The sequence below is a fragment of the Acinetobacter sp. GW821-FHT01E09 genome (genome assembly GCF_059422385.1).
In genome coordinates, this window is the sequence record NZ_JBWKWU010000001.1 from 288,358 (window position 1) to 346,028 (window position 57,671).

Annotated in this window: 51 protein-coding genes and 5 tRNA genes (2 of these 56 only partly in view); 42 read left to right on the forward strand and 14 right to left on the reverse strand. The window is 39.1% G+C overall.

Translation table 11 applies throughout. The features are described from left to right. The 18 genes from AC07U8_RS01320 to AC07U8_RS01405 form a co-directional block, all read left to right on the forward strand. On the forward strand, positions 1-545 hold the 3' portion of the coding sequence (locus tag AC07U8_RS01320) for an HAD-IA family hydrolase (protein ID WP_494737175.1). The gene continues 124 nt to the left of window position 1, outside the view; 545 of the gene's 669 nt are visible here — the last part of the coding sequence; its start codon lies beyond the left edge, outside the window; the stop codon is at positions 543-545. Positions 546-675: 130 nt separating this feature from the next. Beyond that, the gene (gene trpE / locus AC07U8_RS01325; protein ID WP_494737176.1) at positions 676-2,169 is read left to right on the forward strand and encodes an anthranilate synthase component I; all 1,494 of its coding nucleotides are present in this window, start codon (positions 676-678) and stop codon (positions 2,167-2,169) included. A gap of 98 nt (positions 2,170-2,267) precedes the next feature. Continuing rightward, a tRNA-Thr gene (locus tag AC07U8_RS01330) sits at positions 2,268-2,343 on the forward strand. A gap of 53 nt (positions 2,344-2,396) precedes the next feature. Then, positions 2,397-2,480 (forward strand) — tRNA-Tyr (locus AC07U8_RS01335). A gap of 32 nt (positions 2,481-2,512) precedes the next feature. Beyond that, positions 2,513-2,588 (forward strand) — tRNA-Gly (locus tag AC07U8_RS01340). An 11-nt stretch (positions 2,589-2,599) separates the two neighbouring features. Continuing rightward, positions 2,600-2,674, forward strand: a tRNA-Thr gene (locus AC07U8_RS01345). A 144-nt stretch (positions 2,675-2,818) separates the two neighbouring features. Then, positions 2,819-4,009 (forward strand): elongation factor Tu, encoded by a 1,191-nt coding sequence (tuf, locus tag AC07U8_RS01350; protein WP_004723653.1) that lies wholly within the window; start codon positions 2,819-2,821, stop codon positions 4,007-4,009. Between the two features lie 50 nt (positions 4,010-4,059). After that, positions 4,060-4,135, forward strand: a tRNA-Trp gene (locus AC07U8_RS01355). Positions 4,136-4,209: 74 nt separating this feature from the next. After that, entirely contained in the window at positions 4,210-4,650 is a 441-nt protein-coding gene (gene secE, locus AC07U8_RS01360; RefSeq protein ID WP_004718489.1) for a preprotein translocase subunit SecE, read from the forward strand. Between the two features lie 7 nt (positions 4,651-4,657). Then, the gene (gene nusG, locus AC07U8_RS01365) at positions 4,658-5,191 is read left to right on the forward strand and encodes a transcription termination/antitermination protein NusG (RefSeq protein ID WP_004718486.1); all 534 of its coding nucleotides are present in this window, start codon (positions 4,658-4,660) and stop codon (positions 5,189-5,191) included. Positions 5,192-5,308: 117 nt separating this feature from the next. Next, positions 5,309-5,737, forward strand: coding sequence for a 50S ribosomal protein L11 (gene rplK, locus AC07U8_RS01370; protein ID WP_004718484.1), 429 nt, complete (start codon positions 5,309-5,311; stop codon positions 5,735-5,737). Between the two features lie 3 nt (positions 5,738-5,740). Beyond that, a complete protein-coding gene (gene rplA, locus AC07U8_RS01375) occupies positions 5,741-6,436 on the forward strand; it encodes a 50S ribosomal protein L1 (RefSeq protein WP_004718482.1) in 696 nt (231 codons plus the stop codon). Positions 6,437-6,797: 361 nt separating this feature from the next. Further along, complete coding sequence (gene rplJ / locus AC07U8_RS01380; RefSeq protein ID WP_004718479.1) at positions 6,798-7,304, forward strand: 50S ribosomal protein L10; 507 nt, start codon at positions 6,798-6,800, stop codon at positions 7,302-7,304. 48 nt (positions 7,305-7,352) lie between these two features. Beyond that, a complete protein-coding gene (rplL, locus tag AC07U8_RS01385) occupies positions 7,353-7,718 on the forward strand; it encodes a 50S ribosomal protein L7/L12 (RefSeq protein WP_004818508.1) in 366 nt (121 codons plus the stop codon). 304 nt (positions 7,719-8,022) lie between these two features. Then, on the forward strand, positions 8,023-12,111 hold the full coding sequence (rpoB, locus tag AC07U8_RS01390) for a DNA-directed RNA polymerase subunit beta (RefSeq protein WP_004718475.1): 4,089 nt from the start codon (positions 8,023-8,025) through the stop codon (positions 12,109-12,111). A 154-nt stretch (positions 12,112-12,265) separates the two neighbouring features. Continuing rightward, positions 12,266-16,459, forward strand: coding sequence for a DNA-directed RNA polymerase subunit beta' (gene rpoC / locus AC07U8_RS01395; protein ID WP_004718473.1), 4,194 nt, complete (start codon positions 12,266-12,268; stop codon positions 16,457-16,459). A 128-nt stretch (positions 16,460-16,587) separates the two neighbouring features. Further along, the gene (locus AC07U8_RS01400) at positions 16,588-17,106 is read left to right on the forward strand and encodes a hypothetical protein (RefSeq protein ID WP_303578090.1); all 519 of its coding nucleotides are present in this window, start codon (positions 16,588-16,590) and stop codon (positions 17,104-17,106) included. A gap of 393 nt (positions 17,107-17,499) precedes the next feature. After that, positions 17,500-17,856: a YMGG-like glycine zipper-containing protein gene (locus AC07U8_RS01405; protein WP_004718470.1), complete on the forward strand. Its 357-nt coding sequence runs from the start codon at positions 17,500-17,502 to the stop codon at positions 17,854-17,856. Positions 17,857-18,028: 172 nt separating this feature from the next. On the opposite strand, the gene AC07U8_RS01410 is transcribed toward AC07U8_RS01405, so the two are convergent. Next, positions 18,029-18,517: a PaaI family thioesterase gene (locus tag AC07U8_RS01410; protein WP_004818511.1), complete on the reverse strand. Its 489-nt coding sequence runs from the start codon at positions 18,515-18,517 to the stop codon at positions 18,029-18,031. A 119-nt stretch (positions 18,518-18,636) separates the two neighbouring features. Between AC07U8_RS01410 and AC07U8_RS01415 the strand changes: the two genes are divergently transcribed. The 6 genes from AC07U8_RS01415 (at position 18,637) to AC07U8_RS01440 (ending at position 25,071) form a co-directional block, all read left to right on the forward strand. Beyond that, positions 18,637-19,512 (forward strand): alpha/beta fold hydrolase, encoded by an 876-nt coding sequence (locus AC07U8_RS01415; RefSeq protein ID WP_034617325.1) that lies wholly within the window; start codon positions 18,637-18,639, stop codon positions 19,510-19,512. A 144-nt stretch (positions 19,513-19,656) separates the two neighbouring features. Then, positions 19,657-21,075 carry a Na+/H+ antiporter family protein gene (locus AC07U8_RS01420; RefSeq protein WP_004818515.1) on the forward strand — a complete coding sequence of 473 codons (1,419 nt, stop codon included), beginning with the start codon at positions 19,657-19,659 and terminating at the stop codon, positions 21,073-21,075. A gap of 380 nt (positions 21,076-21,455) precedes the next feature. Then, positions 21,456-22,067: an OmpW/AlkL family protein gene (locus AC07U8_RS01425; RefSeq protein WP_034617314.1), complete on the forward strand. Its 612-nt coding sequence runs from the start codon at positions 21,456-21,458 to the stop codon at positions 22,065-22,067. Between the two features lie 167 nt (positions 22,068-22,234). Continuing rightward, positions 22,235-22,576 carry a lysozyme inhibitor LprI family protein gene (locus AC07U8_RS01430; protein WP_004818519.1) on the forward strand — a complete coding sequence of 114 codons (342 nt, stop codon included), beginning with the start codon at positions 22,235-22,237 and terminating at the stop codon, positions 22,574-22,576. A 92-nt stretch (positions 22,577-22,668) separates the two neighbouring features. Further along, on the forward strand, positions 22,669-24,600 hold the full coding sequence (gene htpG / locus AC07U8_RS01435; protein WP_494737177.1) for a molecular chaperone HtpG: 1,932 nt from the start codon (positions 22,669-22,671) through the stop codon (positions 24,598-24,600). A 102-nt stretch (positions 24,601-24,702) separates the two neighbouring features. Next, positions 24,703-25,071, forward strand: coding sequence for a hypothetical protein (locus AC07U8_RS01440; protein WP_004818523.1), 369 nt, complete (start codon positions 24,703-24,705; stop codon positions 25,069-25,071). Between the two features lie 81 nt (positions 25,072-25,152). Here AC07U8_RS01440 and AC07U8_RS01445 read toward each other — a convergent pair whose 3' ends face one another. After that, a complete protein-coding gene (locus AC07U8_RS01445) occupies positions 25,153-26,298 on the reverse strand; it encodes a hypothetical protein (protein ID WP_494737178.1) in 1,146 nt (381 codons plus the stop codon). Positions 26,299-27,017: 719 nt separating this feature from the next. Beyond that, positions 27,018-27,719: a DsbA family oxidoreductase gene (locus AC07U8_RS01450; RefSeq protein WP_004818526.1), complete on the reverse strand. Its 702-nt coding sequence runs from the start codon at positions 27,717-27,719 to the stop codon at positions 27,018-27,020. A gap of 190 nt (positions 27,720-27,909) precedes the next feature. Here AC07U8_RS01450 and AC07U8_RS01455 point away from each other — a divergent pair, with 190 nt between their 5' ends. Both AC07U8_RS01455 and AC07U8_RS01460 read left to right on the forward strand, forming a co-directional pair. Further along, positions 27,910-28,659 (forward strand): hypothetical protein, encoded by a 750-nt coding sequence (locus AC07U8_RS01455; RefSeq protein ID WP_004818529.1) that lies wholly within the window; start codon positions 27,910-27,912, stop codon positions 28,657-28,659. 17 nt (positions 28,660-28,676) lie between these two features. Further along, entirely contained in the window at positions 28,677-29,525 is an 849-nt protein-coding gene (locus AC07U8_RS01460) for a DKNYY domain-containing protein (RefSeq protein ID WP_494737179.1), read from the forward strand. 12 nt (positions 29,526-29,537) lie between these two features. Here AC07U8_RS01460 and AC07U8_RS01465 read toward each other — a convergent pair whose 3' ends face one another. Then, complete coding sequence (locus AC07U8_RS01465; protein ID WP_494737180.1) at positions 29,538-29,903, reverse strand: MerR family transcriptional regulator; 366 nt, start codon at positions 29,901-29,903, stop codon at positions 29,538-29,540. A gap of 239 nt (positions 29,904-30,142) precedes the next feature. Between AC07U8_RS01465 and AC07U8_RS01470 the strand changes: the two genes are divergently transcribed. Then, positions 30,143-30,652 carry a hypothetical protein gene (locus AC07U8_RS01470; RefSeq protein WP_494737181.1) on the forward strand — a complete coding sequence of 170 codons (510 nt, stop codon included), beginning with the start codon at positions 30,143-30,145 and terminating at the stop codon, positions 30,650-30,652. Between the two features lie 122 nt (positions 30,653-30,774). Here AC07U8_RS01470 and AC07U8_RS01475 read toward each other — a convergent pair whose 3' ends face one another. The 3 genes from AC07U8_RS01475 to fadB all read right to left on the reverse strand — a co-directional run bounded on the left by AC07U8_RS01475 (position 30,775) and on the right by fadB (position 35,133). Continuing rightward, positions 30,775-31,626 (reverse strand): hypothetical protein, encoded by an 852-nt coding sequence (locus AC07U8_RS01475; protein ID WP_494737182.1) that lies wholly within the window; start codon positions 31,624-31,626, stop codon positions 30,775-30,777. Positions 31,627-31,794: 168 nt separating this feature from the next. Next, a complete protein-coding gene (gene fadA, locus AC07U8_RS01480) occupies positions 31,795-32,967 on the reverse strand; it encodes an acetyl-CoA C-acyltransferase FadA (protein WP_004718442.1) in 1,173 nt (390 codons plus the stop codon). A 12-nt stretch (positions 32,968-32,979) separates the two neighbouring features. After that, entirely contained in the window at positions 32,980-35,133 is a 2,154-nt protein-coding gene (gene fadB / locus AC07U8_RS01485; RefSeq protein ID WP_494737183.1) for a fatty acid oxidation complex subunit alpha FadB, read from the reverse strand. Between the two features lie 432 nt (positions 35,134-35,565). On the opposite strand from fadB, the gene AC07U8_RS01490 reads away from it, so the two are divergent. The 11 genes from AC07U8_RS01490 to AC07U8_RS01540 all read left to right on the forward strand — a co-directional run bounded on the left by AC07U8_RS01490 (position 35,566) and on the right by AC07U8_RS01540 (position 45,855). Further along, on the forward strand, positions 35,566-36,558 hold the full coding sequence (locus AC07U8_RS01490; protein ID WP_494737184.1) for a hypothetical protein: 993 nt from the start codon (positions 35,566-35,568) through the stop codon (positions 36,556-36,558). Between the two features lie 226 nt (positions 36,559-36,784). Further along, a complete protein-coding gene (gene lpxO / locus AC07U8_RS01495; protein WP_004718437.1) occupies positions 36,785-37,729 on the forward strand; it encodes a lipid A hydroxylase LpxO in 945 nt (314 codons plus the stop codon). Between the two features lie 109 nt (positions 37,730-37,838). Beyond that, a complete protein-coding gene (locus AC07U8_RS01500; RefSeq protein ID WP_004718435.1) occupies positions 37,839-38,462 on the forward strand; it encodes a PH domain-containing protein in 624 nt (207 codons plus the stop codon). Positions 38,463-38,597: 135 nt separating this feature from the next. After that, on the forward strand, positions 38,598-39,032 hold the full coding sequence (locus tag AC07U8_RS01505; RefSeq protein ID WP_494737185.1) for a PH domain-containing protein: 435 nt from the start codon (positions 38,598-38,600) through the stop codon (positions 39,030-39,032). A gap of 300 nt (positions 39,033-39,332) precedes the next feature. Further along, on the forward strand, positions 39,333-40,184 hold the full coding sequence (locus AC07U8_RS01510; protein ID WP_494737186.1) for a hypothetical protein: 852 nt from the start codon (positions 39,333-39,335) through the stop codon (positions 40,182-40,184). 87 nt (positions 40,185-40,271) lie between these two features. Continuing rightward, positions 40,272-42,071: an excinuclease ABC subunit UvrC gene (uvrC, locus tag AC07U8_RS01515; protein ID WP_209828293.1), complete on the forward strand. Its 1,800-nt coding sequence runs from the start codon at positions 40,272-40,274 to the stop codon at positions 42,069-42,071. Between the two features lie 126 nt (positions 42,072-42,197). Beyond that, positions 42,198-42,992: a thioesterase family protein gene (locus tag AC07U8_RS01520; protein ID WP_494737187.1), complete on the forward strand. Its 795-nt coding sequence runs from the start codon at positions 42,198-42,200 to the stop codon at positions 42,990-42,992. Positions 42,993-43,097: 105 nt separating this feature from the next. Continuing rightward, on the forward strand, positions 43,098-43,685 hold the full coding sequence (gene pgsA, locus AC07U8_RS01525) for a CDP-diacylglycerol--glycerol-3-phosphate 3-phosphatidyltransferase (RefSeq protein WP_004718416.1): 588 nt from the start codon (positions 43,098-43,100) through the stop codon (positions 43,683-43,685). Between the two features lie 214 nt (positions 43,686-43,899). Further along, positions 43,900-45,060 carry a hypothetical protein gene (locus tag AC07U8_RS01530; RefSeq protein WP_494737188.1) on the forward strand — a complete coding sequence of 387 codons (1,161 nt, stop codon included), beginning with the start codon at positions 43,900-43,902 and terminating at the stop codon, positions 45,058-45,060. A gap of 116 nt (positions 45,061-45,176) precedes the next feature. Further along, a complete protein-coding gene (locus AC07U8_RS01535; RefSeq protein ID WP_494737189.1) occupies positions 45,177-45,335 on the forward strand; it encodes a helix-turn-helix domain-containing protein in 159 nt (52 codons plus the stop codon). Further along, positions 45,313-45,855, forward strand: coding sequence for a hypothetical protein (locus AC07U8_RS01540; RefSeq protein ID WP_494737190.1), 543 nt, complete (start codon positions 45,313-45,315; stop codon positions 45,853-45,855). The genes AC07U8_RS01535 and AC07U8_RS01540 overlap by 23 nt, the downstream gene beginning before the upstream one ends. Before the next feature lie 102 nt (positions 45,856-45,957). Here the strand turns inward: AC07U8_RS01540 and AC07U8_RS01545 are convergent, their stop codons facing one another. From AC07U8_RS01545 to AC07U8_RS01560, 4 genes are all read right to left on the reverse strand, one after another. Further along, positions 45,958-46,176: a hypothetical protein gene (locus AC07U8_RS01545; protein ID WP_494737191.1), complete on the reverse strand. Its 219-nt coding sequence runs from the start codon at positions 46,174-46,176 to the stop codon at positions 45,958-45,960. Positions 46,177-46,364: 188 nt separating this feature from the next. After that, entirely contained in the window at positions 46,365-46,994 is a 630-nt protein-coding gene (gene blhA, locus AC07U8_RS01550) for a cell division protein BlhA (protein ID WP_239046608.1), read from the reverse strand. A 32-nt stretch (positions 46,995-47,026) separates the two neighbouring features. Then, the gene (locus AC07U8_RS01555; protein ID WP_004818553.1) at positions 47,027-47,434 is read right to left on the reverse strand and encodes a DNA polymerase III subunit chi; all 408 of its coding nucleotides are present in this window, start codon (positions 47,432-47,434) and stop codon (positions 47,027-47,029) included. Then, the gene (locus AC07U8_RS01560; RefSeq protein ID WP_494737192.1) at positions 47,427-48,875 is read right to left on the reverse strand and encodes a leucyl aminopeptidase; all 1,449 of its coding nucleotides are present in this window, start codon (positions 48,873-48,875) and stop codon (positions 47,427-47,429) included. The genes AC07U8_RS01555 and AC07U8_RS01560 overlap by 8 nt, the downstream gene beginning before the upstream one ends. A gap of 144 nt (positions 48,876-49,019) precedes the next feature. Between AC07U8_RS01560 and lptF the strand changes: the two genes are divergently transcribed. The 4 genes from lptF (at position 49,020) to AC07U8_RS01580 (ending at position 54,101) form a co-directional block, all read left to right on the forward strand. Further along, positions 49,020-50,120: an LPS export ABC transporter permease LptF gene (gene lptF / locus AC07U8_RS01565; RefSeq protein WP_034613617.1), complete on the forward strand. Its 1,101-nt coding sequence runs from the start codon at positions 49,020-49,022 to the stop codon at positions 50,118-50,120. Next, positions 50,120-51,190 carry an LPS export ABC transporter permease LptG gene (gene lptG / locus AC07U8_RS01570; RefSeq protein WP_004818556.1) on the forward strand — a complete coding sequence of 357 codons (1,071 nt, stop codon included), beginning with the start codon at positions 50,120-50,122 and terminating at the stop codon, positions 51,188-51,190. Before lptF ends, lptG begins: the two co-directional genes overlap by 1 nt. Before the next feature lie 154 nt (positions 51,191-51,344). Then, positions 51,345-52,892, forward strand: coding sequence for a 2,3-bisphosphoglycerate-independent phosphoglycerate mutase (gpmI, locus tag AC07U8_RS01575; RefSeq protein ID WP_034613550.1), 1,548 nt, complete (start codon positions 51,345-51,347; stop codon positions 52,890-52,892). A 30-nt stretch (positions 52,893-52,922) separates the two neighbouring features. Beyond that, positions 52,923-54,101: a S41 family peptidase gene (locus AC07U8_RS01580; RefSeq protein WP_209828285.1), complete on the forward strand. Its 1,179-nt coding sequence runs from the start codon at positions 52,923-52,925 to the stop codon at positions 54,099-54,101. Positions 54,102-54,302: 201 nt separating this feature from the next. Here AC07U8_RS01580 and AC07U8_RS01585 read toward each other — a convergent pair whose 3' ends face one another. The 3 genes in view from AC07U8_RS01585 to gacA are tightly spaced (at most 36 nt apart) and all read right to left on the reverse strand, a layout consistent with a single transcriptional unit that may run on beyond the window. After that, a complete protein-coding gene (locus AC07U8_RS01585; RefSeq protein ID WP_494737193.1) occupies positions 54,303-55,718 on the reverse strand; it encodes a sigma-54-dependent transcriptional regulator in 1,416 nt (471 codons plus the stop codon). A 17-nt stretch (positions 55,719-55,735) separates the two neighbouring features. Then, entirely contained in the window at positions 55,736-57,304 is a 1,569-nt protein-coding gene (locus tag AC07U8_RS01590; protein ID WP_494737194.1) for a sensor histidine kinase, read from the reverse strand. A gap of 36 nt (positions 57,305-57,340) precedes the next feature. Beyond that, positions 57,341-57,671: the 3' portion of a response regulator transcription factor GacA gene (gene gacA / locus AC07U8_RS01595; RefSeq protein WP_004718392.1), read on the reverse strand. The gene runs 305 nt beyond the window's last position; 331 of the gene's 636 nt are visible here — the last part of the coding sequence; the start codon falls outside the window, past its right edge; it ends in the stop codon at positions 57,341-57,343.

A 57,671-nucleotide genomic window follows, 5' to 3' on the forward strand; every position in this document is an offset into this window, starting at 1 on the left:
AAGTCACTGAACAACAGGTTCGGGTTTGGATTGGTAAAGGCACCTCATTATTTTGTGAAAGTACATTGAAGTATTTAAAAGGTGAAGTGGATCCAGTACTGCATCAACAGCTTTTGGATACATTCTTGGAAATTTACAATGCAGAGCCTTGTGTTGATACCAAACCATTCTCTGGAATTTTAGAGTTTTTAGAATGGGGAATTGAAAACAATAAGAAATTGATTTGTGTGACCAATAAACCAGAACAGCCCGCACGAAAAATTCTAGAAGAATTGCAAATGGATCACTATTTTGTCGATGTAATAGGTGGTGATCGTTTTGAAGTGCGTAAACCACATCCAAAACCATTGTTGTATTGTGTTGAAACTTATCAGTCATCAACGGACAAAACTTTGATGATTGGCGATTCAAGTAATGATGTCGAGGCTGCACGCCGTGCAGAGGTTGATTGTATTGTGGTCAGCTATGGTTATAATCACGGTGAAGATATTCAACTCTGTCAGCCACAACAAGTGGTGGATGATTTAACAGAGCTTTTGGCTTAACACCGGTATATTTAAATTGTTGCGAAAAAAGGGAAGAGGAATGAATAGCAAACGCACTTTTCGATGGCGTCACTAAGTGAAATGCAGAGACATCCATACTTAGTATTATCGAAAATAGAGAGAATTCCTGATGACAACCTTAGCGCAATTTGAACAACTAAAATCAGCGGGTTATAACCTTATCCCTGTATATCGCCAACGCTTAGCCGATACAGATACGCCATTGTCTGTATTTGCACGGTTAAAACAGCATCAACAAGCTTATCTTTTTGAATCTGTCGAAGGTGGTGAAAACTGGGCAAGATATTCAATTATTGGACTGGGTGAATCAATCGTGTTTTCCTGTAATGCAGGACAGCTCACGATAAAATCGGTAGATGGCTCGATAGATACCCAGCCATGTACAGATCCCTTTCAATATATCCGTGATTTTCAAGTGCAGTTTAAAGTACCCACCCAGCAAGATTTACCCGCGCTGCCTAATTTTACTGGCGGCTTGGTGGGCTACTTTGGTTATGACGCAGTACGTTATATTGAGCCACGGTTAAAGAATGTGCCTGAGGCGGATCCCGTTGGACTGCCAGACTTATGGATGATGTTGTCTAAAACCGTCATTGTATTTGATAACTTAAAAGATACTTTGTTTTTAATCGTGCATGCAGATGTTAATGATACAGAGGCTTATGCCAAGGCTCAGCAACAGCTGGATGAGATTGAGGCATTATTGGCTATGCCAATCAGCTTGGTTGCTAAAAAACATACCGCTCCGCATTTTGAGTCACTGACTGGGCATGACAAATTCCTTGAGTCAATTGAGAAAGTTAAAGAATATATCCGTGCTGGTGATGTGATGCAGGTTGTTCCTGGGCATCGTATGGTGTCGGATTTTGATGGTGAGCCTTTACAGGTTTATCGCGCATTACGACATCTCAATCCATCACCGTATTTATTTTTGGTGCAAGGCCAGACCCTTTTAGATCAAAAGCCGTTCCATATCGTAGGTTCTTCACCGGAAATTCTTTCTCGACTCGAAAATGGAATCGCGACTGTACGTCCGCTTGCTGGTACACGCCCACGAGGAAAAACCAAAGAAGAAGATTTGGCGCTTGAAAAAGATTTGCTTTCTGATGAAAAAGAGATTGCGGAACATTTAATGCTGATTGATTTAGGCCGTAATGATGTGGGGCGTGTCTCGAAAATCGGTAAAGTGCAAGTGACTGATCAAATGGTGATCGAACGTTATTCACATGTCATGCATATTGTTTCCAATGTACAAGGTGAAGTGTTGGATGATGTCGATGCTTTGGATGTTTTTAAGGCAACTTTTCCAGCAGGCACGCTTTCAGGTGCCCCAAAGATTCGTGCAATGGAAATTATTGACGAAGTTGAGCCGGTAAAGCGTGGAATTTTTGGTGGTGCAGTGGGTTATTTGGGCTGGCATGGCGAAATGGACATGTCGATTGCGATCAGAACCTGTGTTATTCGTGAAAATAAGGTCTATGTACAGGCTGGTGCAGGGTTGGTTGTTGACTCAAATCCTGAATCAGAGTGGAATGAAACCCAAATAAAAGCTCGCGCAGTGATCAAAGCGGTTGAATTATCGTCAAACGGATTGATTTTATGAGTTTTTGAGGTTTTTTTTGCAAAAAACACTTGCAAGGATTCTGAGTTTTGCTAAACTGCACACCGTTCCGATACGAAACGTACGAAACACTAAGAAACGCCGGCATAGCTCAGTTGGTAGAGCAACTGACTTGTAATCAGTAGGTCCACAGTTCGAATCCGTGTGCCGGCACCATCTTAAGGTTTTGTGTTATAATGTTGAAGAACGACACTGAAAGTAAGTGTAAAGGTGAGATTCCCGAGCGGTCAAAGGGAGCAGACTGTAACTCTGCCACGAAAGTTTCGAAGGTTCGAATCCTTCTCTCACCACCATTACTTCGATAAGTGGTAATTACCAACATTAAGCGGGAGTAGCTCAGTTGGTAGAGCGGTAGCCTTCCAAGCTACATGTCGCGAGTTCGACCCTCGTCTCCCGCTCCATCGAAGATGATGCTCTTATAGCTCAGTGGTAGAGCACTCCCTTGGTAAGGGAGAGGTCTCGAGTTCAAATCTCGATAAGAGCTCCAGATACAATTTGGTAGATTATTCTACACCAGTTTCTCAAAAGCAGGCTTATTAGTCTGCTTTTCAAGTATTAGGTGTCTAGTTTTTTAGACGATTGTCGATGCTGAGTTGTTTAACTCGTGTTCGACATAAACGAGGAAGAGCAAATGGCTAAGGCTAAGTTTGAACGTAATAAGCCACACGTAAACGTGGGTACAATTGGTCACGTCGACCATGGTAAAACAACTTTAACTGCTGCAATTGCAACAATTTGTGCAAAAACTTACGGCGGTGAAGCTAAAGACTACGCAGCAATCGATTCTGCACCAGAAGAAAAAGCACGTGGTATTACAATTAATACTTCACACGTAGAATACGATTCTCCAATTCGTCACTACGCTCACGTAGACTGCCCAGGTCACGCCGATTATGTTAAAAACATGATCACTGGTGCTGCTCAGATGGACGGTGCGATCCTTGTATGTGCTGCGACTGATGGTCCAATGCCACAAACTCGTGAACACATCCTTCTTTCTCGCCAAGTAGGTGTACCTTATATTCTTGTATTCCTTAACAAGTGTGACCTTGTTGATGATGAAGAATTACTTGAATTAGTAGAAATGGAAGTTCGTGAACTTCTTTCTACTTATGACTTCCCAGGTGATGACACGCCTATCATCCGTGGTTCAGCACTTGCTGCACTTAATGGTGATGCTGGTCAATATGGCGAATCAGCTGTACTTTCACTTGTTGAAGCGCTTGATTCTTATATTCCAGAACCAGAACGTGCTATCGATAAAGCATTCTTGATGCCAATCGAAGATGTATTCTCTATTTCTGGTCGTGGTACAGTGGTAACAGGTCGTGTAGAATCTGGTATCGTTAAAGTCGGCGAAGAAGTTGAAATCGTTGGTATCAAAGATACAGTTAAAACAACTGTAACTGGCGTAGAAATGTTCCGTAAACTTCTTGACGAAGGTCGTGCGGGCGAGAACTGTGGTGTTCTTTTACGTGGTACTAAGCGTGAAGACGTACAACGTGGTCAAGTACTTGCTAAACCAGGTACAATCAAGCCGCACACTAAATTCGACGCAGAAGTATATGTACTTTCTAAAGAAGAAGGTGGTCGTCATACTCCGTTCCTTAACGGTTACCGTCCACAGTTCTACTTCCGTACAACTGACGTAACTGGCGCAATCCAATTACAAGACGGCGTTGAAATGGTTATGCCAGGTGACAACGTTGAAATGTCAGTAGAACTAATCCACCCAATCGCAATGGACCCAGGTCTACGTTTTGCGATCCGTGAAGGTGGTCGTACAGTTGGTGCTGGTGTAGTTGCTAAAGTAACTGCATAACCGCTAATATGTTTGTTCTAACCGAGAGTTTAGGCTCTCGGTTTGTTTATAGGTCAGTAGTTCAATTGGTAGAGCGTCGGTCTCCAAAACCGAATGTTGGGGGTTCGAGTCCCTCCTGACCTGCCATTTTTTAAATAAAAAACTTGATGTCGGCTAAACTGGTCATATAATAAGTCGCGAAACCTACGACGAGTACAAAAATGTCGAATGATAAATCACGTGACGCAATGGGCGGCGCGGCAATTCCTCAAAGCAACAATTCTGCTGAAATGGTGAAGACAAGTTCTCCATTTGATTTTATTTTGTGGATCATAGCATTGGCTTTATTTGGCGGTGCATTGATGACAAATCAATATCTTCCAGCGTATTGGGCACCTGCAAATAGTGTCTGGGTGCGTATTGGGGTAATTTTAGCTTGTATCATCGTAGCTTTAGGTTTATTATACGCCACCCATCAAGGCAAAGGCTTTGTTCGTTTGCTTAAAGACTCTCGTATCGAATTGCGTCGAGTTACATGGCCTACGAAACATGAAACAGTAACCACTTCATGGCAAGTTCTCCTCGTTGTTGTAGTTGCCGCAATTATTTTGTGGTGTTTTGACTATATCATCGGTTGGTTTATGAAGTTTATTATCGGGTAAGAGAGCTATGAAACGTTGGTACATTATTCATGCCTATTCAGGTTATGAAAAACAAGTGATGCGTTCACTTAATGATCGAATCCAGCGTAGCGCTGTTGCTGATAGTTTTGGTGAAGTCCTTGTTCCTACCGAAGAAGTGGTAGAGATGAAGGATGGTAAGAAACGTAAATCAGAGCGTAAATTCTTTCCTGGCTATGTGTTAGTCGAAATGGAAATGAATGATGAAACTTGGCACATTGTTAAAGAATGTCCAAAAGTATTAGGTTTCATCGGTGGTACAGCTGAAAAGCCAGCACCAATTACGCAAAAAGAAGCTGATGCGATTCTTGCACGTGTACACAATAAAGGTGAAGCACCTCGTCCTAAGACGATGTTTGAGCCGGGTGAAGAATTACTTGTTACTGACGGTCCATTCACAGACTTTAAAGGTGTGGTGGAAGAAGTTCAGTACGAAAAATCACGTTTAACGTTGACGATTAATGTATTTAATCGACCAACTCAAGTTGAATTGGAATTTCGCCAAGTCGAAAAAACAATTTAATTTGCACTGTTTGAAAGCGCCCGATTTGTTATGGATCGGGCATTGTTGTTGTAACGGTATCGTTACTTGAAATGTTGGGGAGCTCTAAAAGGCGTTTGTACCCAGAGGTAATTTGAAATGGCTAAGAAGATTGACGGCTATATCAAGCTGCAAGTTCCAGCTGGTAAAGCGAATCCATCTCCACCGATTGGTCCTGCACTAGGTCAACGTGGTGTTAACATCATGGCATTCTGTAAAGAATTCAATGCTGCTACACAAAAAGTTGAACAAGGTCTTCCAATTCCTGTAGTGATCACTGTGTACAACGATAAGTCGTTCACATTCATCATGAAAACTCCACCTGCTGCGATTCTTCTTAAGAAAGCTGCTGGTATCCAAAAGGGTTCTGCTGTACCAAACAAAACTAAAGTTGGTAAGTTGACTCGCGCTCAGTTAGAAGAAATTGCGACTACTAAAGAACCAGATTTAACTGGTGCTGATTTAGACGCACGTGTACGTACCATTGCTGGTTCTGCGCGTTCTATGGGCTTGGAAGTGGAGCTATAAGACATGGCAAAGTTAACTAAACGTCAAAAAGCCATTGCTGCAGCTATTGAAGCAAACAAAGTTTACACTTTGGAAGAAGCAGTACAAGTTCTTAGCAGCCTACCTGCTGCAAAATTCAAAGAATCTTTGGATGTTGCGGTAAACCTAGGTGTTGATCCTCGTAAATCTGACCAAGTTGTTCGTGGCGCGACTACACTTCCTGCAGGTACTGGTAAAACTGTACGTGTTGCTGTGTTTGCTCAAGGCGCTGCTGCTGAAGCTGCTAAAGCTGAAGGCGCGGACATCGTTGGTTTTGATGATCTTGCTGAAAGCATTCAAGCGGGTAACTTAGACTTCGACGTTGTGATTGCTGCTCCAGATGCAATGCGTGTTGTTGGTAAGTTAGGTACGATCCTTGGTCCACGTGGCTTAATGCCAAACCCTAAAGTGGGTACTGTAACTCCTGACGTAGCAACTGCAGTTAAAAATGCAAAAGCTGGTCAAGCACGTTACCGTGTAGACAAAGCGGGTATCATCCACGCTGCGATCGGTCAAGTAGGTTTCACTGCTGAAGCTGTTCGTTCAAACGTTGAAGCGCTTATCGCTGACCTTAAGAAAGCAAAACCTGCGACTTCTAAAGGTATCTACATCCAAAAGATCACTTTGAGCTCAACTATGGGTCCTGGTCTTGTTGTTGATGTACAAAACGTTTCTAAATAATTATTTTTCAATAATTATATTGCGATAAAAGAATTTTAAAGTCCTGAGTAAAATTTGAAGTGTTACTTCAAATTTTACGCAAGAAAGAGTGATGACTTCTATTGAGGTTGAGCTTTTCTTCTTGTGGATTGATAAAGCATGGCTTTGTTGATCATCAGGCGGACTTTGAATTGATAGATGTAAATTTATCAGCGTCAAAGACCTCAGGCGAGGGGAGTCTTCGGATTCGCTTCTTAAAATACCAGTCTGAGTAGACGCGGTGGTGTGATTGATTCCTCCTCCGCGTGTAAGTCAAGAGATTGATTTACGAATTGGGAGTGCAGTCCGTGGATTGCATAAATCACCGTTAGGAGGTTTTACAATGGCTCTTCTTATCGAAGACAAAAAACAGATCGTTGCGGAAGTAAATGAAGTTGCTTCTACCGCGTTTGCTGCTGTTGTTGCTGACTACCAAGGTTTAACAGTTGAACAATTGACTACACTTCGTGTTGAAGCTCGTAAGTTAGGTGTTAAGACACGTATCGTGCGTAACACTTTGGCTAAACGTGCTTTCGAAGGTACTCAATTTGATATCTTAGACGAAAACCTTGTTGGTCCAACTATTCTAGCTTTTTCAACTTCTGAAGATGACATGGGCGCAGCTGCTCGCTTGTTTGAAGAATTTGCTAAAACTAACAAAGCATTTGAACTTAAAGCTGCTGCATTTGACGGCAAACTTTATCAAGGTGCTGACGTTAGCGTTATCGCGAATCTTCCGAACCAAGAAAAAGCACTTACTATGCTTGCCAATGTTCTTCAAGCTCCTATTTCGAAATTGGGTCGCCTTATTACAGCGCTCAAAGAGAAAAACGAGTCAGAAGCTGCATAAGCTTAATAAATTTCACACACCATTCAATATCCATTTGGAGTTATTCTCATGGCTTTAACTAACGAAGAAATCTTAAACGCAGTTGCTGAAAAAACTGTTCTTGAACTTGTTGAACTTATCTCTGCTTTCGAAGAGAAATTCAACGTATCAGCTGCTGCTGTAGCTGTAGCTGCAGGTCCTGCTGTTGCTGCTGCTGAAGAGCAATCAGAATTCAATGTTGAATTGACTTCTTTCGGCGCTAACAAAGTTGCTGTAATTAAAGCAGTACGTGAAGTTACTGGTCTTGGCTTGAAAGAAGCTAAAGACTTAGTAGAAGGCGCTCCTTCAAATCTTAAAGAAGGCGTTTCTAAAGAAGAAGCTGAAGAACTTAAGAAAAAACTTGAAGAAACTGGTGCTACAGTTACTGTTAAGTAATTTCGCTAGGGGTCGAATTTTAATTTGACCCCAAAAATTGGCTGATGGCTCTTGGGTCATCAGCCTTTTTGCGTTACAATAATCGGCTCGATTTTAGATTGATTGGTAGAAAAACCATCAATTTTAAAAATAAATAAACACAATCAAACGCTTACCAATATTTTTCCATTTTAAAAATATTGCTAAGCGTTTTGTACCACTGAAATTTGCAGCATTTGTATAAAAGTGGTGGTCATATCGACCTGCGTAATTCCTTCTAAGTTCGTTCTGCAGGCGGACTTAGTTTACTTTCCGAGGACTCCAGATGGCATACTCATATACCGAAAAGAAACGGATCCGTAAGAATTTTGGTAAATTGCCCCAAGTCATGCATGCTCCGTACCTGCTCTCGATTCAAGTCGACTCGTACAGAACATTCTTGCAAGACGGCAAAACACCAAAAAATCGCGAAGATATCGGTCTCCAAGCTGCATTTCGTTCAGTTTTTCCTATTGAAAGTTATTCGGGCAATGCTGCTTTAGAATTCGTTGAGTATAGTCTTGGTAAACCAGAGTTTGATGTTCGCGAATGTATTCTTCGTGGCTCAACCTTTGCGGCACCAATGCGCGTTAAAATTCGTTTGATCATCAAAGATCGTGAAACGAAATCTATTAAAGACGTACGTGAACAAGAAGTGTACATGGGTGAAATGCCACTCATGACTGAGAATGGTACCTTTGTCATCAATGGTACTGAGCGTGTAATCGTATCTCAATTACACCGTTCACCAGGCGTATTCTTTGACCATGATAAAGGTAAAACGCATTCAAGCGGTAAAGTGCTTTATTCAGCACGTATTATTCCTTATCGTGGTTCATGGTTAGATTTTGAGTTTGATGCTAAAGATTTAGTCTTTGTACGTATTGACCGTCGTCGTAAATTGCTTGCGACTGTTGTGTTACGTGCATTGAGCTATAGCAATGAACAAATTCTGAATATGTTCTACGAAAAAGTACCTGTATATCTTGATATGGGTAGCTATCAGATTGACCTTGTGCCTGAACGTCTTCGTGGTGAAATGGCTCAATTTGATATCGTGGACAATGATGGTAAAGCCATTGTTGAACAAGGTAAACGTATTAATGCTCGCCATGTACGTCAAATGGAAGCTGCTGGTTTAACTAAACTTCCAGTTCCAGATGAATATTTGTATGAGCGTATTACTGCTGAAGATATCGTACTTAAAGACGGTGAAGTAATTACTGCTAACACTGTATTAAGTCATGAAATTTTGGTCAGAATTGCTGAAGGTGGTATTAAACAATTTAATATCCTGTTCACCAATGACATCGATCGTGGTTCTTTTGTTGCTGACACCTTACGTGCAGATACGACATCTGGTCGTGAAGAAGCACTTGTAGAAATCTACAAAGTGATGCGTCCAGGTGAGCCACCAACGAAAGAAGCGGCTGAAAACTTATTCAATAACTTATTCTTCTCTACAGAGCGCTATGATTTATCGCCTGTGGGTCGTATGAAGTTTAACCGTCGTTTGGGTCGTCCTTACGAAGTAGGTACAGATCAGAAGTCTCGTGAAGTAGAAGGTATTCTTTCTAACGATGACATCATCGATGTATTGAAAACACTGGTAGAAATTCGTAACGGTAAAGGTGAAGTCGACGATATCGATCACTTGGGTAACCGTCGCGTACGTTCTGTTGGTGAAATGACAGAAAACCAATTCCGTGTTGGTTTAGTTCGTGTTGAACGTGCTGTTAAAGAGCGTTTAAACCAAGCTGAAACAGATAACTTGTCTCCACAAGATTTGATCAATGCGAAACCAGTTGCTGCTGCAATCAAAGAATTCTTTGGTTCAAGCCAATTGTCACAGTTTATGGATCAAAACAACCCGTTGTCAGAAATTACACACAAACGTCGTGTATCTGCGCTTGGGCCTGGTGGTTTGACACGTGAACGTGCGGGCTTTGAAGTACGTGACGTACATCAAACTCACTATGGTCGTGTATGTCCAATTGAAACTCCTGAAGGACCAAACATTGGTTTGATCAACTCGCTTTCTGTTTATGCAAAAGCGAACAACTTCGGTTTCTTGGAAACACCATACCGTCGCGTTGTTGATGGTCGTGTAACAGATGATGTTGAATATTTATCTGCAATTGAAGAAGTAGGTACTGTTATTGCACAGGCCGATTCTGCATTGGATAAAGATGGACATTTAACAGAAGACTTCGTTTCAGTACGTCACCAAGGTGACTTCGTTCGTATGCCACCTGAAAAAGTGACGCATATGGATGTATCTGCTCAACAGGTTGTATCTGTCGCTGCATCACTTATTCCATTCCTTGAACACGATGATGCCAACCGTGCATTGATGGGTTCAAACATGCAACGTCAGGCTGTTCCTACATTGCTTGCTGATAAACCACTTGTGGGTACCGGCATGGAAGCAAACGTAGCGCACGACTCTGGTGTATGTGTGATCGCGAAACGTGGCGGACGCATTGAGTTTGTAGATGCATCACGTGTGGTTATTCGTGTCAACGAAGATGAAATGATCGCGGGTGAAGCAGGTGTAGATATCTACAACTTGATCAAATACACGCGTTCAAACCAAAACACATGTATTAACCAAAAAGTGCTTGTGAGCATGGGCGATAAAGTCGGCCGTGGTGACGTTCTTGCTGATGGTCCATCAACTGATGGTGGTGAATTAGCACTAGGTCAGAACATGCGTGTCGCGTTCATGACTTGGAACGGTTATAACTATGAAGACTCGATTTTATTATCTGAACGTGTTCTTCAAGAAGATCGTTTAACGTCAATTCATATTCAAGAATTATCATGTGTTGCGCGTGATACGAAGTTAGGTGCGGAAGAAATCACTGCCGATATTCCTAACGTAGGTGAAGCAGCGTTATCTAAACTTGATGAATCAGGTATTGTCTATATCGGTGCTGAAGTTGCAGCGGGTGATATTCTTGTTGGTAAAGTGACACCTAAAGGTGAAACACAATTAACCCCTGAAGAAAAATTACTTCGTGCAATCTTTGGTGAGAAAGCGGCAGACGTTAAAGATTCATCTTTACGTGTTTCTTCAAGCGTTAAAGGTACAGTCATCGACGTTCAAGTGTTTACACGTGACGGTATTGAGAAAGATGAACGTGCTCAAGCGATTGAGAAAGCGCAGCTTGATGCTTACCGTAAAGACTTGAAAGAAGAATTCAAAATCTTCGAAGAAGCTGCTCGTGAACGTATTATCCGTTTGTTAAAAGGCCAAGAGTCGAATGGCGGCGGTACGACCAAGCGCGGTGATAAGCTATCTGAAGATGTATTGTCTGGTTTAGAGCTTGTTGATCTTTTAGAAGTTCAACCAACAGATGAAGGCATCGCTGAACGCTTAACTCAAATTCAAGTGTTCTTGAAAGAGAAGAGCTACGAGATTGATGAGAAATTTGCTGAGAAAAAACGCAAACTTTCTACAGGTGATGAGCTTACAACAGGTGTCTTGAAAGTTGTTAAAGTTTACTTAGCTGTAAAACGTCGTATCCAGCCTGGTGATAAGATGGCGGGTCGTCACGGTAACAAAGGTGTTGTATCAAACATCTTGCCTGTTGAAGACATGCCGCATGACATCCATGGTGTTCCAGTTGATGTCGTACTTAACCCATTGGGTGTACCATCACGTATGAACGTGGGTCAGATTCTTGAAACTCACTTAGGTATGGCTGCAAAAGGTCTTGGCGATAAGATCGACAAGATGATGAAAGAGCAACGTACCGTTCTTGAGCTTCGTGATTTCTTAGACAAGATTTATAACAAAGTTGGTGGCGAGCAAGAAGATCTTGATAGCTTAACTGATGAAGAAATCTTGGTGTTATCAGGTAACTTGCGTAAAGGTGTTCCTTTAGCTACGCCAGTATTTGATGGTGCAGAAGAAAGTCAGATCAAAGAGTTACTTGAGCTTGGTGGTATCTCACGTACAGGTCAAACAGTATTGTATGACGGACGTACAGGTGAGCGTTTTGACCGCCCAGTAACTGTTGGTTATATGTACATGCTCAAGTTGAACCATTTGGTTGATGACAAGATGCATGCACGTTCTACTGGTTCTTATTCACTTGTAACTCAACAACCGCTTGGTGGTAAAGCACAATTCGGTGGTCAGCGTTTCGGTGAGATGGAAGTCTGGGCACTAGAAGCTTATGGTGCTGCTTATACACTTCAAGAAATGCTTACTGTGAAGTCGGATGACGTTGAAGGTCGTACTCGCATCTATAAGAACATTGTAGATGGTAACCATTATATGGATCCGGGTATGCCTGAATCGTTTAACGTATTGACCAAAGAGATCCGTTCTTTAGGTATCAACATTGAACTGAAAAATGGTGACTAAACTTCACCATTGAATCTCCCTAAATCCCTCTTTATGAAAGAGGGACTTTCCCCCTTAGAAAAAGGGGGATCAAGGGGGATTAAAATTCAGTGAAAAAACAATATTTGTGACCCAGTCTTAGCCTGAAAAGCGCTTCGACACACGGAGAAAAAAATTGAAAGACTTGCTCGATATCATGCGCAAAAAGACGGATTCAGATGGTCACGCTCCAGTAGAGTTTGACCGTATCCGTATTGGTCTTGCGTCACCAGAAATGATTAAGTCATGGTCTCACGGTGAAGTTAAAAAGCCAGAAACCATTAACTATCGTACGTTTAAACCAGAACGTGATGGTTTATTCTGTGCCAAAATCTTTGGTCCAGTAAAAGATTACGAATGCTTGTGTGGTAAATACAAGCGTATGAAATATAAAGGCGTCATTTGTGAAAAATGTGGCGTTGAAGTAACAACAGCAAAAGTTCGTCGTGAGCGTATGGGTCACATCGAGCTTGCTTCTCCAGTTGCGCATATTTGGTTCTTGAAATCATTACCAAGCCGTATCGGTTTATTACTTGATATGACTTTACGTGATATCGAACGTGTATTGTACTTCGAATCTTATGTGGTTACTGATCCTGGCATGACGCCAATGGAAAAGTACCAACTTCTTAACGATGAAGAATACTTCACTGCGTTAGAAGAACATGGTGACGAATTCAGCGCGAAAATGGGTGCAGAAGCAGTTCAAGATTTGTTGAAAGACATCGATCTTGAAGCTGAAATTTCTCGTTTACGTGAAGAAATTCCAAACACAACTTCAGAAACGAAGCTTAAAAAAGCCTCTAAACGTTTGAAGTTGATGGAAGCGTTCAAAGAGTCGAACAACAAGCCAGAATGGATGGTGATGAATGTACTTCCAGTACTTCCACCTGATCTTCGTCCGTTGGTACCGCTTGAAGGTGGTCGTTTTGCGACTTCTGACTTGAACGATCTTTATCGTCGCGTGATCAACCGTAACAACCGTTTAAAACGTCTTCTTGACCTTGCTGCACCAGACATTATCGTACGTAACGAAAAACGTATGTTACAAGAGTCTGTAGATGCGTTATTGGACAATGGTCGTCGTGGTCGTGCAATTACTGGTTCGAACAAACGTCCGCTTAAATCTTTGGCAGATATGATCAAAGGTAAGCAAGGTCGTTTCCGTCAAAACTTACTTGGTAAGCGTGTTGACTACTCTGGTCGTTCGGTAATTACTGTAGGTCCAACTTTACGTTTGCACCAATGTGGTCTTCCGAAGAAAATGGCACTTGAATTATTCAAGCCGTTTATCTTTGCTAAGCTACAAGCTTCTGGCCAAGCAACAACCATTAAAGCTGCGAAGAAAATGGTTGAGCGTGAAACTCCTGAAGTTTGGGACGTTCTTGCATCTGTAATTCGTCAACATCCAGTGATGTTGAACCGTGCGCCAACACTTCACCGTTTAGGTCTTCAAGCATTTGAACCTATTCTAATTGAAGGTAAAGCGATCCGTTTACACCCACTCGTTTGTGCTGCGTTTAACGCCGACTTCGATGGTGACCAAATGGCGGTTCACGTTCCATTAACACTTGAAGCTCAATTAGAAGCTCGTGCGTTAATGATGTCGACCAACAACATCTTGTCACCTGCCAACGGTGAGCCGATCATCGTACCTTCTCAGGACGTTGTCTTGGGCTTGTATTACATCACACGTGATGCAATCAATGCCAAAGGTGAAGGCATGGTGTTTGCGGATACTCACGAAGTAAACCGTGCACTTGCAACAGGTCAAGTTGACTTACATGCGCGTGTAAAAGCACGTGTACACCAAACAGTGATTGATGAAAACGGTAACCGTGAGCATCAAACTATTGTTGTAGATACGACACCTGGTCGTTGCTTACTTTGGGAAGTTGTTCCTGAAGGTATGGATTTCCAACAAATCAACGTTGAGATGACTAAAAAGAACATCTCTAAGTTGATTAACTCTTGCTACCGTAAATTAGGTTTGAAAGATACGGTTATCTTTGCTGACCAATTGATGTACTTGGGCTTCCGTCAAGCAACCCGTTCTGGTGTTTCTGTGGGTATGGAAGACATGTTGATTCCGCCACAAAAACAAGCAATTATCGAAAAAGCAGAAGTTGAAGTTCGTGAAATTGAACAACAATTCGAGCAAGGTTTCGTAACTGCGGGTGAGCGTTACAACAAAGTTGTCGATATTTGGGCGCGTACGAACGACCAAGTTGCCAAAGCGATGATGGACAACTTGTCATTCACGACTGTTAAAAACAAACAGGGTGAAGACGAGAAGCAAAAATCATTCAACAGTATCTACATGATGTCTGACTCAGGTGCCCGTGGTTCGGCAGCTCAGATTCGTCAGCTTGCAGGTATGCGTGGTTTGATGGCGAAACCAGATGGTTCGATCATTGAGACACCGATTAAAGCAAACTTCCGTGAAGGTTTGACAGTACTTCAGTACTTCATTTCAACACATGGTGCGCGTAAAGGTTTGGCCGATACAGCACTTAAAACAGCAAACTCTGGTTACTTGACACGTCGTCTAGTCGACGTTGCGCAAGACTTGGTTATTACTGAGCCAGATTGTGGTACGCTCGAAGGTCTTGTAATGACTCCGTTCATTCAAGGTGGCGATGTCATTGAGCCATTAAGTGTACGTGTATTAGGACGTGTAACTGCTGAAGACGTGAAAAAAGCGGGTTCAGATGAAGTTGTGCTTCCACGTAACACATTGATTGACGAGAAAATTGCGGCGTATCTTGAAGATGCGGGTGTCGATGAAGTTAAAGTACGTTCAGTTGTAAACTGTGCTTCGACTTTCGGTGTATGTGCTAAATGTTATGGTCGTGACTTGGCGCGTGGTCACTTGGTGAATCCAGGTGAATCTGTCGGTGTTATGGCTGCGCAATCAATTGGTGAACCTGGTACACAGTTAACCATGCGTACATTCCACGTAGGTGGTGCTGCAAGCCGAACGTCTGCTGCAAATAGCGTACAAGTACGTAACAAAGGTACAGTTCGTTTCCATAACGTTAAAACTGTTCAACATGCCAAAGGTCACTTGGTGTCTGTTTCACGTTCAGGTGAAATCGGTATCGCTGATGATTTAGGTCGCGAACGTGAGCGTTATAAACTTCCATACGGTGCGTCTATCTTGATTAAAGATGGTCAACCTGTAGAAGGCGGCGGTATTGTTGCAACTTGGGATCCGCATACACATCCATTGGTTACAGAAGTTGCTGGTAAAGCACGCTTCAGCCAAATTTCGGATGGCGTAACTGCAACATCGAAAACTGATGATGCAACAGGTATGACCACTGTTGAAATTTTACCTGTAACAGCACGTCCTGCTTCTGGTAAAGATTTGCGTCCTGCAATCGTGTTGGATACAACCGATGGCGGCGAACAGTTCTACTTCTTGCCACAAAACACGATCGTGACTGTTCGTGATGGTGAGACGATCGGTGTTGGTGACGTTATTGGTCGTGTACCACAAGAAACTTCACGTACTCGTGATATTACCGGTGGTCTGCCGCGTGTAGCTGACTTGTTCGAAGCACGTAAGCCGAAAGAACATGCAATTCTTGCTGAAATCTCAGGTGTTGTAAGCTTTGGTAAAGAAACCAAAGGTAAGAACCGTTTAGTGATTACACCAGATGATGGCTCTGAAATTTATGAAGAGTTGATTCCAAAATGGCGTACCATTAACGTGTTTGAAGGTGAGCATGTGAACCGTGGTGAAACCATTTCTGATGGTCCACAAAACCCACATGACATCTTGCGTTTGAAAGGTGAAGTTGCATTAACCAACTACATCGTGAACGAAGTTCAAGACGTTTACCGCTTACAAGGTGTAAAAATCAACGATAAGCATATTGAAGTAATCGTTCGTCAAATGTTGCGTAAAGTTGACATTACTGACGGTGGCGATACAAGCTTTATCAAAGGCGAACAAGTGGATTACATCCGCGTTGTGGGCGAAAACCAAGCGGTATTGGCTCAGAACAAGTTCCCTGCGAAGTATGAACGTCAATTGATGGGTATTACCAAAGCATCGCTTTCTACTGACTCGTTCATCTCTGCTGCATCGTTCCAGGAAACAACACGTGTGTTAACTGAAGCGGCTGTAACAGGTAAAGAAGATGATTTACGTGGCTTGAAAGAAAACGTTGTTGTAGGTCGCTTGATTCCAGCAGGTACTGGTCTTGCATACCACTTAGAACGTCGTCGTCAAGAAGCAGAAGCTGCAGAGCATGAGCTTGTAAATGACTTCTCTGAAGTTGATCAAGCATTCTCTCAAGCTTTAAACGAAGATTCTTTCTAAGTTAAACAGCTTTTGAAATGAAGAAGACGCCTTAGGGCGTCTTTTTTTATATACTGAGTAGACCTCAGTTACAAACATTAAAAATGGCAATTAAAATTAGAAATATATGGATAGTTTTACTGGCAGTCATGTTCGTTCCCGTCTGTTTGTTGATGTTTTTACCAGCTCAGCCAGAAATGAATTGGCAGCACGATGTATTTCAATTCATCACAGAAAAATTAAAGATTCAAACGGGAAGGTTTGGTCTCTTGGCTTTTTATACGGTATCGGTGACTGCATATTTTTCGCTATTGAGCAGCTTCTGGGCCGTTTTTTTGTTTTGCATGATTTGGCAAGAAGGGCGTCAAACTACACCTCAAACAACGCTCCAGACAGCGCAGTTTAAGTTGTGGGATGCGGTGCTTGTGGTTGTATGTATTCTTGGGTTTATCTGGTTTAGTTTTTCGATGATGCAATGGCATTTCGCTCAACAAGATATGACCGTAGGTTTAGGTCGAAATGGCTATTTATTCCAATCCTTGTATCACTATCAACTCGGTGTTGTCTTTGCTGAACTCTTTTTTATGCTTTTCTTGGTGTTCAGCCAGCTGGCAATCTTGATGCTTGTTTATGCAAGTTATCGTTTTCTCAAAGAAAAAATTAAATAAAAAAATTAAGATTCAATATGAGTTATTTGATGATTAACCCGTTGTTTTTAAATATTTAACTAGAAAGTGATTGCTCAAAGATAGGCTTTTTTCATAACGCCTTTTTAAAACGATAAATCAACATGAAATTTCCCTCATCTTAGCCTTCTCCCAAAGCGAGAAGGGACTTTCAATACCAATATAATTCACTCAACATGATCATCTTTTGCTTTATGAAAGCGATCTAATAATTTCTTATTAACATGAATGTTATTTAAATTAGATGGTGCATCTTTGATAATCAAAGACTACAAATGGCAACATGAAAATTTAATTTAATCCATAAATTAGTGTTTTCATAAAATCAGTCTTAATCAATTGCATTTGTAAGTTCAGATAGAAAGGATGAATAACATGAAAAAAATAGTAATGACTATGATGTGTGTGAGTTTACCTATTGTGATGCTTACAGGTTGTGAAAACATGTCAGCAAACGATAAGCGTATTGCTTCAGCGGCCCTTGGTGGGGCTGTTGGTGGCGGTGTAGGTAATCATGCAGGTAATGGCGTTGGTGCTGCTGTTGGTGCAGGCGGTGGTGCAGCTGTAGGAAGCAAAGCCAACAATGGTTCAAATCGCAATGCAACCTATAGTGGTATCGGTGCGGGTATTGGCTCAGTCCTTGGTAAGGGTGTTCTTGGCGGTGATGCCGGTGCTGCAATTGGTGGCGCGATCGGTGGTGGTGCTGGTGCTGCTATTGAGCAAAATAAGTAAGCGTCTAAACCCAAGACTCAATAAAAATAAGCGCAACGTATTAGCATTGCTGATTACGTGATGCGCTTATTTTTATCCCTATTCATATCTAAGATTAAAAGATCTGACCATCTTAGTACTGTTGCGGCATCCTATTGATGTTTCGCTTTAGCAAAACTGATTTAAATCTTGTTTAGCGTTTTAAGGGGTGGGGGTTTTTACGACGGATATATACGGTTTTTTGTACCTCAGCAATTCTTAAACCAGAATCATCAAAAATATTCACGGTATAGTTACGATAGACTGGACTATAGTTTTCAGCTAAATCTTTGACATGTTCAATTTCAATCGCATCTAAACGAATATCTGCATAAACCGTACTACGTCCAGGGGAAAGGAAGTTGATGCTTGCGGTTTTATCCCAAACCATATATTTCGGACCCAGATGATGCATTAAAAGAAGCATATAAAATGGATCAACCATTGAATACAAACTACCGCCAAAGTGCACACCAACAATGTTTTGATTGCTATGTGTCAGTGGCATTTTGACCCGAACATGATAGTTTTTTAGATCAATTTTTTCGATTTCAATCCCTGCACCTTTATATGGAGAAAAATGATTCAACATAAATTTGGAAACAAATGGGATTGTCTGTAGTTTTTTGATTAGCGCATTCATGGTCAATTCTAGTTATCGATTTTTAAACCATAATAAAGAACTGAATGGAATGTGGCATTGATCCAAATGCCCTCTACTACGAAATCACAGCCAATGGTAAAACAATAAAAGGTGACTCAATGCAAGTGCAAACTTATTGGATATCCACACAAGATAAGCAAAAACTTTATGCAAAAACATGGGGTAATGCTGAAAACCCTGCATTGGTTTTAGTGCATGGCTATCCTGATAATCAGGAAGTTTGGGAACCGATTATTGAGCAATTGATCTCAAAATTTTACATCATTACTTATGATGTACGTGGGGCAGGACAGTCTTCTGTGCCGAAACGAATTCGTGATTATGCTTTAGCACGCTTATCTCTGGATTTAGAGTGCGTGGTAAATGAGCTACTGCCCAATCGTAATTTTCATCTTGCAGCGCATGACTGGGGCTCGATTCAGTCGTGGGAATCTGTGACTGAACCTAAATTTAAAAACCGTATTTTGTCTTATACCACCATGTCTGGACCTTGCTTGGATCACGCTGCTTTTTGGATGCGTGAACAGTTTTTACATGAAAAGCCTAAATTTTTTAAGCAGTTATTTAAATCTTGGTATATCGTTGCATTCCAGTTACCATTTCTTGCACCGACCGTTTGGCATTTCTTTAGTCCACAACGCTGGGGCGCAATTTTAACGCAACTTGAGAAAAAGAAAGGCTTACCGTTAAATCAAAATATTGCAAAAGATGGTGAACATGGTATCGGGCTATACCGTGCTAACTTTCTTCCACGTTTAACTCGACCGCGTCAGCGTTATGCAGTATGTCCTGTACAGGCTGTTGTACTGTTAAGAGATAAATTTGTAAGCCCAGAATTGATTGATGAAGTGCCTAAATGGGCAACAGATTTTGAACGTGTAGAAGTTGATGCAAACCATTGGGCAGTACTTAGCCAACCACAAGAGATTGCACAATATATTCAAACATTTGCACTCAAAAATAGTGAGAGTTGATTCGCTTAAAGTAATGTGAGCTCTTATAAAAATAGGCCATGTTTTCACATGGCCTATTCATTTTATGACCAGTTCGACTAAATTACAGCTTCATTGTAGTGAATCTGATAAAATATCGGCTTTCAAATTTTCGTAAATTTCTCCATGAATGCTGTCGTTATTGCGATTGCCGTGATGTTTATCTTGTCACTGGCACGAGTTTCTGTTGTTTTAACATTGGTTATTTCAGCAATTATAGGTGGGTTGGTTGCAGGTTTAAGCTTGTCAGATACTGTTACAGCATTTAATGCGGGCTTGGGTGATGGTGCAGAAGTTGCCTTGGCATATGCGGTATTAGGCGCTTTCGCTTTGGCACTTTCAAAGTCAGGCTTGCCTGATTTATTGGCCTATAAACTGATCGGCTTACTCGGTATGGAAGCCACGCAGAAACAAGCAACCAAAGTAAAATTCTTATTATTGGGTATTTTACTGATTGCCGCGATTTGTTCACAAAACTTAATCCCTGTGCATATTGCGTTTATTCCTGTCCTTGTTCCACCGTTATTAAAAGTGATGAATCACTTGAAACTCGACCGTCGTGCCGCAGCATGTGTACTGACCTTAGGTTTAGTCGGCACATATATCTTCTTGCCTGTAGGCTTTGGTGCAATTTTTCTTGAACAAATTCTGATGGGAAATATCAACAAAATTGGCGCTGCTTATCATCTGCATGTTGAAAGAAGCATGATGCCTATGGGGATGGCTATTCCTGTATTGGGTATGGTGATTGGTACTTTGTTTGCCGTTTTTGTCAGTTATCGTAAACCGCGTATTTATGTTGATCGTAATGTTGCACCAATTACTACGATTGATTTAGATAAACCACTTCGTGCGGTAAATGTTGAGGTATTAAAAGCTGATGGCATTGCCTTAGAGCAAGAAGCCAAGCAAGAAGCTCCTGTGATTGCCAAGAAAACTATTCTTATGGCATTGCTGGCAATCATTTTAACCCTGATCTCTCAATTGTATTCAGGCTCAATGATTCTTGGCGGATTGGTTGGATTCTCTGTTCTCTCTGCCGCAGGGATTTTTAAATGGCAAGAAGCGGATGATGTTTTTGTACAAGGGATGCGTATGATGGCATTGGTCGGTTTTATCATGATCTCTGCTGCGGGTTTTGCATCCGTAATGACCCATACTGGGGATATTAATCAGTTGGTCAACGGTGTTGTACATTTGATTGGTGACAATAAAGCGCTAGCTGCTTTCTTGATGTTATTTATTGGTTTATTTGTAACGATCGGAATTGGTTCATCATTTTCAAGTGTGCCTGTACTTGCAGTCATTTATGTTCCTTTATGTGTACAATTCGGCTTCTCTCCGCTTGCAACTGTTGCCTTAATTGGTACTGCGGCAGCATTGGGAGATGCGGGTTCACCAGCTTCAGATTCGACCTTAGGACCTACTGCAGGTTTGGGCGTAGATGGGCAACATGATCATATTTGGGATACGGTTGTTCCAACATTTATCCATTTTAATATTCCATTATTGGTGTTTGGTTGGATTGCTGCGATGGTTTTATAACTCGGTACTGATCAGACATAAGGAGATTCATTAAATGATTGATGAATCTCCTTTTTTTATGGTTATTTGGTCTAAAATAACTTGTATTTGCAGGAAATTTACTATAAATATTAAAAAAATAAAATAATAGCTGTGATTTTATTTATTTAAAATAACTAACCAATAGATAATGTTATCTTGATTAAAATACTTGGTTTTAATTAATTAATCTTGATTAATTAAGTTGGATTTAAAAACCAACTATATTGATATGATTAAAATAAATTTACTTATATAACAATTGTTTGAAAATATATAATAATTTTTGATTTAAATAAATGTTGCAATATTATTAATACCTATGTTTAATGTTTATTAATAACAACGCTGGGGTATTTATAATGTTAAAGCAAACTGCTCTTATTGCATTAATGGCAATTTCTTCTGCTTCATTTGCAGATTGGCAAGTCAAAGTTGGTGGTTCGGTGATTGCACCAACACAAGACACCAAAGTTGCTGGTGTTGGTACTGTGAAAGCAGACCATGAATATGCTTTTACGCCTTCTGTAGAATATATCTTTGGTGAAACACCTTTCTCTGCGGAAGTTTTATTAGCGACACCAATTAGCCACGATGTGAAATTAGATGGTGAAAAAGCAGTTAACCTTAAACACTTACCACCAACTGTAACGTTTAAATATAACTTTAAAAACTCTACACGTTTTACACCGTATATTGGTGTTGGTGGTACAGCATTCCTTGCATGGGATGAGGAATCATCTGGGGCATTGGCGGGCACTAAGGTTAAAGTTAAAGATGATTTTGGTTTTGCTGGCCAAATCGGTTTTAACTTCCAACCTGCTGATGCAAAAAACTGGGGTGTTTTCTTTGATGCCCGTTATGCTCAATTAAGCCCAGAAGTGACTGTTAAAGCGGGTAATACCACTGCTGCAAAATTTGATTTAGATATTGATCCAGTTATCTATACTTTGGGTTATAGCTATAGATTCTAAGTTCGCTTTAGAATCATAAAAAACTCGGTAAATTTACCGAGTTTTTTTATTTTTACAGAGTCTTATATATTGAAACAAGAAGCAATAAAAAATCGTTATTTTTAGCTATATAAGCGCTGATTAAATCCATTTAATCTATCAGAACATCAATAAGACTTTGACATGATATGAAAAATTTAATTTTTATAATATTTGTAGGGTTAAGTAGCAGCACTATAGCCAATGCTGCAAGTTTTAATTGTGAGCATGCTCAAACCAAAAGTGAACATGCCATTTGTGAGCATCGCAGTTTAAACGATGCAGATGTCAAAATGGCGACCACCTATACCATTATCCGTAAACTCGTTCCGATGGGAACACGGGGTGTGATACAGGATCAGCAAGTGAAATGGTTACAACTGCGCAATCAATGTCAGGACAATCTACGTTGTTTAACCGATGCGTATCAAATGCGTCAGCAAAAACTAGAGATTTATATGAATCGAGTTTATCAACAAGGCCCATTTTAAAAAAAATTAAATTTACCTATTGAAATATGCTTAAACCACTCCATTTCTAATGCATTCAATAAAAAAGCGTTATGAATTTACGGAGTGATTTTATGAGTGAACAGAACGTACAACACAGTTCAAAAAAGCATAGCTTTCAAGCAGAAGTGGCTCAGCTTTTACATTTAGTGACGCATTCACTTTATTCTAACCCTGAAATTTTCCTACGCGAGCTGATTTCAAATGCTTCAGATGCATGTGATAAGTTACGTTTTGAAGGAATTAACCATCCTGAATATTATGAGAATGATCCAGACTTACATGTTCGTGTAAGCTTAGATAAAGATGCCAAAACAATCACCATCTCAGATAATGGTATTGGTTTAAGCCAACAAGAAGCAATTGATAACTTAGGGACGATTGCTAAATCGGGCACTAAAGACTTTATGTCAAAGTTATCTGGTGATCAAAAAGCAGATGCGCAACTGATTGGTCAGTTTGGTGTAGGTTTTTATTCTGGTTTTATCGTTGCTGATAAAATTACCGTTGAATCTCGCCGTGCAGGTTTAGATGCATCAGAAGGTGTACGTTGGATCAGTGGCGGTACGGGTGACTTTGAAGTTGAACAAATTGAGAAGGCTTCACGTGGAACGTCGATTATTTTGCATTTGCGTGATGATGCGCTGGATTATTTAGAATTTTATAAAGTTAAACAAATTATCAATAAATACTCTGACCATATCAGCTTACCTATCGAGATGCAGAAGGAAGTTTGGCAGGAAGAAGAAGCTGCTGAAGGTGAAGAGAAAAAACCAGGTCATTATGTTAAAACAGATGAGTGGGAAGCGATTAACTCAGCAAGTGCTTTGTGGACACGTAGCAAAGGCGAAATTACTGAAGAGCAGTATGTAGAATTCTATAAGAATTTAACTCATGACTTTGATGCGCCATTGGCTTGGGCACATAACCGAGTTGAAGGCAGTACTGAATATACCCAATTGCTTTATATTCCAAGTAAAGCACCAAGTAATATTTTCACGCGTGAAGCCAAAGCAGGCATCAAACTTTATGTAAAACGTGTATTTATTATGGATGATGCAGACAATCTGATTCCAAATTATCTACGTTTTGTACAAGGTGTGGTGGATAGTGCTGATCTGCCGCTTAACGTAAGCCGTGAGATTTTACAAGAAAGCCGTGATGTGAAAACCATCCGTGAAGGAAATGCACGTCGTGTATTGACAACATTGGATGCTTTAGCAAAATCAGAAGATCAGGCTGACCAAGACAAATTTAAAACCTTCTATGCTGAATTTGGTTCAGTAATCAAGGAAGGTTTAGGTGAAGACTTTGGTAATCGTGAACGTATTCTAAAACTTTTACGCTTCTCTACTTCGAACAATGATGAGGTATCAACATCATTGGAAGCGTATAAAGCACGAATGAAAGAAGGGCAAAAAGCCATCTACTATGTGACCGCCGATAGCTTAGCGGCTGCGAAAAACTCACCACAACTCGAATTGTTCCGTAAAAAAGACATTGAAGTTTTGCTTATGGCAGACCGTGTTGATGAATGGGCGATGGAGTTTGTGCATGACTTTGATGGCACACCTATGCAAAATGTCGCAAAGGGTGCGGTTGATCTTGGTGATTTACAAGATGCGGAAGAGAAAAAAGCACTTGAAGCTGCCGCAGAACAGTTTAAACCTGTGGTTGAAAAACTCTCTGATTCATTAAAAGCTAAGACCAAAGAAGTGCGTGTGACAACGCGTTTGGTGGACTCACCAGCATGTCTAGTGACCAGCGATGGTGAGCTTTCGCCGCAATTGATTCGTATGTTAAAACAAGCAGGTCAGGCTGTACCTGAATCTAAACCAATTCTGGAAATTAACCCAGAACATCCTTTAGTGAAAAAATTGGAAGGTTCAGCCCAGTTTGATGATTTAGCCAATGTGATCTTTGATCAGGCCGTAATTGCTGAAGGTGGTTTACCTGATGATCCTGCGGAATATGTAAAACGTATTAACAATTTATTGCTTAAATAAGTCGTCATTTGTTTTAACAGAGCCTATCTTAGTGATAGGCTTTTTTATCAATAAGATTAAATGAATAAATTTAAAAGAATTCAATGTATAGGCTGTTCTGTATTGCTCAGTTTAGCTACAACAGTAGTGATGGCATATGAACTTCCACCTGTTGAAAAGCGCAATGCAAATACCACAGATCTTTCAGTACATAACGCCATGTTCTTACGACAAAACACACAGGCTGCTGTGATTGGTATATTGAAAAAAAATGGTCAGAAGTATGAACTTGCAGCTAGCGATGGGAAAGGGGGAATGGCGTTACCGATAGCAGTACATCCAAGCCTTAAAATAGACGATGCTTTAGTCGATAAAGAAGTTAGGGCGATTGGGCGAATGACTTACGAAACAATGTATATGCCAAATTCTAGCGACTTTGGTCCCGCTTATAGTTTTACTTTTGAATTGTTTTCAATTGCCTCATTGAATTAAAAGGATATAGCAGGCATTTTATCAACATCAGTGGATAAGTCGAAACTTATCCACAGTTCAGCTTAAAGATTCAGCTTACGCTTAAAATAACGCTTCTAAACGGACCAAAGCACTTGGGAAATGGCTACGATCTTCACGACGATCATTAAAATAATTTAAATCGCCTTGTAAGTAAAACCATTCACGCCAAACAGGTTGTCGCCAAGACACGAAAGGGCCCCAACTGTTGAGCTTAAGGTCATTATTATTATAATAACCACCAGTATAGATACCGTAGTTAAAGCGATTGTTTTTAAAGAACTGATGTTGACGATAAGTACGGTTATCCCAAGTTAAATCATCGTCTTGTTCATCTGCATACGTCACATAGAATTGGTTAGAAATAAAGGGCTGATTGGGGCGAGCATGGGTTAGCTCTAAGTTGGTTCTCAAATAGTTTTCACTGTCGATGCCATAGCGATAAATTTGTTCCGCGTGAAAAGTAAAATCATTCCCCAGTTTCCAATCCTTTTGGGCCTTTAAACGTGCATAAATATCATCACCTGAACGAATACCAAGGTCTGCATCTAAGTCAAAAGGTAAGCGTTTAGAAAGCTGTGACCAACGTAAAGCAATCGAGCTGTTATCATCACGGATTTGTTTACCATCCACGCGTTTATCTGGATCACCATCAGCATGATTATTATTGATCGCAATATTATTGGAAATTTCATCATCTAATGAATCATCACCAAACACCACACTTAAACGGTTTTCAAGTGTGGGTAATTTTACTTTTCCTCGGATACGTGGATTGACATCATAACCATCATGTTTGTTCCATTGATTATCAACAATGATCCGCAACGTTGCTGATGCTGGATGTGCTGGATCAGTTTTTCCAAACCAGTTGTCCATTTTATTGGCTGTACGATCTGCCCAATTGCTAATCTTTTTCTGCTTTTTGTCGGCCCAGGTTTGATCTTCTGTCGCATCTGTTGGAGGAACAATAACCTGATCAGATTGCTCTGGGAAAATGGTCGGTGTTGAGTCAACAATTTTTGGAATATAGTTGAGCAAGCCGATCTCATTTTCTTTGGTGGTGGCTAAAGAAGGTTGCTGATCAACTTTCCCCGTTTTAGCATTCGCTTCAAGACTGCTATTTACTTCTGCAAATGCAGCGTTCCCAAAAAAACCGCCTAATATTAAGACATAAGGTAGTTTTGAGAAGATTGATATTTTATTCATATGCCCACTTCTTAAACTTTGAGTCATTCAGTTTTTAATTTTCAGTATAACTATGCCTTAAAAAAACACTGAATTTCAATGAAATCGCTATTTTAAGTACAAAAAACATAAATTTATTTAAAATGAAGTGCATTCTATCAGCGATATCACGAATCAAAGCGCGACTTAAGCTGTTTTTGAATAGATAAGCGCTTTTATTATCCACAGTCCAATTGTAGTAAAGCTTTTAAGCTAAAAATTCTTTGGAGACAAAATCTACACTTATGCAAGAATAGACAAGCAATTGTGAATAGCTGCCATGCACGTTTGAAAATTGAGAATGAAGAAAAATTATACGCTGTTGTGGATAACTTTAATTTTATCCTCAAGGCTGATTTTATTATGGGATAAACAAAAACACCTCCAAAAAAGGAGGTGTTGTGTCTTAAAAAATAAGAAAATTAAAAAAGAAACTACAGCGCATGAATTTCGTGGGAACGAAAAATATTTACAGATCTTAGTCTAAGAAAAAGGTGATGAATAGTTCCTTTTCTGCAACGCTGTATTGCAAAAATGGCACGTAACATTTTAAAAAAAGACCCGTTAAAAATAAGGTATAGAAATCATTCAATATATTTTTATGATCTATTTACGTTGGTTTTTTAGCCGGTTTCTTAAATATTATGATAGTTATTGAACCATGAAGAAATTCCTTCAAGGAATTTCTTCATTGGCTGAGTTTATTTGTTGGGAACTTCACAAGACTCATCAGCACAAACAGGACCATCCTGTTGTTCGATTTCAGCATCATTTGCAGTTTCAAGGGCTTTTTCTAACACTTGTACAAAGACTTCACGTGGTTGAGCACCCGCTAAAGCCACACGTTGATCAAAGACAAAGAATGGTACACCTGTTACTTTTAATTGTTCATGAGCAACTTGTTCATCGAATTTTACAAAGTCAGCATATTCTTCAGAGTCTAGAACATCATCAACTTCGATCGGATTTAAACCAATACGAGATGCGACATCTTCAATTGTTTCACGCTCACCAATTGGTAGGCCTTGTGTCATATAGCTATAGAAAAAAGCTTCTTCTGCTTCTGAGCCTAAACCCTTACTTTGTGCAAGATGAATGATACGATGGGCATTAAAGGTATTTCCTGAGTTGGCATTTTCCCAGTTAAATTGGATGCCTTCTTCTTTCGCCATAGCTGCAATATTACGTTGCATATCTTCAACTTCAGGGATGCTACGGCCATATTTTTGCGCAAGACGTTCAGAGTTTGAGACTTCTTGACGCGTAGGTGCTTCAGGATCAAGTTCAAAACTGTGCCAATGGACTTCAAGCTCAATACCTGCTTGTTCAGCAGCAGCTTCTAAACGTTTTTTACCGATATAGCAAAAAGGGCAAACCACATCTGACCAAATATCTACGCGCATGGGAAATCTCTACAATCTAATTCTGCATTATGATGGGGTTTGTTTGCATAAATTTAAAGTGAAACTTTTAGGCAGGCTCATTTTAAGCTTATTCAGCAAAGGTTATTTATTGTTATTTTGCATAATTAATATACAAAAAAGAGTCGCTTAGGATATTCTAAGTAATCTATAAGGATGTTCGGAGCTTGGTATGCGTCGACTTTTGATTGTTTTCGGTATCATTTTTCTGGCTGTTATTGGATTTTTCTACTATGACCATACTTCAGTAAAGAATGAAGAAGCCAATCGCCAAGCATTTGATTTGGTGATGACTGAAAAAATGCGGCAACTTTCTGAACAAGCTCAAGACCGCTCTAAACCAGTAAATATTGATATTCATGATAATCGGCTCAAAGGTGATTACAAAACCTTGTCCGAATTTTTACTCAAATATTGGGCCAAGAATATTGATACACGAAACACTTATTTAAATCAGCTCGCAGCGGCCAAATGGGATCATTTTTTAGATGTAAATCGTTTGGATGCTGACCGTAAACAGAACTATGTCGAAACAACACAGATGTTGGTGACTGTACGACAAGCGATGCAGCAATATCAGCAAAAAAATAGACAAAATAAAATTGAGGCTTTAAACGAATTAAAAAAAATAGATTTGCGCAAGGACCTCAAAAAACCATTACAGGATAAGCTCGAACAGAATGCTGAACTTGACCCTGAAAATACCTTAATCTTAAATGAGCTACAAATTTTAGGTAAAGCTGAAACCATGTTTGATTTGTTAAAAAAATATGAGTGGCAGAAGCAGGGCAATCAAATTTTGTTTAAGGAAGATGCTCAAGTGAAACAGTTTAACCAGTTGTTTCAGGATGTACTGAAATTGAATAGCCAAATCAATCAGAAAAAAGAGCAAAATGCGGAAGTATTAGAAGAAGCCTTGTAAATTTTAGAAGTAAATAAATGAAAAATATAAAAGTATGGCTGTTTTTTGCAATATGTATACTGCTATTGCTGGGTGGAATTGGCTATGTCTACCAGACGCCAATTCTCGTTCAGCAGGATTGTAAAAGCGTTGCTTTATATCGTTATCATTTTGGTGTGTATCAAATTGACCGAGACTCCATTCTGGATGTCGATACTTATAAAAAGGTTTATGGATGGAAGCATTTTTTAGGCTTAGCCCCTATTTTATGTGCTGAACAAATTGAGTATGACCAATGTGTCGTGGAGGAAAAGCGAGCGGCTTTAAATGCTGAGCAAGAAAAACAGCAATGGACCTTTGTGCGGGACAATTTATATATCAATCCTCAACGAGAATTGGCGTTAAAGTTTCCTTATGCAAATCGTTGTAGCATGTTTCTATCTGAACATGTTCTGCCCAGCAAAAGCCTGTCGATCATGGGTGAGCGTTTTTATCAACATTTGGGTTTTGGTGGTGAAGATGGGCCTTCTTTGAATGACACTATAGATTTAGCGAGCTTTAAACAGTTAAACCCTTCTAATTTGTATAAAGATAAACGGTATGTTTATCGCTACTTTAGCATGCTGGATGGGGGCAGTTTTTCTATTTTGGAGGGTGCAGATGCCAGTAGTTTTGAACTGCTCGGAGATTGCTACGCAAAAGACAAGCATCATATTTATGAAGAACGTTTTGGCAAACTTGAGGATGCAGATTATGCAAGTTTTAAAACCAAATCTGATGCGGGATGTGTTGCACAGGATAAAAATGGCTATTGGTTTTGGAATGATCGAAAAGCTTGGAAAGATATGAATAGTGAAGAAAAAGAGCGGGTCAAAGCGCTTCAATGAGGTTGATCTCGATTAGCGCTTGGTTTCTTCAACTTTTCCTTGCATTAAAAAAGATGCTAATAAGCTTTGAGATTTTTTGAGTTTGGCCAATTTTTCTGAAATATGTTCTAACTCCATTTCTAATGTCTCTTTGGCAACTGAGCATAAGGTAAGTTTTTCCTCACCCAAATCGAAACATGGCAATAATAATTTAATGTCTTTTAAATGCATGCCTGCATCATTGAGAACTTTAATTTTATGAATATCATCAATGTTTGCTTGATTATAATCTCGATAGTGATTCGCTGTTCGTTGCGGACGAATTAATCCTAATTCTTCGTAATAACGGAGCATACGCGGGCTGACTTGAGTTATTTCAGCAACTTTAGCAAGATTCATAATAGACCTCTTATAAACTGAAACCGATCAGTTGGAAAAAATTTATCGGTGGTTCTATTCAAGCTGTTGAATGAGCAAAAGATATTTAATCTTAATTTTAGAATTTTAACACTATTTACCGTTTATCTGAGCTTTAGTGAATCTCGCTAAAATTTGTTATAGCCTATTTAATAGACAATATTAAATGTATTGAATCATTTTATTGAATGTATAGGATGATTTATTTTTAGGTGAAATGTATGAACTTTATCAAAGTTTCGATACTTGCAACGGCTCTTTCTGTTTGGTTACCCACTGTACAGGCAGAAGAAGTTGCCTCATTGCCTACCATTAAAGTGATGGCGGATTCTGAGCTGCGTCAAGAAGCTGTAGGTGTTATTCCTTATCAAGAAGATAAGGATGTACGTAAAGCGTTACAGCATCAGATCATTAAAAAAGAGAATGAGATCCAAAATTATGTGATAGGCGATAATTTTGCTGTGCTTGATATGCAGCCCAAAGCCTCTGAACCGAATATAAATCAAATTTCTTCACCATTACTTAGAGAGTATGTTTTGGCTGTGGCTGCTGGTTTACAGTCCTCTGACCCGACATCAGGTTTGTTTACCATGATGGAACCACTTTCGATGGGGATGAATCGCGAGAAAGCCTTAGAAGCAGTTCGTAATGGAACTTTTAAGTTGAATATCGATGCTGACCGTTTAGATTTGATGTTAGGTGATAAATGGCGAAGTGCTCTGCCTAAGTGATAATCTTTTAAATTTTAAGAATATTGTAAAGCCAATCTGTGGATTGGCTTTTTTGTGTTTGGCGATTTTATTGAAAATTACATGTATTGAATCATTATTGCTATATTGTGATGAATACCCATTTATTTTTCTTTATTTTCAAATAAAGGATCCAAGATTGCATGTGCTTCTGTTGAATGATTTTTAGTGGAAAAAATATTTCCCTTGAGCATGCTATGTTTATTCCATACAAATTCTTGTTTGGTTAAATCAAATAAGCTTACTGAATAAAATTGACCTTCTTTGGGTATATAAGTTGTTACAAGACCTGAACCTGCTCCTAAAGTTGCAAGTGTTACGCCAAGACTTAGTGCACCCAGTGCTACTTTAGAACCTGTTGATGCCTTTAAACCATCAATCGATACCACAAAAATATAATTCGATTTTGACCAGTTTTTTAAAGTATTTAATGTCTCCTTCTCAATGATCGGAAGTGCTAAAGTCACTTTTTTGTTTCGAGCATTTGCCAAAATGACTTCATTTGATTTTGAAGTAAACTGATTAAAAGCTAAAACAGCCTTTTGTTGATCAGCATTCATATTTGAGTGATTAGCATTCAAAAGTGGATAGTTTGTAATCTCTTTACGTTTTGAGTCTTTATTTTCCAGAAAATCATACTTTTTAAGTTGTTCTTCTGGCATAGAACCACAAATAAACGGTGATGCAATTTCACCGATTTGAACACCATTCTGATTTAATTGTTGAGAAAATATCTGAATAAATTTTTCACTGGTTAATTGTGAGGGTTGATTCAAAATAAGATCTTTGCCCACTTCATTGGTGAGTAAGCAGCTATTGACTAAAATAGCCACAGGTTCAGCTTTCAGTGCCGTTTGTGTTTGGTTTAGTTGGTTACGAGTTTCAGTCGAAATTTTTGTTGTTGCACAGCCTGTAAATACAAAACTTGCAACAAGAGGAAATACAAATTTTTTCATGGCTACGTTCTGTCATTATTTAGTAAGGTTTAATTTCTGTATAAAGAATAAACAGATTATGTTAAATTTTATTAAAAATAAAGTTTAAATTAGCTTCATTATTATTTTTTATTCAAAAAAATCCCCGCATTTAGCGGGGATTTTATATCTTAATGTTTTAATTAAGAATTAAACACGTTCGATAATTGTCGCGATACCTTGGCCAAGACCGATACACATGGTTGCAAGACCGATTTGAGTATCTTGTTGTTCCATCACGTTTAACAATGTCGTGGTGATACGTGCGCCAGAACAACCCAATGGGTGACCCAATGCAATCGCACCGCCGTTCAAGTTGATCTTGTCTTGCTTGTCATAGATGTTCAAGCCTTTCATTACAGAAAGACCTTGAGCAGCAAATGCTTCGTTTAACTCGATGGTTTGGATGTCTTCCATCGTTAAGCCAGCACGTTTAAGCGCTTTCTGTGTTGCAGGAACAGGACCATAACCCATGATCGCAGCATCACAGCCTGCAATCGCCATAGAGCGAATCACAGCACGTGGTTTAAGACCTAAAGCTTGAGCACGTTCAGCAGACATCAACAACATTGCTGATGCACCATCAGACAATGCAGAAGAAGTCGCAGCAGTTACAGTACCACCTTTAGGGTCAAATACTGGACGTAACGCTTTGAATGCTTCAAGGTTTGCATCTGGACGAATTACTTCGTCGATGTCGCAAAGGATTTTGAAGCCATTGGCATCATGACCTTCAACACCCACGATTTCGTTTTTGAAACGACCTTCCTGAGTTGCAGCCCAAGCGCGACGATGAGATTCAACACCAAACGCATCTTGTTCGTCACGGCTAATGCCGTTCATACGACCTAACATTTCAGCAGTTAAGCCCATCATGTTAGATGCTTTCGCATAATGCTTTGATGCTTCTGGGTTAAGGTCGATGCCGTGCATCATACCAACGTGACCCATGTGCTCTACACCACCGATGATGAATACATCACCTTGGTTGGTTGCAATTTGCGCCGCAGCAGTATGGATTGACTGCATAGAAGAACCACAGAGGCGGTTTACAGTTTGACCACCAACAGTCTTCGGTAAGTCAGCCAATAACACGATGTTACGGCCAATGTTCATACCTTGTTCTAGGGTTTGGTTAACACAACCCCAGATCAAATCTTCAACTTCATTGACATCAAACTGGTTACGAGCAACTAAAGCACGAACCAATTCAGCAGATAAGCTGTCAGCACGTACATTGCGGAACATACCGTTTTTGGTTTTACCCATTGCAGAACGTACGCCATCAACGATGACAACGTCACGTGGATTCAAAGTAGCCATTCACGTTGCTCCTTAACCGTAGAATTTTTTGTTGTTTGCAGCCATGTCACGCAACATTTGTGGCGCTTCATAAGCCTTACCTAAGTGTGCATATTTGTCGCAAAGCGCAACATATTCAGCAACACCTGTTTGGTCGATGTAACGCGCTGGACCACCACGGAATGGAGGGAAACCTACACCCATGATCATTGCCATATCTGCTTCAGAAGCAGTAGAAACAATGTTGTCCTCTAAGCAACGAACAGTCTCGTTACAGAACGTGAGCATCATACGGTCAATAATTTCTTGAGCATCAAACTCGTGCTTTTCAGTTGTTGCCATCGTTGCAACAAGCTCATACGCAGTTGGATCAATAGATTTCGCTTTCTTACCTTTACGATCAAGCTCGTATTTGTAGAAACCAATGTCATTTTTTTGACCAAGACGTTTGTTTTCGTACATGATTTCGATCGCGCCTTTATAGTCAGGCTTCATGCGGTCTGGGAAACCTTCAGCCATAACTTCAGCACCATGCACACCAGTGTCGATACCCACAACGTCGATCAAATAAGCAGGTCCCATAGGCCAGCCGAATTTTTCCATGACTTTGTCAACTTGTTGGAAGTCTGCGCCATCTTTAAGCAGAAGGTCAAACGCACCAAAGTAAGGGAACAATACACGGTTTACAAGGAAGCCAGGGCAGTCGTTTACAACGATTGGTGTTTTACCCATTTTCTGAGCAAGAACAACAGTTGTCGCAATTGCTTCTTCAGATGTTTTCTCACCACGGATCACTTCAACCAAAGGCATCATGTGAACTGGGTTAAAGAAGTGCATACCCACGAAGTTTTCAGGACGAGTCAATGCATTTGCAAGACGCGTGATTGAAATCGTAGAGGTATTTGAAGCAATGATCGTATTTTCACGAACTTTTGCTTCTGTATCACGTAACACCGCTTCCTTGATTTTAGGATTCTCTGTGACTGCTTCAATCACGATGTCAACTTCTTTAAACTCGTCATAGCTTAAAGTAGGGCGGATGCGTGCAAGTGTTTCACCCATTTTTGCAGGTGTCATCTTTTTACGTTCAACTTGTTTAGTCAACAAGCCATTCGCTTCAGACATACCCAAAGCAAGCTGTGGGTTACCGATGTCTTTCATGATGATTGGTGTACCTTTGCTTGCCGCTTGGTAAGCAATACCACCACCCATAATACCCGCACCTAAAACAGCTGCTTGGTTAACAGGGTGAGCACCTTTCTCATGTTTTTTAGAGGCTTTTTTCACAACTTGGTCATTGATGAATAAACCGATCAATGCACCTGCTTGTGGTGTAATCGCAGCTTTAGCAAATGCTTCAGCTTCAATTTTTAACGCTTCATCACGTTTTTGGCTTACACCAGCTTGAAGTGAATCAAGAAGAAGTTTTGGCGCAGGGTATTGAGCAGGGTTTGCTTTCGCAAGGACCACACCTTTAGATGAGTTAAACGCCATCATTTGTTCAAGCATGTCTAATTTAACAGGCTCTAATTTTTCTTGACGTTTTGCTTTCCAGTCTAAACGACCAGAGATTGCTTGTTTAACAAGATCAATCGCAGCTTCTTGGAGTTTGTCAGCTGCAACAACTGCATCTACAGCACCGTCTTTCAGCGCAGCATCTGGACGTTTGTTTGCTGAAGTCGCGATCCACTCAACCGCATTGTCAATACCAATCAAACGGCTTAGACGAACAGTACCACCGAAACCAGGAATGATACCCAGTTTAACTTCTGGTAAGCCCACTGTTGCAGCATTTGACATTACGCGGTAGTCACATACCAAACACATTTCAAAACCGCCGCCCAATGCAATACCATTGATCGCAGCAACTTTAGGAATCTCTAGATCTTCAAAAGCGTTAAAAATCTCGTGAACAGGCATTGCCCATTCTACAATTGCACTTTCACCTTGCTTAAAATTTTCACCAAACTCAGTGATGTCTGCACCAACGATAAATGTTGATTTACCAGAGGTAACGATGAGACCTTTCACTTCACTGTTATTTTTTACAGCTTCAATAGCAGCTTTAAAGTCTTCAATCGTTGCACGGTTGAATTTGTTAACCGACTCACCTTGTAAGTCAAAGCGGAATTCTGCAATTCCGTCCGAAAGCAATTGGACGGTAATGGCATTGCCAGCGTGGATCATGCCCTGATCTCCTTTTTTGGAGGACTTCTTAAGTTGATGTTTTGAAGTGTGTATGCAATTCCCGCACACATTTCGACTTCACTAATCTTACGATAACTATATCTAAAAATAACCTAACAAGTTGTATCAAGCCGTGACGCAAGGGTCATCAATTTTTTTTGAGTAGAAGATTAAATTAAGCTTTTCAATTTTAAGAATTTTATAGGTTTTTTGCATAAATATTTGAAATTTATTTATTTAATGTAAATTCCTTTGTGCCTTTCTTTACAAAAAGGAATAAGAATAGCCATTCATCGTGATTCATTTTTTTTGTCATTTAGGTCAATTGGTGTGAAATTTAATTATTTGTTTAGAAAATCTTTATAATCTATTGAATGTTTTGTATTATATATGTAATATTTGCTTGGTATTTACTCAAAAAAAGAACCCGTTATGAATACACAAAACAAGAAACTCGCATTTACAGCTATTTTTTTATCCTTGTCTTTGGTTGGATGCGGTGGTGGTGATGACTCTTCATCAGATAATTCGAAACCTTCAACAGCACAAGACAGCTTGGATAATGGAACACGCTATTACGCTGTTAATTATGAATTAGATGATGACTCTGATAACTTGACTATGGAATATTATGAGATTTTCAATAAACAGTTTAAGAGTTCTGACGCTAACAAATTTCTAGGAGAATATATATTAACAGCCAACAAATTATATACGCCACGTGAGATTGCACCGAATACAGTTGCATTAAACTCTATGACTTCATGGACCTCAACCTTAATTGGTAATGTTAAAACAGATCTTAAATTAGAAAAAGTTGATGTCTCAGGAAAAAATATTTTTGATACGGTTTTACCAGGCTATCGTAGTTTAGGTTTCGACAGTGAAAATAATTATAATGAAGCACGAAAATTATTAGCTTCATACGGCAATGATCGTTTTCCACAGGGGAGTAACTGTTATCGTTTTATCTCTCAAAAGAACAACCAAGATTATTTTAGTTTCAAGACAGATACTGAATCGAAGCGAACATTTGAAGAATTAAAAGAAGCAAGTTCTGGTTATGTTGATTTTTTAAATCAACAAGTTAAGCCATTAGACCTAACCTATCGTTATTCAAGTGGTAATTGGCAAAATGTTCCTTGGACGACTATTTATGAAACTGATACGGGCATAACCAGTGATGATTATGTGGCAGTTAAATATCAAGATAAAACATATTTGGCTAATTACGAAAGTGACATTGAATGGACGAGAGCCAAAGAAATTAAACAATGGGAAAAACTGCTAGCCATAGCCACAACAGACAAACAAAGAAGAACAGCAACGTTAAATATTGAACGGTTCAAGAATGGGTGTTTTATATATAACACGCAAGCTGCATCAGCTTTGGCTTCTTTAAGACTGATTGATTGGAATAAATAAGAAAACAACTTAGATGTCTGTCTAATAAAACTTCAACCAAATTTGTAGTCACTTCTACAAATTTGGTTTATTTTTAATAATAATCAATAAAAACATCCAATTAGGTTATTGTGGCTTTTTGATTTATAGGTTTGTTATACTTTGTAGAAACATTCTCACTTTTTGAGATTTAAAATTCTATCAGCACATGTTGCTTGATTAACCTGATTAATGAAAAGAGTGCTGTATGATTAAATGGATCATATTGGCGATTTTTGTGATTTCTGCTTTGTATATCCAAAATCGCGGTAAAGTGCGACATTCGTTTTATCGTCAATTTTTTGACCATTCAACGATACTCGCACCAATTAACTTTCTCATGTATATGTTTTCAAAAGTGCCGAATCAGCCGTATATCGACACACAACATTTTAAAGATTTAAAAGTGTTAGATGAAAACTGGGAAATGATTCGTGAAGAGGCGCAAGCGTTATATGCCAAAGGTGGAATTAAGGCTTCAAGTACATATGATGACTTAGGCTTTAATTCATTCTTTAAAACAGGTTGGAAACGGTTTTACCTAAAATGGTATGACTCAGCGCATCCGTCAGCAGCAGAGCTTTGCCCAAAAACAACTGAATTGCTGAAAACCTTGCCAAGTATTAAGGCGGCAATGTTTACAGAGCTTGCACCTGATAGTCGATTAGTGCGCCATCGTGATCCTTATGCAGGTTCATTGCGTTATCACTTGGGGCTCATTACGCCAAATGATGATCGTTGCTTTATTGATGTAGATGGTCAGCGTTATTCATGGCGTGATGGTGAAAGCGTGGTTTTTGATGAAACCTATATTCATTATGCTGAAAATACCACAGACCAAAATCGTATTATCTTTTTTGCTGATGTAGAGCGTCCATTAAAAACAAGATTTATGCAGCGCTTTAATCACTGGTTCGGTAAAAAAGTGATGACAGCTGCCAGTTCTCCAAATGAAGCAGGTGATCAAACAGGGGGGTTAAACAAAGTTTTTGGTTATGTGTATCAAATCCGCATTAAAGCCAAAGCCTTGAAAAAAACCAATCGTCAGTTGTATTACTTTTTAAAGTGGTTCTTGATGTTAGGGATTTTCTTCCTGATTTTTATTCGACCATATATGTCACAGATCATTGCATTTTTTGAAAAAATGATTTGATTTAAAGCGCCCGCCAGGGCGTTTTTTTAATAACAAATTTTGACTTGAGTTTAACGCTCGTTTTTTTTAATTTACTTTCATAATTTATAAAAGCGCTGGAAAACACAAAATGTTTAAAAATTTAGCCTCAGAAATGATGGGTATGAGTGATATTGGAACAATTATTGAGCCACATGATTTCAATAAAACAGATATTGATGATTATATTTTTCATGAAGATAACGAGAAAATTTTCTTTGTCATCAAAAGTAAAACAGATGAATATTGCTTTACCAATGTGGCCTTTATGCATCTAGATGGTAAAAGTGCAATCAGTAAAAAACGTATGTTGTACCGCTACTTGTATAAGCATAATCCAATTAAAAATGTACTTTTAGAAACTGCTGGTACCGTGGATTTAGATGCTGAAATCAAGTTCCAATTAGGTGAACAGCATTTCTCTATCGATATTGATAAAAAACAAATCGAGAAAATTCGTGATCTTTATAAAGCATTATTTACCATTGGTGAAACTTGCAAAGAGATCAATCGTAAACGTAATGTGCTATTACAAAGCACTGACAATGTGCAGAAAATGTTTAACTTACGAGAGCTTAGTGAACAGGCAATTTTAAATTTACCTGAAATCATCAATCAGACTGCGCAACAAGTTGAAGATTATGCCAATCAGCGTATTCGACAGATTGAGAATTATGATTTTTCTGAAATTTTTGATCGCTATTTAAAAAATTGATGCTTAAACATTTAGTCAAAAATTATAACGCTCGAAAGAGCGTTTTTTATTATGTAAATCGATGATTTTATAGTCATATTTAACTTAAAATTCAGATAGAATAATATTTTGTATGGGGAAACTTTGAAGAGCGTGATGCAAAAATTTCATACTAAAATTGATTGGTGGATTTTAGGCTTTTTAATCGTAATGACAGGTCTACTGATTCAATTGCTTTATACCATGTATGCAAAAGGCACTATGGTTGAATATCCTGAGCATACAGCGGTGTATATTTTAACTATTGCTGTGATTTGGTGGCCAGTTTTCAATACACGCTATATCATTGAAAATGAAGCATTGATCATTCATAGCCTATTTTTAAAATGGTATATCCCATTGAAAAATATTCAAAACATCAGCAAAACCAATAATTCGATTTCATCACCTGCCTTATCTCTAGATCGTTTGAAAATCGAATATATGAAAGATGGAAAAATCAAACAGGTCTTGGTTTCTCCAAGAGATCAACAGGCCTTCCGTCAGGCAGTAGAAGTCGGTTGTACTCAGATTGAAATAAATAGAGAATAGCGATCGTTTGTGATAAATATTTTAAAACTATCATAAGAAGTGAATCATACGGGTATTGAAAGTGCCTTCTCGCTTTGGAAGAAGACTAAGACGAGAGGGTTTTTATGTTTTATGGTTTTAAAATTTATAAAAGCAGCCTAAAGTACAAAGCCTAACTGAGACGAGAATCTCTTGAAATTTACTTTAATAATCAACTATATGGAAATAAAAAACAGTCAAATTTTAAGCAATTTTTACTTGTGATTTTATGAAATATTGGTTAATAATAATTCAAAACAAATAGTCGAGTGAACCGCTATAATGAAAAAAACAATATTTTTTATAATCAATGCTTTAATTTTAACAGCGTGTGGTGGCGGATCGGATGATTCAAAAAGTGAATCAGATAAATTTGATACCCTATATTCATTTCAAGGTGGAGGCATTGACTTACTATCAGGAGCAAAAACTTACCATATCAATGAAAATAAAAATCTCTTGGTTCAAGATGCTTCTATAGAAGAAACTTCAAAATATTATCTAACACAAAATGCGATTTCGACATTTACCCCACCACAATTAGATCAAAATACATACTTGTTGGGTGAGTCTGCAACATTTGATGGAACGAAATTACAATATTCCGTGAGTAATTATATTGCTCAACAACCTTTGGTTTTATCTTATCAATATAAGAAAATTGATGTCTCTGGGCAATTGATTACGGATGATATTTATAATCCAATCCGTCAAATGAGGAGTAGTGCGACAGGTCAGATTTTAGTTGCAATCTTAGGGTTAGGTTATTCGCCAAATGAAGTATTTCCAAAAGGCTCTATTTGTTGGCAAAGTTTGTCAGCCAATAGTAATCAGGAATATATTGAGTTCTTACCGTATATCGTTGATGCAAAGGTATTTGCAGATTTAGAAATAGAAGCAACAGGAAATTGGAGTAATGTGGCTTGGACGCGATTCAAAGATAAGGAAAACACCCTATATAGCAATGTAAAGCTCACAATAGATGGAAAAGACTATCAAGGAAAATATCATCCTCAAAATGAATTTTTTTATCATAAACCTGATGAATTGGCGTGTAGTTGGATGAACCGTATCGCCTATAAAGCTGTTAATCAGCCATTTAAAAAAATAACAAATCAGGGCACTATAGAGTAGAAAGCGCAAGTAATTCACTCAAGTAGACTTGAAAAATGGATGATCTAACTACATCATCCATTTATAGTCCAAAGTTAAAAGTCTACTGTGAACGAAAACGCACGTGAAAATATCGAAAAGATTCTAGCCAATATGACGACTTTACCTGGTGTGTATAAAATGCTGGGAAAAGAGGGTGAATTATTATATGTCGGAAAAGCCAAAAATCTAAAAAATCGTGTACTAAGTTATTTTGTCAAAACCATTGAACATCCGAAAACACAGGCTTTGGTTGCACGTATTTATAATATTGAAACCCTTATCGTCCGTTCTGAAACAGAAGCTTTATTACTCGAACAGAATCTAATAAAACTGCATCGCCCACCATATAACATTATGTTGCGCGATGATAAATCCTATGTCTATATTTTTGTCTCCGCAGATAAGCCTTATCCACGTATTGCTTCAGGACGGGGCAAAGGCAAACATCAAGTGGGTAAGTTTTTTGGCCCTTATCCAAGCGCTTACAATGCAAGAGATACACTGTTAGTTCTACAAAAATTATTTAATGTCCGCCAATGTGAAAATAGCTATTTTTCACAGCGTAAACGTCCTTGTCTGCAATATCAGATCAAGCGTTGTACTGCGCCTTGTGTGGGGCTAATTTCAGCCGAAGCCTATAATGAAGACGTACAAAACTCGATTCGTTTTTTAAATGGTGATACCAAAGAACTGAATCAGGAATTGATTCAAAAAATGGAACAAGCGGCAGAAAATCTAGAATTTGAGAAAGCGGTATTTTACCGTGACCGCATGGCCTTACTGCGTGATGTCCAAGCACAACAAGCCATTTATAAAGTCAAAGGTGAAGCGGATATTCTTGCAATTGCCTATCAAGCGGGTGTGACCTGTGTACAGATCATGCATGTGCGTAATGGGAAAATGCTGGGTGGGAAAAGTTATTTTCCAGATATGTTAGATGATGATTTGGGACAAATGTTGTCTGATTTTATCGCCAATTTTTATTTTCAAGTCGCAGATGAAGTTCCTGCTGAACTGATTGTCAATGTAAATGTGACAGACCGAAAAGAACTGGAAGAAGCTTTACATCAACAATTTGAAAAGAAAATACAGATTAAACACAATGTTCGTGAAACTCGTGCTGAATGGCTTGAGTTGGCTGAGATGAATGTTCAGCATGCCATCAAAGGAAAATTAGCCAATCATTTAGAATTAAATGAGCGTTTTCATCAATTAGAACAAGTCTGTGGACGACCTGTTGATCGTATTGAATGCTTTGATATCTCGCATACTATGGGCGAAGCGACCATTGCATCATGTGTGGTTTTTGATGCAGGTGGCGCACGTAAACGCGATTATCGCCAATTTGCGATTGAAGATATTACTGGCGGTGATGATTATGCCGCAATGCGCCAAGCCTTAACACGCCGTTATAAAAAGGCCATGTTACCCGATTTATTATTGATTGATGGGGGTAAAGGGCAACTTCATATGGCGATGGAAGTTATGCAAGAGCTTGGTTTAGATGCATTTATGGTGGGTGTCTCCAAAGGTGAAGGGCGTAAACCCGGTTTAGAAACACTACATTTTACCGATGGCACGAAGATTCAGCTTCCTGAAGACCATAAAGCCCTGCATTTGATTCAGCAGGTTCGTGATGAAGCACATCGCTTTGCCATTACCAAACATCGCGCTAAACGAGATAAGCGTCGTGGAGGTTCGGTACTTGAGGCTATTCCGGGCTTAGGTCCAAAACGTCGCCGTGATTTACTGACACATTTTGGTGGGATTCAAGGCGTACTTAAAGCCTCTGAACATGATTTAAAAAATGTTCCCGGTTTGGGTGATGTTATGGCACGAATGATTTATAAAGTGTTGCATGAATAACGTCATTATTGTTCTCGATGATGAGTAACATTTGCCAAAACAACCATTGACGCATGAGTCACTGATCATTTTCATCTCATGTTAAATATGAAACAGTACAGCAAAGATTGGAAAATTGGACAGATCATGTCATTAGAATCGCTATTTCAGCAGATTGAACAAGAAGAGTGGATTGATATTCCTCAAGGGTGGTTGCAGGGGCGCACCATCTTTGGTGGTCTCGTTGCAGGTATGTTGGTTTATAAAGCAATTGCAACCATTCACGATCCAGTTAAAAAGTTGTTAAGTTGTAGTGTCACTTTTGTTGGGCCTGTTGAAGAAACACCAGTGAAATTGACTGCTGAAATTCTGAGACAAGGTAAGTCAGTTACCACAATTGAAGTCAGACTGTGGCAAAATGAAGCTGTGCAGAGTATTTTAATTGCAAGTTTTGGTAGCCAACGAGATTCTAAAATTCAAGTGTCTTTAGAGCCTCAAGCCCCTGATTTTCCGCCACTTGATCAGATTAATATTGTCCCTAAATATTTACCTTTTCCAGAGTGTGTAAAAAATTTCCAACTGGCATGGACTGAAGGGAATTATCCAATGTCAGGCAGTAAACAACCTGATTTTTCAGGTTGGTGTCGTTTTGACCCTGAGCTACATGCCAATCGAGAAATGAATGTCTCAGATATCATGACCTTAATGGACGTTTGGCCACCCGGTGTATTGCCGATGTTTAAACTGCCTGCGCCCGCAAGTACACTGACTTGGCAAGTAACGTTTATCCATCCTTTACAAAATCAGTTGAATGATTGGTTCAAGTATAAAGTGATTACAGACTTTGCTGAGCATGGATATGCAACAGAACATGCCTATCTTTGGGATGAGCAAAATCGACTCATTGCGATTGCAAGACAGACGGTTACAGTATTTACCTAGTCGACAGTTTCATGTGAATCGTTTAAAGTACTAACGAAATAGAGCTTTACTCTAAATTATTATTTACCTTCATTCGGGTAAGTAGGGGACTCACTGGCGGTGTCTATGACTACAGGTCGTATCCTGAATATTCCAAATATCTTGACGCTTGCTCGAATCGCGTTAATTCCTGTTTTTTTAATTATTGCCTATTGGCCACCTGCAATTGGAGTAGCTGGACATACTGGTGGTATGACGCGTCATATTATCTTGACTGCAATTTTTGTTGTTGCAGCAGTCACAGATTGGTTTGATGGTTATCTGGCACGAACATTAAATCAAACCTCAGCTTTTGGACGTTTTTTAGATCCAGTTGCAGATAAATTAATGGTGGCAGCAGCACTGATTGTTTTAGTGCAATGGCAACCATCAATCACTATGGCATTTGCCGCAATTGTGATTATTTCACGTGAAATTACAGTTTCAGCACTGCGTGAATGGATGGCTGAATTAGGTGCACGTACCAATGTAGCAGTCTCCACGGTGGGTAAATATAAAACAGCCTTTCAGATGATTGCGATCACGGTGTTTTTATTGAATTGGCAGCCGCTTGAAATACTGGCTTATGCCTTGTTATATACCGCGGTCATTTTGACACTCTGGTCGATGTTTATTTATTTAAAAGCAGCGTGGCCTTATTTAAAACAGCCTTAATCTGCACAAATGAATGCAATATACAGATCAAAGCCTTTCTCTCGTGAAAGGCTTTTTTTGTGCTTGAAAGTCAGTACAATGGAAAGATTGATGAAAACAGATACAAATCGTTAAACATCATCTTGGGCTATATTGAAAATCAATCAAATTACAAGAAACACTGTAACTGGAATATTGAGAAACACGCCATTGCAGGTAAAATTAAGGAATACACATGGCAGCATTGCTCTATTTATCGAATCAAAATTTGTATTTATTGGATGGGAATAAAAGTATTACGGTTCCTTGCCAAGCCATTGACTTATATAAAAAGAATTTAGTTGAGATTCAGCAACGTAAAGATTGGAAAACCAAAGGTACGGGTGCACAGTTCATGGGAGCATTGTCACAAAATGATGAGGTGGATTTAAACCATATTTTCCCCACAGATGTTGCTCTTACTGCTGATCATAAAATGATTTATACCGCTTGTTTGCAAGAAGGCACTTCGATCAATATCAAATCATTGACAGATTTACAAGAAACCGAAGGCTTAGTATTACGAAAGAATGATTTTGTGGTGCAGGACATGGCTTATGATGAATCTAAAAAGCGTTTAGCACTATCCGTTAACACCCAAGGTTATGAACGGCATATTTGTATTCTGCCTTTAGACGCCAATCGAACACAGTATTTGACCGAAGGGGATTGTCAGGATTCAAATCCATGTTTTGATCCGCGAGATACCATGCAGTTGTATTATGATTCGTGTGGTTTAGCCTATGGCGAACACCGTATTGCCTATAGCCCCAAAGAAATTTTTCATTTGGATATGGGAACAGGCGAGTTGCAAACAATCGCTTCAAATCCAAAGTTTGATTTCTTTAAACCCAAAATGGATGAGCAGGGCAATTTGTACTTTATTAAACGCCCGTATTCCCGTGATGGCGCTCACCAATCCCCGTTAACAACGTTTAAAGATATTATTTTTGCGCCTTTTAAAATTATTCGTGCGATTGTGGGGTGGTTGGATTTCTTTACTCAACGCTATACAGGTGAATCATTAAAAACAACGTCTGGAAATAATCCAGCCAAATCGCAACAAAAGTCAGAAGAAGAGTTATTTGTTGAAGGTAATTTGATTAAGGCTCAGCAAAATTTAGAACGTAATCAGAAGGCGGGCGAAAAATATCCAGGGATGATTCCAAATTCTTGGGAGTTGATCAAGATGACAGCTTCTGGTGAGATGATTGTATTAAAAAAAGGCGTCATGAGTTTTGCTTTAAAAGACAACTCTATTTTTTATTCCAATGGAAAATATTTGGTTGAAATTGATCAAAACAACAATGAGACCTTGCGGATTGAAGCCAAGCTAATTTCAAAAATTATCTGTTGATGAACATTAATATATGTAAAGCAGTAGTTTGTTGTCATGTTCCTGTCGTGTTTTAAGTGCACTTATTATTTTAATCTCAAAATATATTCTTAATGAAATAAGTTTGAGGGAAGTATATGACAAATTCTAACTTTAGAAAATTGACTAATGTTGAACTAGGTTTAGTAATTAGGCTGACTAGAGAATTAAGGAGTTGGACACAAGAGCAATTAGCAGAAATTTCAGAATTAAGTATTAGAACTATTCAGCGAATTGAAAAAAGGGGGATCTGCTAGTTTTGATACTTGTCGTGCTTTAGCGAGAGCTCTTGATCTGCAAGATATTGACTACTTTAATAAACCACAAGAGATACCAACAGTTGAAAGCCAAGAAAAGATAGAGGATGACTTTGATTGTAAAACTTTAATGGTTGAAACATCAGTGATTTATTCTGGAAAACAGTTTATCGAAAATTCAGCAACATGCTGGGCAGATTATTTATTTTTGGAAGATAATTTGCCATCAGATGTTCAAGAAATAATTGCACATTTAGTTGATCAAATGAGGGATTATAGGGATATAGCATCCTTTTACTCTGAACTGCAAAAAATTAAAATTTATGGAGAGTTTGATGAATATATTCAAAATCTTAATCGAAAAAAATATAGCGTTGTTGTAGCGAATAGAAAAACGGTGATTAAAGTTGAACCCCTAGGAAAGTCTTTTCCTGTAGAAATTATTTATATAAGTGTATTTGAAAAAGGAAGTGAGCCCCGAAAAATTGTGGTTCCTAAAAATGTTGATTTCACAATTTAATAAAAAAAGATAATTTAAAATTTAACTGAGTTTTGATTATCTTTATCTAAACAAAAAAGCTCAATGTGAGCTTTTTGTTTCAAACATATGAGCATTATGTGACTAGTTTTTGATAATCGTCAAAGAGGTATGTTCAAAGCGTGATTTTAGCTTGTCCATATCAGTCAGTGAAAAAATCCCTTTTTCAGATTCCCGAGAAAGAAATACTGAAAGCGATTGAAAATCTACACGGCTAATCAGTAAATCTTGTATAGAAACAGTCCATTTTTCACCTGAATGTAGTCGCGCAATTTGGTTCGAAATGTGGTTAAGCAGATCCATTTTATTCATCCTGATGCAAGTGATTGGAAATTTTTATCTTGAAAATAAAAACTCACTGAGTTGATCACTTAAAATATTTTTAACCTGTACACATAAGCGTTAAAGCCATCCGAGATGACTATCATGTGACATTAATATTGCATTTTCGTGACAAGTAAACGTGGATATCCGATTAAAATAAATAAACTTTATTTTTTCTCTGCCGAAAAATTCGAATTTGCCAAAATATATTCAATCTCTTCTTTTGCCGCAGTTTGTAGTTTGCTACGTAAAGCATTTAAGCTCTGTTCGATGAGCGTTTCTGCTTCTAACTCAAGACGTAGACGAACACTTTCCAACTCTGAAGTCATTTGCGCATCTGTGATGCGGAATTGCCCATTGGCATAATCTATTGCTGGATAATCAGGATTTTTAGTGTATTTTTCACTGTATTCTGAAATTTCAATATCAATTTGTTGACGTAAATTTTGTAAGGTCAATTGTTGATGTTCAAACTGCTGAATTTCATCTTGTTGTAGTGCTAAATTATAGGCGTGCTGTAATGCTCGTTTTTCCGCTAAAGATTTTTCAAGTGCTAATTGTCTACGGATACGTGCTTCTTCAATCAGCTGGGCTTTTAGCTCAGCGTAGGCGTGTTCAACTTGGAGTTGCGCCACTTGCATTTGGCGTTGGTCGTTACTTAGCCAGTCCTGTACATTTGTTTTAGGGCTAAGAAGGTCACAGATGCGGTTGAGGTCATCTACAAAAGTTTGGCGTACCGCTTCAGGCGTATCTAACCAGCGCTTTTTAAAATCTTGACCGACATTTAATGTCACCACGCATCTCCTTGATATAAAATGAGAATAAAGAATTAAAGTTTAAATGTTTGAGGCGAAACACCCATTCGTCGATAGGCTTTATATTTCTCTCGACCAATTTGTTTTGCTGATTCAGCATTTTCAATGATTTCTATAATGTGACTAAATTGTGTCACTTGTTCAAGTGCTTGATTGTTAAAATTAAACACAATCCAGTCTAAAGACTCAGGTAATCTTGAAGAAATACAGATCGGTGCATCAATTTGATCAATTCCATGCGCAATAAAACTGGTCGGATCAAAGCTCCATAAACGTTCATCCAGTTGTTGCTGCATGTCTACATCAGGGCAATGCAACCAAACTTTGGCTGCATTTCGTAAAATTTTACGACATAAACGACAGGCACTTTCCACCTGTCGCTCAGGGCTTTTTTCAAACAAATAAAAGCTAATTTTAGCCATTCTTTTGTACACGGTTGGCAATTAATTGCATCAACAATGGCACTGGACGGCCTGTTGCACCTTTATTTGCACCAGAATTCCACGCTGTACCTGCAATGTCTAAGTGTGCCCAACGATAGTCACGGGTAAAGCGTTGTAAGAAGCAAGCTGCTGTAACTGCGCCAGCTTTTGGCCCGCCAATATTGGCAATATCGGCAAATGGCGAATCAAGTTGTTCTTGATAATCGTCATATACGGGCATACGCCATACACGGTCAAATGCAGTGTGTCCTGCTGCTGTAATTTCTTCTGCAAGTTCATCATCTGGTGTAAATAAACCTGAAACCACTGAACCTAAAGCCACCACACAAGCCCCAGTCAATGTTGCAATATCAATCACCAATGCAGGATTAAAGCGTTTAATATACGTTAAGGTATCACAAAGGACTAAACGGCCTTCGGCATCGGTATTCAGGATTTCAACCGTTTGACCACTCATGGTGGTTACAATATCACCTGGGCGAGTTGCATGGCCAGAAGGCATGTTTTCAGCAGCAGCAATTGCGCCAACTACATGAATCGGGAGTTTCGCTTCACAAAGTGCACGAATCGTACCCAGCACAGATGCTGAACCACACATATCAAATTTCATTTCATCCATGCCTAAGCCCGGTTTTAATGAAATACCACCTGTATCAAAAGTCACACCTTTACCCACAAGTACGATTGGTGCTTGATCAGGATTGGCTTTATATTCAAGGGTAATCACTCGTCCTGGACGATCAGAACCTTTGCTTACCGCAAGGAAAGCATGCATGCCTAGATCAGCAAGTTGTTGTTCTTCAAGTACCGTTACTTGTAAAAGCTCAGGGAATTCAGCTGCTAAAGCACGTGCTTGTTCTGCTAAATATTCAGGGAAGCAAATATTAGGAGGGCAGTTACCTAAGTCACGGGCAAAGTTTTGACCTTTTTGAACAGCTTCAATAAGCGTGATCTGTTCTGCAGTCAGACTTGATTGCGTTGCAATAAATTCAATATTTTTTAAAGTAAACTCATTCTTCTTCGATTTGAATTCATCATAAGCATATGCAGCTTGCGTCAAATTTAATGCAAATAGATAATGTAACTCAGTCGGTAAAGCCGAAATATCGATGCTGATTTTTTGGAATTTTTTTTGTGAAGCTTTGATAATGGTTTGTGCGATTTTTGCTAATTTCGCAGCTTTAATTTCAGAGGCTTTATCTATGCCCAATAAAGTACATTGCGTAACTTGAGTTAGCTTTCCGATAAGTGGTAGAGTTTCGTTTAAACTTGCTTTGAATTGAGTGTCTTCAATTATGCTGTTCAAGTCATTGATTTTATATGTTTCTTGAGCTTGTTTAGCGTTTTCAGAATCCACCAGAATAAATAACGACTGGCTAGATGTAGACGCTGAAAATGACGTATTGATCGTAAGTTTCATGTGTTGTCTTTGTGCCTTTTGTACATTTCAAATCATTAAACCATTGAACCACTTCAAATGGTAGAATTTCAATCTAGTTTTATAATTTTAACTTCGGGTAAACTAGCGCTACATCACGATATTACCCTTATTTGGAAGATTAATTTGATTATTCGACGTTACCTTGTCAAACAAGTCGTTTCGACCTCTCTTGTGGTTGTCACATTACTGACAGTCATTATGATGGGTGGGCAATTGATTAAACGATTTGGTCAAGCTGCTATGGGGCGTGTAGATCCGAGTATTCTGTTGAGTATTATCGGTTTTCGTTTACCTGAGTTTTTGACTTTAATTCTTCCTTTGGGTTTCTTTATTGGGTTGATGCTGGTTTTTGGTCGTTTATATGTCGATCATGAAATGGCGGTACTGAACGGGAGTGGTATTAGCCGTATTCAAGTCGCCAGATTATTGATTCCACTGACTGTTATTTACTTGTGTGTACAAAGTGTCTTAATGATTTGGATGTCTCCATGGGGGATCCGTCAATATGAGCAACTGATCTCTACACAAGCGGTACGAACAGGCTTTGATTTAGTTCGGCCACGTGAGTTTATTTCTTCGGGGGCTTATACGATTTATGCAGGCTCTTTATCTGAAGATCGTAAAAATCTAAAAGATATTTTCTTTTATCAACGTGCTGAAAAAGAAGGCAAACCTGATGTCATGATTTTGGCAAAGGAAGCGACACGGATTGAAATTGCCAATGAAACCGCCAGTGTGGTCGATTTAGTCGAAGGTCGCCGTTATGAAATTTATCCTGGAACACCCAAATATAGCCAAACAGAATTCCAATCTTATCGTCTACGTTTAGAAAATAATAAAGAAGCCAAGTTTGAAAGTGATGAAGTTGAGGGGCTATCTTTTGGCAAATTGCTTGAAAATAGAAATGACCCTGTTGTGGCAAGTGAGTTGGGATGGCGCTTATTTGTTCCGTTTTCCATTATTGTCGCCTTAATGCTGGCAACTGCATTGTGTGAAGTCAGCCCAAGACAAGGTCGCTATCTCAAACTTTTCCCAGCATTATTGATTTTTGCCAGCTTAATTGTGGCACTCATGGCAATACGAACCCGTATCAGTAAAGATGAGGTGGGTGTTTGGGCATATCCTGCAGTGTTATTATTCTATGCTGTTGCTGCCGCTCTATTTTCAAGAAAGCAGAAATTAGCACCTAAGATTAAAAAGCAAATACAGCGAGTAAAATCATAATGTTAGCACGTAGAATTGTCGCAAAACATGTGACGAAAACCACCTTGCTCGCCATGTTAGGTGCGACCGCAGTCCTTGCCAGTTTGCAGATCTTGTTCACCTATTTGGGTGAGTTAAGTGATCTTAAACAAGGCTATACGGCTTGGAATGCGTTGCAATATGTTTTATGGGGCGCACCTCGTTATTTGTATGAGATTCTTCCAATTGCAGCCTTGATCGGGGCTGTATTGGGTTTAGGTTCAATGGCTTCCAACAGTGAACTGATTGTGATGCGAGCAGCGGGTATTAGCCTCTGGCGTATTGTTGGTTGGGTGATGCGTTCAGCGATGCTTTTGGTGGTGCTTTCATTTTTATTGACCCAATTCGTAATTCCCTATACCAATGAACAGGCGAAAAGTATTAAAAGCCATCGCAGTGTCGCGGCGCTTGGGGAAGTTAAAGGCTATTGGACACGTGAAGGGCAACGCTTTATTTATATTGATTATGCCAACTCGCAAGGCACGCTAAAACAAGTTCAAGTTGTCGATTTTGACGAAAATTATCGAATGAAATCATTGCTAAATTCGGAAGAAGGGCAGTTCTTCAAAGAAGGTCAATGGAATTTAAAAAACAGTGCCCAAGTCAATTTATTGGACAACGGTCAAGCTCAAGTTGTCAATAAAAACCAACAGGATTTAGCACTCGCATTGCAACCGAAATATGTGCATATGGTGACCATCAATCCTGAGGACTTAGCCCCTACGCAGTTGTTGAGTTTTATGCAATATATGCATGAATATAGCCAAGTACCGAAGACATATCTTTTGGCTTTCTGGAAAAATATTGGTTCACCATTTGCGTTACTTGCATTGGTGTTGATTGCCTGTTCATTTATTTTTGGGCCTTTGCGCCAACAATCAATGGGTTTTCGCTTAGTCATCGCATTATTTGTTGGTTTGGGCTTCTATTACATACAAGACTTCTTGGGCTATGCGAGTTTGGTCTATGCACCATCGCCAGCTTGGTTTGTATTTTTGCCAATTGTATTGATGTTTGGTATCGGCAGTTATTTGTTGTATAGAGCAAGATAATTTGATGAATCAATTGCTTAGGTCGGTTGAATTTTAACTAGATTAGAAATTTAGATGATGGCAACCCGTTTTTGCCATGGTCTTAGCATAGAGTCTGCCGTAAAAAAACGGTAAGATGTAACGATTAATTTGTAAACAGTAAAGAGTGTAAATCATGACGGATGCAACTGCTGGCAAAATCCCTCACGTTCTAGTGATTATGGATGGTGTGGGTCATCGTGAAGCGGTCGAAGATAATGCGTTTTTAGCAGCAAAAACGCCAAATCTAACCATGATGCAAGAAAAGCATCCGCATAGTTTAATTTCAGGTTCAGGTGAAGATGTGGGTTTGCCAGATGGGCAAATGGGTAACTCAGAAGTGGGTCATATGAACTTGGGTGCAGGTCGTGTGCTGTATCAAGATTTTACCCGTATCACCAAAGACATTCGTACCGGCGACTTTTTTGAGCATGAAGTTCTGATTGATGCTGTAGAAAAAGCCAAAGCAGCAAATGGTGCATTACACATCATGGGACTGTTGTCAGAGGGCGGTGTCCACTCTCATCAAGACCATATTATTGCGATGTGTGAGCTTGCCTTGAAACGTGGGGCAAAAGTCTATTTACATGCGTTCTTAGATGGTCGTGATACGCCACCACGGAGTGCAAAACCTTCTTTAGAAAAACTCGATGCTGTATTTGCACAATATCCAAATCAAGGGCGTATTGCCACCATGATTGGACGTTACTTTGCCATGGATCGTGATAATCGTTGGGATCGTGTGGAACAAGCTTACCGCCTGATGACTGAAGGAGAAGCTTTACGTGTTGTTGATTCAGCAGTTGAAGGCTTAGAGCAAGCTTATTCAGCCAATGAAAATGATGAATTTGTTAAAGCAACCCGTATTGGTGAAATCGCAAAAATTCAAGATGGCGACAGTGTAGTCTTTATGAATTTCCGTGCTGATCGTGCCCGTGAAATTACCAAAGCCTTTGTCGAGCAAGACTTTGCTGGTTTTGAGCGTAAAGTGGTACCACATCTATCCAAATTTGTGATGTTAACGCGTTATCAAGCGACGATCGATGCACCAGTGGCGTATATGCCAGAAGGTTTAAAAAATTCAATTGGTGAATACTTATCTTCTTTAGGCAAAACGCAGTTACGTATTGCAGAAACAGAAAAATATGCCCATGTGACTTTCTTTTTTAGCGGTGGCCGTGAAGATGAATATCCAGGTGAAAAACGAATTCTAATCCCATCACCAAAAGTGGCGACTTATGATCTACAACCAGAAATGAGCGCACCAGAAGTCACTGACAAGCTGGTGGATGCGATCAATTCAGGCGAGTTTGACCTTTTGGTGGTGAACTATGCCAATGGCGATATGGTGGGTCATACTGGCGTGTTTGATGCAGCTGTGAAAGCAGTTGAAGCGGTTGATACAAGCCTTGGTCGTTTATATGAAGCAGTAATGGCAAAGCATGGTCACATGCTGATTACCGCTGATCATGGTAATGTCGAGCAAATGCAGGATTATGTGAGTGGTCAAGTCCATACCCAACATACCACTGAACTTGTACCTTTCATTTATGTTGGACCAAGCTCAGCGACGATTGCTGAAGGTGGAGTTTTAGCAGATGTTGCACCGACTATTTTAAGTTTAATGCATCTCCCTGTACCGACAGAAATGCAAGGCCGTAATCTGATTACATTGAAAGCATAAAATTATCTCTATTAAAAACTAGGTGCGTGAATGGCTCAAGCTTGGAAATATATTGCTGTATTAACAGGATTGTTGGCCTGTGGAAGCCATTCAGTTTGGGCGGCAGAAAATGCTGCCGCACTTGATTTTGATGGTGATGTCGAAGAAAGTATTGCCGAAGTGCCGATTGAATCGATTGAGCAGTTTGTGCAAATCTACGGCATCGTCAAAGATAATTATGTTCAGGAAAAACCTGATGATGTTCTGTTTCTACAGGCAATCAAAGGGCTGGTGGGTGGTTTAGATCGCTATTCACGTTATCTAAGTCCTGAAGAATATAAACAGTTAATGCAATATACGGAAAGTGACCTTGCGACTGCTGACTTTGAACTCGCTTTCGATAGTCATATTCATCAATGGAAAGTGAAGAATTTACGCGATAATTCAGACTCATTTAAACTTGGTTTAAAAAATGGCTTCACTATTTTTAAAATTGAGAATCAAGAACTTAAAAATTTAAATGCTCAACAAGTTGAAGATTTATTACATGGTTCGATTGGTTCAACTTTTCAGTTGCAACTCAATGAAAAAAGCCCAGCCATCACGGTGGTCAGAAATCGAAAATTAGAAGTGGCAGATATAGAGCCGGTTATGTTGCATAATCAAGTTCTGGTTCTTAAAGTCAAAGTCTTTCAACAAGATACTGCCAATGAAATTAAACGTTTAATTGAAGAATACAGTACTCAAAAAGTAAAAGCCGTGCTATTCGACCTGCGCAATAACCCCGGTGGTTTACTCTCCGCTGCTGTTGAAACGGCTGATCTGTTTTTAACTCAGGGAACGATTGTTTCTACCAAAAGTCGTTCAGAAGGCAATCAACAATTCCAAGCCTTACCGGGTGATGAGTCGTCCAATACCAAATTAGGTATTTTGATTAATGGTCGTTCAGCATCTGCCGCAGAAGTCTTTACAGCTGCAATGAAAGAGCATCAACGTGCTTGGGTCATTGGTGAAAAAAGCTATGGCAAAGGCGTTGTACAGAAGTTATTTCCATTGCCAAATGGCGCTGCATTACAAATGACGGTTTCGCATTATTATACGCCTAATGGCAATATGATTGATGGGCAGGGTATTCGCCCTAATTTGGAATATCCATGGGCTTTAGATCAAAAAGAAGAAACTTATTTAAATAATGTTGCAGATCAACTATTAAAACATCGTGATAGATAAAGTTGAATGCTGAGAAGTGAATTTATAACACTGTAGCCGTTTTATGCTGCTATATATGACATTCGGCAGTTAAATCACGTTGTGTTGGCTAAGGGGGCCTTCTACCCCCTTACTCAATGACGACATCTATGTCGCTACTATAAACCGTACAAAAAACAAAAACGCTTGAGTTGATATTATGATGAAGAATGGAGGCTGCTTTTATTCATCATCATCGGTATCTAAACCAAACTTTTTCAAACGGTAACGTAAAGAACGAAAGGTCATGCCCAATTTCTTCGCAGCTAAAGTGCGATTCCAATGGGTTTGATTTAATGCAGATAACAACACTTCTTTTTCAACTTTTTCCAAATATTGCTCCAAACCTTCTTCTGGAATGTTTTGTGCTTTATTCGGCATGATGATAGGCAAGGCTTTACTTTGCATCAGATCATGCTGTTCGACTTTGTGGACACCACGATGTGGAGCTGGTTGTAGCTGTTGAATATCAATATAGTCTTCATCACTCATGGTAATGGCTTTTTCAATGATATTGCGTAATTCACGAACATTGCCTGAGTAATGTTGTTGCAAAAGAAAAGCTTTGGCTTGTTCAGTGAAAGACTTGGTTGAAATACGCCACTCTGTACAAATTTGCTGAAGAAAATGATTGGCTAAAATTAGAATATCACAATCACGTTCGCGCAATGGCGGCAGGACAATATCCATCACATGAATTCTAAAGAACAGATCATGGCGGAATTTGCCTTGTTCAACGAATGCTTCAATGTCTTGATGTGTTGCACTGATAATACGAAAATCAACTTCGATTTCGCTATCACTGCCTAGAGGACGAATTTTCTTTTCTTGCAATGCTCGTAACAGTTTGGCTTGCATCGCCAATGACAGTTCTGCAATTTCATCTAAAAACAGGGTACCACCATTGGCAGCTTGAATAAGACCCTGTTTGTCTTGAGTTGCACCTGAAAAGCAACCTTTTTTATGCCCAAATAGCTCACTCTCCATCAACTCTTCAGAAATTGCACCACAATTAATCGCAACAAAAGGGCTATCACTGCGGTTGCTGAGTAGATGGATGAGGTTGGCAACAACCTCTTTGCCTGTTCCAGATTCACCCGTGATAAATACGGGAGCTTGTGAACGGGCAATTTTTTTAATCGATTCTCTTAACTTACGAATCACCTGTGAATCACCGATGAGCATTGATTCTTCAAGCGGTGTATCGCTGATCGTTTCTCTTAACTGCGGTACATGCAAGGCTTTTTGTAAAAGCTGTTGCAGATGTAACTGGTTAATCGGTTTGCTGACAAAATCAAAAGCGCCTGCTTTCAGCGAGGCAATCGCAATTTCCATATTGCCATATGCAGTTAAGACCGCAATAGGCGTTTTAGGATAGTGCTGCGATACATGTTTAACCAAATCTAAACCACTACCATCAGGGAGGTTTAAATCGGTAATACAGGCATCATATTTATATTCACTAAAAAAATACTTGGCTTGTTGTAAATGGTGTGCCATATGCGTTTTGATGCCCATCCGAGAAAGGCTCATTTGCATTAACATACATAAATCTTGTTCATCATCTACAAGTAAAACCAATGGTTGTCGTGTAGTCATATCCCCAAAAACCTAATCTAATCCATGAGTGGGCATTCGATACGGAAGCACGCCCCTTGTTGTTTTTGCTCTACGTAAATTAGTTTCGCTTGATTCGCTTCGCATATCGTCTGCGATAGGTACAATCCTAAACCAGTTCCATTGATTTCGGTACTAAAAAATGGCTGAAATAATTGCGAAAGATCTTGTTTTGTGACGCCTTTCCCATAATCAATCACATCGATATATACGTGTGATTCATTTTTAAACGTTTGCACTAAAATGTGTTCAGCATTTTGATCATTATGACGTAATGCATTACGCACTAAATTGACTAAAACTTGTCGAAGATGAGAATCATCAAAATAAATCCAAACATCAGCTTGAACCTCTAATTTGATTTTTTCCTGAGCATCCCCTAAATCATGGCGTAATAAGTCATCAACAAATTCTTGAAAATTAATTTTCGATGTATGGGTCTTTTTATTTTTTGCCATATCCAAGGTATCTTTAATAATATTATTGATACGGATGGTTTGTTTAGTAATCATTTGATTTAAAATGGTTTGTTGTTCTGGGTCACTGCTGATAAAGAGATCATTGGCCTGCGCAATGGCAGCAAGTGGATTGCGAATCTCATGGGCAATACTGGCGGACAATTGACCAAGTGCAGCAAGTTTGAGTTGTTGTACCTTTTGATTAATTTTTTGTGCATCTTCGAGGACCAAAAGCGTGAGTGCTTGATGCGGAACAATCAATTTTTGTACGCGAATATCGACTGTATACGAGGACTGATGCGATTCAAATTGGAAGCGTTCTCCATCACGTAACATGGCATCTTTTAAGATTTCATATAAGTCTGGTTGAAAGCTGGATAAATGATATTGCTCATGCGCGTAAAGTGGTGAAATACCCAAAAGTAAACAGGCAGCAGGGTTACTGACGATAATTTTGCACTTTTCATCGAGCACCAAATAACCCACTTCAATCTGTTCTAAAATATAGCGGTTAATGTTCTGTAACTTAAATAATTCAAGCGATTGATAGGTATTTAATGACTCTAAAACTTGGAAGCGATTAATTGCAATCTGCCCAATGCCATAGACCATAAAAAATAAAAAAGCCAATAAGGCACTGTTACTAATATTATTTAAATTTGAAAAATCGAAGAAGCTGCCTAAAAACTGTTGGTAAATAATCGCAATCACAGAAACCAGTGTTACGAATAGTGCTTTATTTTTACTGAGCAGAAAATTCGCGGTAAAAACGGCAATCACGAACAAAATACTGATGGCTAAATTTGGCCCATTAAGGGCAAATACCAAGGTACTTAGAAAGGGAATATCAACAATAAAAAAACCGATAAATTGCCGCCCAACCCCATGCGGATAGAACTTGAGCAGCATCATTTGTAATGCTGCGATCAGCGTAAATGCGGTTAGAGAATAAAAATATAAGCTGGGATATTCGTAATGTACGGGCTGATGTTCAAGGGTAATCAGAAAAATAATGACTAAGCAAAAGGCAATAACCAATCTATACCCTGAATACAGTGTGCCTAGACGGTAAATTGTTTGATAAATGGGAACCGTTACCGTAGGCGACATAAATCGTACTCAAGATAAATTATTGTTTTAATCAATTTATGGCTTAATTAGACCATAACGTATCGCAAGGTGAGTGAGTTTTACATCACTATCAAGTCCTAATTTTTCAAAGATACGATAACGATAAGTATTGACTGTTTTTACACTGACAAAGAGTTTGTCAGAAATTTCTTGTGCACTGACACAATTTACCACCATCATGGCAACTTGCATTTCACGTTCTGACAGCGCGTCAAAAGGTGAGGTTTGTGTATCGGATAAATAAGAGCTTGCAAGTTGTTCGGCAATATCGGCACTAAAATACTTACCGCCTTGCATGACTTTTTTGATTGCGCGAACCATTTCAGTGATTGGCGCGCCCTTGGTA

Coding starts and splice junctions, on each gene's coding strand:
- trpE (WP_494737176.1), top strand. CDS start 676: ATGACAACCTTAGCGCAATTTGAACAACTAAAATCAGCGGGTTATAAC.
- tuf (WP_004723653.1), top strand. CDS start 2,819: ATGGCTAAGGCTAAGTTTGAACGTAATAAGCCACACGTAAACGTGGGT.
- secE (WP_004718489.1), top strand. CDS start 4,210: ATGTCGAATGATAAATCACGTGACGCAATGGGCGGCGCGGCAATTCCT.
- nusG (WP_004718486.1), top strand. CDS start 4,658: ATGAAACGTTGGTACATTATTCATGCCTATTCAGGTTATGAAAAACAA.
- rplK (WP_004718484.1), top strand. CDS start 5,309: ATGGCTAAGAAGATTGACGGCTATATCAAGCTGCAAGTTCCAGCTGGT.
- rplA (WP_004718482.1), top strand. CDS start 5,741: ATGGCAAAGTTAACTAAACGTCAAAAAGCCATTGCTGCAGCTATTGAA.
- rplJ (WP_004718479.1), top strand. CDS start 6,798: ATGGCTCTTCTTATCGAAGACAAAAAACAGATCGTTGCGGAAGTAAAT.
- rplL (WP_004818508.1), top strand. CDS start 7,353: ATGGCTTTAACTAACGAAGAAATCTTAAACGCAGTTGCTGAAAAAACT.
- rpoB (WP_004718475.1), top strand. CDS start 8,023: ATGGCATACTCATATACCGAAAAGAAACGGATCCGTAAGAATTTTGGT.
- AC07U8_RS01400 (WP_303578090.1), top strand. CDS start 16,588: ATGTTCGTTCCCGTCTGTTTGTTGATGTTTTTACCAGCTCAGCCAGAA.
- AC07U8_RS01405 (WP_004718470.1), top strand. CDS start 17,500: ATGAAAAAAATAGTAATGACTATGATGTGTGTGAGTTTACCTATTGTG.
- AC07U8_RS01410 (WP_004818511.1), bottom strand. CDS start 18,517: ATGAATGCGCTAATCAAAAAACTACAGACAATCCCATTTGTTTCCAAA.
- AC07U8_RS01415 (WP_034617325.1), top strand. CDS start 18,637: ATGCAAGTGCAAACTTATTGGATATCCACACAAGATAAGCAAAAACTT.
- AC07U8_RS01420 (WP_004818515.1), top strand. CDS start 19,657: ATGAATGCTGTCGTTATTGCGATTGCCGTGATGTTTATCTTGTCACTG.
- AC07U8_RS01425 (WP_034617314.1), top strand. CDS start 21,456: ATGTTAAAGCAAACTGCTCTTATTGCATTAATGGCAATTTCTTCTGCT.
- AC07U8_RS01430 (WP_004818519.1), top strand. CDS start 22,235: ATGAAAAATTTAATTTTTATAATATTTGTAGGGTTAAGTAGCAGCACT.
- htpG (WP_494737177.1), top strand. CDS start 22,669: ATGAGTGAACAGAACGTACAACACAGTTCAAAAAAGCATAGCTTTCAA.
- AC07U8_RS01445 (WP_494737178.1), bottom strand. CDS start 26,298: ATGAATAAAATATCAATCTTCTCAAAACTACCTTATGTCTTAATATTA.
- AC07U8_RS01450 (WP_004818526.1), bottom strand. CDS start 27,719: ATGCGCGTAGATATTTGGTCAGATGTGGTTTGCCCTTTTTGCTATATC.
- AC07U8_RS01455 (WP_004818529.1), top strand. CDS start 27,910: ATGCGTCGACTTTTGATTGTTTTCGGTATCATTTTTCTGGCTGTTATT.
- AC07U8_RS01460 (WP_494737179.1), top strand. CDS start 28,677: ATGAAAAATATAAAAGTATGGCTGTTTTTTGCAATATGTATACTGCTA.
- AC07U8_RS01465 (WP_494737180.1), bottom strand. CDS start 29,903: ATGAATCTTGCTAAAGTTGCTGAAATAACTCAAGTCAGCCCGCGTATG.
- AC07U8_RS01470 (WP_494737181.1), top strand. CDS start 30,143: ATGAACTTTATCAAAGTTTCGATACTTGCAACGGCTCTTTCTGTTTGG.
- AC07U8_RS01475 (WP_494737182.1), bottom strand. CDS start 31,626: ATGAAAAAATTTGTATTTCCTCTTGTTGCAAGTTTTGTATTTACAGGC.
- fadA (WP_004718442.1), bottom strand. CDS start 32,967: ATGGCTACTTTGAATCCACGTGACGTTGTCATCGTTGATGGCGTACGT.
- fadB (WP_494737183.1), bottom strand. CDS start 35,133: ATGATCCACGCTGGCAATGCCATTACCGTCCAATTGCTTTCGGACGGA.
- AC07U8_RS01490 (WP_494737184.1), top strand. CDS start 35,566: ATGAATACACAAAACAAGAAACTCGCATTTACAGCTATTTTTTTATCC.
- lpxO (WP_004718437.1), top strand. CDS start 36,785: ATGATTAAATGGATCATATTGGCGATTTTTGTGATTTCTGCTTTGTAT.
- AC07U8_RS01500 (WP_004718435.1), top strand. CDS start 37,839: ATGTTTAAAAATTTAGCCTCAGAAATGATGGGTATGAGTGATATTGGA.
- AC07U8_RS01505 (WP_494737185.1), top strand. CDS start 38,598: ATGCAAAAATTTCATACTAAAATTGATTGGTGGATTTTAGGCTTTTTA.
- AC07U8_RS01510 (WP_494737186.1), top strand. CDS start 39,333: ATGAAAAAAACAATATTTTTTATAATCAATGCTTTAATTTTAACAGCG.
- AC07U8_RS01520 (WP_494737187.1), top strand. CDS start 42,198: ATGTCATTAGAATCGCTATTTCAGCAGATTGAACAAGAAGAGTGGATT.
- pgsA (WP_004718416.1), top strand. CDS start 43,098: ATGACTACAGGTCGTATCCTGAATATTCCAAATATCTTGACGCTTGCT.
- AC07U8_RS01530 (WP_494737188.1), top strand. CDS start 43,900: ATGGCAGCATTGCTCTATTTATCGAATCAAAATTTGTATTTATTGGAT.
- AC07U8_RS01535 (WP_494737189.1), top strand. CDS start 45,177: ATGACAAATTCTAACTTTAGAAAATTGACTAATGTTGAACTAGGTTTA.
- AC07U8_RS01545 (WP_494737191.1), bottom strand. CDS start 46,176: ATGGATCTGCTTAACCACATTTCGAACCAAATTGCGCGACTACATTCA.
- AC07U8_RS01555 (WP_004818553.1), bottom strand. CDS start 47,434: ATGGCTAAAATTAGCTTTTATTTGTTTGAAAAAAGCCCTGAGCGACAG.
- AC07U8_RS01560 (WP_494737192.1), bottom strand. CDS start 48,875: ATGAAACTTACGATCAATACGTCATTTTCAGCGTCTACATCTAGCCAG.
- lptG (WP_004818556.1), top strand. CDS start 50,120: ATGTTAGCACGTAGAATTGTCGCAAAACATGTGACGAAAACCACCTTG.
- gpmI (WP_034613550.1), top strand. CDS start 51,345: ATGACGGATGCAACTGCTGGCAAAATCCCTCACGTTCTAGTGATTATG.
- AC07U8_RS01580 (WP_209828285.1), top strand. CDS start 52,923: ATGGCTCAAGCTTGGAAATATATTGCTGTATTAACAGGATTGTTGGCC.
- AC07U8_RS01585 (WP_494737193.1), bottom strand. CDS start 55,718: ATGACTACACGACAACCATTGGTTTTACTTGTAGATGATGAACAAGAT.
- AC07U8_RS01590 (WP_494737194.1), bottom strand. CDS start 57,304: ATGTCGCCTACGGTAACGGTTCCCATTTATCAAACAATTTACCGTCTA.